The organism is Nocardioides sp. NPDC127514 (assembly GCF_040302125.1).
GTDB lineage: Bacteria > Actinomycetota > Actinomycetes > Propionibacteriales > Nocardioidaceae > Nocardioides.
Window position 1 is genome coordinate 1 of record NZ_JBEORF010000039.1, and the last position, 57671, is coordinate 57671.

Here is a 57671-nt window from a genome sequence, read left to right on the forward strand (position 1 = left end):
GGGTCTCCAGGTCGTCGGCGGCCCGGAGGGTGGCGTTGTATTCACCGTCGGTGACGTAGGGACCGAAGCGCCGGGTCGGGCACCCGGACCCACGACGCGTTTGGTGACCGGGCGTCAGTTCGGGCGGAAGCCGAGGTCCACACCGGCGACTGCCTCGTCCCAGCGACTGGTGACGTACTTCGGTTGGGTGTAGAACCGCCATGCGCCGTTGTTCAGACCGGTGTCACCGAAGATCGAGTTCTTCCAGCCCGCCACGCTGTAGGGGGCGACCGGCACGGGGATCGGGACGTTGACCCCGACCATGCCGGCCTGGGCGTCGCGCTGAAAGCGCCGGGCGGCGGCGCCGCTGCGCGTGAAGATCGCAGCACCGTTGCCGTACTCGTTGGTGCGGATGAGCTCGAGAGCCTCGTCCAGGGTGTCGACCCGCAGCACGATCAGGACTGGCCCGAAGACCTCGTTGAGGTAGATCTCCGAGGTGGGCTCGACGCCGTCGAGGAGCGTGGGCCCGACGAAGAAGCCTCCCTCGTTGCCAGGGACGGTCTCCGTGCTCCGGTCGACGACGGGGCGGGCGCCGGCCTCGATGGCCCGGGACACCATTCCTCTGACGCGCTCCTGCGCCGCACCGCTGACCAGCGGGCCCATCTCGGCGCCCTCGGCTGCACCGGACCCCATCACGACGGCCTCGGCTCGGTCCTTCAGAGCTTTCAGCAGTGGCTCGGCGGCCTCTCCGACGACCACCGCTGTCGTGATGGCCATGCAGCGCTGGCCGGCCGATCCGAACGCCGCGGAGGTGAGTGCGTCCGCGGCTGCCTCGATCTTCGCATCAGGCATCACCACGAGATGGTTCTTCGCGCCGCCCAGGGCTTGGACACGTTTGCCGGCTTGCGCGGCGCGCTGGTAGATGCTGTGCGCCACCGGCGTGGACCCGACGAAGGAGACCGCCGCGGTGTCCGGGTGGTCGATGAGGGCCTCGACGGTCTCCTGGCGACCGTGCACGACTGACAGAACGCCGTCAGGAAGCCCCGCTTCCTTGGCGAGCTCGGCGATCCGGATGGAAGCACCAGGGTCCTGCTCGCTCGGCTTAAGGATGAACGAGTTGCCGGCCGCGATCGCCACCGCGATCTTCATCAGCGGGATCATGACCGGGAAGTTGAAGGGGGTCACCCCGACGCAGACGCCGAGTGGCTGGAGGATGGAGTAGGTGTCGATCCCCGGCCCGGTCTGCTCAGAGAACTCCCCCTTGAGCAGGCCTGGCACACCGCAGGCGAGCTCGACGGCCTCGATGCCGCGCCCGACCTCGCCCTTTGCGTCATCGAGGGTCTTGCCGTGCTCGGAAGTGACCAGGGCAGCGAGCTCGTCGGTGTGCTCTCGCAACAGGTTGCGGAACTCGTAGAGAACCTGGGCACGTCGTGTCAGAGACGTATCGCGCCACTTCGGAAAGGCGGCCATAGCCGAGCTGACGGCCTTCTTGACCACCTCGGCGTCTGCGAGCGTCACCTCGCTGAGCACCTCGCCCGTTGCAGGGTCGTGCACGGGTAGGCGCTCGCCGACGGCCTCGTGCCGTCGGCCATCGATCCAATGGGTCGTCGTCATGGTTGGGACTCTCCTCATGTCGTGGTGGTGGATGGCGGGCCGACCGCGGCGGATCGCTCCACCGCGGCCGGCACGTTTCATTGCTGAGGCCGCAGGACGACCCGGCCAGCGGCGGTGCCGTTCTGGACGGTGCTGTAGGCGGTCGACGCCTCCTCGAGCGGATGGCTCTGCGCGACGTGCGGTGGGCGGAGATCTCCATGCTCGAAGGCCGGAACGAGCGGACGGAGGACCGAGGCGGCTTCACTCACGGTCATCCTGGTGGTGTTAAGCCCGACGAGCCGAAGATCTCGGCGGTAGAAGGCTTGCGGGTCGAACTCGACTCGGGTCTCGGGCCGGGCAGCGAGAAAGCAGATGCCGCCGCCGAATCCCATGGCCGCGATGACAGAGTTCAGTAGCGGCGCGCCGACGGTGTCGACGGCAAGGTCCGCGCCGAGGCCACCGGTCGCGTCGGCGACGGCGTCGGCGAGGTCGTGGTCGCGGGTGTCGATGGCGGTGTCGACGCCGGCCTTCTCAACCCGGCGGCACTCGTCGGCGCCGAGAACAGCGCCGATCACTCGAGCACCACGGGCTTTTGCCATGCTGACCACCGCACTGCCCACGCCCCCGGCCGCACCTGTGACCAGCACTGTGGCCCCTTCGCTGACTGTGCCCGCCCTGTCGAGCGCCATCGAGGCTGCGACGTACGCGAGCCCCGCGCTTCCGGCCTCGTCGAACGACATCGCCGCCGGCTTCGGGACGACTCCGTCACACGGGAGCACGAGATGCTTGGCGTGGCTGCCGTCACGAACGAAACCCAGGTCACCTCCGCCGGTTCCCCACACCTCGCTCCCGATCAGCTCGGAGGGCCCGTCGACGACCACGCCCGCGAAGTCACGGCCGGGAACCCGGGGAAAAACGGTCAGTGGAATCAGCCCACGGACATTGACGACGTCGACCGGGTTCACGGCCGCCGCGTGAACAGCGACCAGGAGCTCATCGGGGCCAAGCGTCGGCCGCTTGACCTCGGTGGTTCTGAGGTCGTTCGGATCCGTGCCCTCAAACAGACGAACCGCTCTGCTGGATGACTCGCTCATCGTCGTGTTCACGTCCTCGCGTTCAGGCGAGAGCCGAGAAGTCTTCGACTACGGCAGTCGGGATGAGGTCATCGAGGTCGTACTTGCCGCCGCGCTCGCGCCACAGCTCGAACGCGATCTCGCGCGAAATGCGGCCGTCCCGCATCTCGAACAGGTGCACTAGACGACAGCTCAGCTTGGTCCCGACCGGGAAGTCGTGGTTGGGCATGAAGTCGCCGACCTTCTCGACGTAGGCGACCTGGTCGTCGATGACGTACGACTCGGTGGCGAAGCGGCGCAGGTTGTAGACCTTGTCGTACTTCACGGACTTGAAGATGTTGCGGTAGGCCTCGACGACGTCCTCACGGTTCGTGAGCAGGAGTCCTCGGGCTGGGATCTCCCACTTGATGTCGTCGGTGTAGAGAGCGACGGCCTTCTCGACCGACTCGGGGTTCTCGTTGTGGAAGTGTGCCTCGACGGCCGCGATGTTGCGGGCGATGACCTCCTCCGAGCTCAGCTCGGAGTCGGGACGGGTGTCGTTCCAGTCGAACTCGTAGTCCATGAGGGTTTCCTTTCGGGAGATGTTCAGGAGGGCGGCCGAGGCCGGTCGCCGGAGTATTGGGTGCCGTACGCCACCGGGTACGGCGAGGCGCCTCAGTGGGTGACCCGCTGGTCAGACGAGGTTCGTCACGCCTTCTTCGATGCCGAAGAGCGCGCGGCCGTAGACGTAGTCGCTGATTTGCGGGTCGGTCACTGCGTGGAGGCTGGCGGCCTCGAGGTCGCGCAGGTAGCGCTGCATGGGGTTGACCTCGGCGAAGGTCGATGCGCCGTGTGCGCTCACGGCGGTACGAAGCGCGTCACGAGCCGCGACGATGGCTGCGCCGGCATTCATGCGAAGCCGGGCGCGAGTCTTGTAGTCGAGAACCGCGCCGTGATGGGAAGCCTCGTCGATGGTCGCCGCGACGTGATAGGCGAGGTTGTGGGCCAAGTCGAGCTGGGAAACGGCGCGGGCAAGCTGCAACTGGACCGTCGGGGCCTCGGCCTGGCTCCCGTACGACGTGTACGCCATCCGCCGGTTCGGCGCCTTCTCGATGGCCAGGTCGACCGCTGCCTGAGCCATCCCAAGCTCGGCACCTACGAGGATGACGTTGGCGACCGGAACGAACGCGGACCGGTAGAGAGCCTCGTCCTTGAACGGCGTCGCGAAGACTCCCTGCAGCCCCTGGGAGAGCGAGAGCACACGGTGGTCTGGGACGAAGATCTCGGTGCCGACGAGCGTGTTGCTCCCCGTCCCGCGCATGCCGGCCACGAACCAGGTCTCCTTGTAGGAGAGGTCCGCCATGGGCACCAGTGCGAGACCGACGTCGACCATCTGACCCGACTCGTCGACCAGCGGGAGGCCCACCTCCGCCCACTGGCTGTGATACGAGCCGCTGGCGTAGCCCCATTCGCCGGATACGACGTAGCCGCCGTCGACGCGCTTGGACTGGGCCGACGGCGCGAAGACCGCGCAGATCCGGTTGCCCGGGTCGGTCCCCCACACGTCCTGCTGGGCCTGCTCGCTGAACGCGCCGGCCAGCCAGGAGCCTCCGTTCAGGATCATGGTGACCCATGCGGTGGAGGCGTCGGCGAGAGCGATCTCGCGTGACACCTCCAGCTTCGTGCGGATATCGACCTGAAGCCCGCCGAAGCGCTTTGGACGTGTGATGGAGAAGAGACCAGCCTCCGAGATCGCGTCGATCGACTCCTGGGCGATCCGACGATTCTTCTCGTTCTCGTCCGCGTTCGCGGCGAGGACAGGGCGGAGCTTCGCGGCTCGTGCGACGAGATCCTCGCGGAGTTCGCGATCCGCCGCCGTGGCGCTGGGTCGGTCGAGAAGGTATGTCATGGGTCGGGCTCCTCTGCTTCGACTGTGGTGGTGACGTCCGCTGTCTGCGTCGTTGGTCGACGCTCTTGCGGCTTCTGTCGCCTCATCGTGAGTGGCGTACGTCACGATCTGCTCGCCCCTAGCAGCCAAATTCAGCTCCGGTGCATGTGCCCTGGGTCCAAGGCGCGATAACCGTCCGAGGCGTCCGCGCTGCCAGGTCAACCGGCACGGAAAATGTGGACCGGCGGCCCAGCACCACGAATATGAATGTGCCGTTAACTGGCGTCCTGAGATTGGCGGCGGCGACTCCTGTCGCCACCGCGTACCAACCCCGATCGAAAGGTTGCGCCATGCTCTGGGTCACCCGATCCCGTATCCACCTCGACCGAGTCGCGTCCCCGTGGCTCGTTGACCGGTTCGTCGATGCGGAGGCGGAGTTCGGCTTCGTCGACGAGGGTCAGGAGGTGCCGGAGGATGCCATTCCGATGACGCTTCCGGGCGCCGAGCTGAGCATTCGGGACGAGAACGGTTCGACGTTCCGAAAGATCCTCCGCAAGTACGAGATCACAGACCAGGTCCTGTGGAAGATGGCTGAATGCGTCGAGGCGGGCATGGCGTTCTCGCTCCACGAGGAGCTGCCCGACTTCTCCGAGGACCTGATCCGACACGCGAAGGCAATGGCGGACTTCTCCGAGGGGATGGCTGTGCTCTACGCCGACGACCACGTGAACATTCGCCACAGCTTCCCGTTCTACGACGCGCTCTACATCAACATCTGGGCCGACCACGGTGACAGCGGCCACACGTTCGCCGAGCATCCGCGCAAGCGGATCGACGAGCTCCAGGAGGCGCGTGACTGGCCCGCTTTCTTCGCCAACGCGACCAAGCGCTCGGCCGGCAGCTCGCCGGCCTGACAACACGCCCACCATTGACTGATACGAAGGAACGGATTCGGCATGCGTTTGATCGGCTATCTCGACAACGGAACTCGGCAGATCGGTGTCGTGCAGGACGGCAAGGTCACGCCGCTGGGGCCGACCTCTGAGTTCTACCGTGACCCGGCCGCCGGGCTGCGTCGTGACCCTGCCGGCCCTCCCCTGGAGCTGGCCGACCTGGAGCAGGCTCCTGCTGTCCCGGAAACGGCACGAGTGTTCATCCTGGGCATCAACTACGACTCCCACGCCGAGGAGTCGAAGCGACTCGCAGACCTCGACAAGCCCAAGCTTCCCTTCGTGATCGGACGATGGGGTTCAACGCTCGTCGCCGACGGTACCCCGATCCCGGTGCCGCCGACGGAGGATGGCCTCGACTGGGAGTGTGAGCTCGCCGTGGTGATCGGCGACGAAGTCTGGGGCGCTCAGGAGGACACCGCGTTGGAGCACGTGTTCGCCTACACGGGATTCAACGACGTCACTGCTCGTCGCAAGCAGCTGGAGACCCCTTCCTTCACCTTGGGCAAGAACGCGGACCGGTCGGCTCCCATCGGGCCTGTGCTGGTCACGACGGACGAGCTGCCGGATGCCACCAACCTCCGGGTGCAGACCAGGGTCAATGGCGTGACCAAGCAGGACGGGAACACCAAGGACCTGATCTTCTCGGTGGGCCGGATCATCGAGTACATCACCGAGACGATGACCTTGCTGCCCGGTGACGTCATCGCGACGGGAACGCCTACCGGAGTCGGCGCCGGGCGGGTACCGCAGGAGTGGATGCACCCCGGCGACATCGTCGAGGTCGAGGTCGAGAACATCGGCGTGCTGACGAACCCGATCATCGGGCGAGACGAGCTGTGACTGCCACCCCGGACGCCGCGCAGCCGAAGCTTCCGGTGCTCGCGTCGGTGCGTGTGGCTGGCCAGTCGGCCACCGCCGCGGTCGTCCACGACTCATGCGTGAGTTCGTTGCGCAGCCTGCTTCCCGGGGCGCCGGCGACGCTCACCGAAGTGGTTCGGGCATGGGACGTTCTCGGCGACCGAGTCGAAGCCCTGCTCGCCGAGCCCGAAACAGCGACGCAGCTCGCGCGAAGCGGGATGCCGCTGAGCGAGGTCGAGATCCTCGCCCCGGTGACGGACACGCAGACATTCTGCGCAATCGGCAATTATCGCGGGCAGCTCGCTCAGGTCGCTCTGGACGTAGCGAACGACGCGGACGATCCGCGACAGATCCTGAGCGACCTGGAGCGCGGCTGGCGCGAGCGCCGCTCGACGGGGGCACCGTACGTTGCTCTCACCGGTTCGGCGCGCATCGCCGGGGCGTTCGACAACCTCGAGCTGGACGATGACGTGACCACCCTCGACTGGGAGGTCGAGCTCGCCGCCGTCATCGGCCGTCGGGCCATGCACCTTCGCCCAGAGTCCGCGCTCGAAGTGGTGGCCGGCTACTGCGTCGCCAACGACCTGACGATGCGTGGGTCGGTGCTCAGGTCAGACGTACCCGGCCTGGGCGGTGACTGGCTCGCCTGCAAAGGGCGACCGGGTTGGCTTCCGCTAGGACCCTGGCTCGTTCCGGCCGGTCACGTCCCGGATCCCGACTCCCTCGGACTCGAGCTGCGCCTCAACGGCGTCACTATGCAGGCGGAGCGTACGAGCGACATGCTCTTCAGCATCGCGGAAGTGATCGCTCATGTCTCCCAGCACACCGAGCTCCGACCCGGTGATGTCGTGTGCACCGGCTCGCCCGCCGGCTTCGGTGCCCACTACGGACGCTTCCTACGCGCCGGCGACGTGCTGGACGCGAGCGTGGCCGGTCTCGGGACCCAACGCACCACGGTCGTCAGATCGAGTGCGCCCGTACGCGCTGGCGTCCGCCAATCCGAGACCACCTGACCATCTACAGCACCGCGGGAGGACCCTGCCATGAACAGCCACCGCCCCGTCGTCATCCTGACCGACCGAGCATGGCCGGACGACTCGATCGAACGAGGCCTTCTCGACGAGGCAGGCTTCGACCTGGTCGCCGGACCTGCCGATCCGGCACCTGCCGAGGAGATCGAGAAGCTCGTGATCGAGCACGATCCCGTCGCGATCATGACGTGTTGGGCCGAGGTCTCGACGGCAGCCGTCGCCGCCTCCCCCGGTCTCCGCATGGTGGCCCGCATGGGGGTCGGTCTGGACAACATCGCCGTCGACGAGGCCACGAGCCGTGGTGTCCGCGTCACCAACGTCCCCGACTACTGTGTCGAGGAGGTCTCCGACCACGCTGTCGCGTTGGTGCTCAACTGGACCCGCGGCATCACGACGTTCAACGCTGACGTGCGCGCCGGCTCCTGGGCCCCGGCAGCTGCTCGGCTCGGGCGTACCGCATCGAAGACCATCGGTTTGGTCGGCTTCGGGCGGATCGGACGCCTGACCGCGCGCAAGCTGGCGGGTTTCGGCACCCGGATCCTGGTTGCGGATCCAGGCCTCGACGCGGCAAAGGCATCCGAGCACGGGGTCGAGGCGGCCACGCTGGATCAGCTGCTGCGCGCTTCTGACGTCGTCATCCTGCACGTGCCGCTGCTGCCCTCGACGCGTCACCTGATCGGTGCGGCCCAGCTGGCCGCCATGCGACCTGGATCCCTCCTGGTGAACGTCAGCCGCGGCGGCTTGGTGGACACCCACGCCCTGGTGGACTCGCTGGACGCGGGACATCTGGGGGGCGCGGCTCTGGACGTCCTCGAGGAGGAACCCGTCGTCGATCCGCGGCTCCTGGCTCACAGCACGGTCACGGTGACCCCTCACGTCGCGTTCTCCTCCGACCAGTCGGTCATCGAGCTGCGCACCAAGGCCACCGAGGAAGTCATCAGCGTCCTGACGGGACGTACGCCTCGATACCCCTGCAACGACCTGCCTGACGCCGCGCCCGCAACGGGCGCCGCCCCGACCCCCGACGCGAAGGGACCACTCTCATGACATCGCCGAAGAACACCCTCGGTGCTGCGATCGCCGCCGTACACGCCCGTCAGGTGTTCGACTCCCGGGGACGCCCGACGGTCGAGGTGGACGTCCTCACAGAGGCAGGAACGACCGGGCGGGCGGCAGTGCCGTCCGGAGCGTCTACCGGCACCCACGAGGCCTGGGAGCTACGCGACGGCGACGCACCGTATGCAGGGCTTGGTGTGACAACTGCCGTCGCACACGTCAACGACGAGATCGCGGCGGCCCTGAAAGGCAGCGACGTCACCGATCAGCGTGGTATCGACGCCCTCCTGACCGAGCTCGACGGCACGGACAACCTGCAGCGACTCGGCGCGAACGCGATCCTCGGCACCTCGCTCGCCGTCAGTCGTGCAGCGGCTCAAGTCCAGGGGCTGCCGCTCCACCGCTGGCTCATGTCGCTGGCCGGTACGACGGAGGCGACGATGCCCATGCCGATGGTCAACATCCTCTCCGGTGGCCTGCACGCCGGCCGTGGGATGGACGTCCAGGACTTCCTGGCCGTCCCGGCCTCCGCTACGTCGATCGACGAGGCGCTGGCCCTTGTCGGACAGATCCGCTCCGCAGCCGCCGAGGTCATGCGGGAGCGGGGGCTCACCACGCTGCTCGCCGACGAGGGTGGCCTGAGCCCCGGCCTGGAGACAGGACGCGACGCTCTCCAGCTGATGGTGGATGCCACCGAACGCGCCGGCCTGGTGCCGGGCAGGGACATCGTCATCGCGATCGATGTCGCTGCCCACTCCCTGTGGGACCCCAAACGGGGCGCCTACCACCTGGCGCGGGAAGGCCGATACCTGAGCACGGACGAGATGATCGACATGATCTGTGACTGGGTGAACGACTTCCCCGTGGTCTCCGTCGAAGACGCCCTCGACGAAGAGGACTGGGCGGGATGGACGGTGTTGACCGGCCGTCTCGGAGAACGTATCAATCTCATCGGTGATGACCTGTTCACCACGAACCGCCAGCGTCTCGGCCGCGGCATCGAGACCGGTGCGGCGAACGGCGTGCTGGTCAAGGTCAACCAGAACGGAACGCTGTCGGGAACCCTCGACGTCGTGGCCGCCGCTCGGGAAGCTGGCTACGTCCCCGTCGTCTCGGCCCGTTCGGGCGAGACCGAGGATCCGTACATCAGCGACCTGGCCGTGGCGACCGCTGCGGGACAGATCAAGGTCGGCTCCGTACGCTGTTCCGACCGTCTCTCCAAGTACAACCAGCTCGTCCGGATCGCGGAGGACACGACACTGCCGTTCGCCGGAATGGCTGGCTATCCCTACTTCCGGGCTGATGCCCACCTCGTCCCATGAGCGAGGTCGGGGTGGCCGCTGAGGCGATCCCGCGGGCCGCGCAGGACTTCCTGGTGGACGCGGGCCTGGCGACAGGTGACGACGTGCCAGTCTGGACCCCGTTGACCGGGGGCGTCTCCAGCGAGCTCTGGCATGTCCGGATCGACGACAAGGAGCTCGTCGTCAAGGGCGCCCTCGCCAAGCTGAAGGTGGCCGGCGACTGGCGCGCCCCCACCAGCCGCAACGCTGTCGAGTGGGACTGGTTGGTCTACGCGCACGATGTGGCGCCGGGCGGCGTGCCGGTGCCGTTAGCCCATGACGTCGGGCGAGGTCTCTTCGCCATGTCGTTCCTGGCGCCCGAGGAGCACCCGGTCTGGAAGGCACAGCTGATGGCTGGGACGGTGCGCCCCCGGGACGCAGCCGCGGTCGGAGACCTCGTGGGCCGTCTCCACGCCCGGAGCTCGAACGACGATGCCGCGGAATCGCACTTTCGCACCGACGACAACTTTCATGTCCTGAGGATCGAGCCCTATCTCCTCGCTACGGCCCGACGGCACCCGGATCTCACCGGGCACCTAGAGGACATCGTCGCCGTCACCACTTCGACGCACCACGCTCTCGTGCACGGCGACGTCAGCCCGAAGAACATCCTTATCGGGCCGTCCGGTCCGGTGCTGCTGGATGCCGAGTGCGCCTGGTATGGCGACCCTGCCTTCGACCTCGCCTTCGTCCTGACCCACCTCGTTCTCAAGGCGGTAATCCGGCCGAAGCACCAGGCGCAGCTGCGTGCGGCGGGACATGCCCTGCTCGAGGCGTACGGACCGCATGTCTCCTGGGAGCCGCTCGACGATGTGCTGGCTCGTGGTGGCCGACTGCTGCCCGCACTGCTGCTTGCCCGGATCGACGGCACCTCGCCGGTGGAGTATCTCGACTCTGCTCAACAAGCACGGGTGCGCAACGTCGCTCGGGCTCTGCTCGGTGCATCTATGAGGATCGACGACGTGCTCGACGAAGCGTTCACACGGCTCAGGAACGACTGACCCCCTAACCCAACAACGATCGGAAGAGACAACGATGCATGAGGTGAAGGGCGTGGTCGCCCTCGGCAAGGGTCAGCCAGTCGAACTGACCACGATCCGGGTCCCTGACCCCGGACCGGGCGAGGCACTGGTGAAGGTTCAAGCCTGCGGGGTCTGCCACACCGATCTGCACTATCGAGAGGGCGGGATCAACGACGAGTTCCCGTTCCTGCTGGGGCACGAGGCTGCCGGAGTGGTGGAGTCGGTCGGCGAGAGTGTCACGAGCGTCTCCCCTGGCGACTTCGTGATCCTCAACTGGCGCGCCGTGTGCGGCCAGTGCCGGGCGTGCAAGCGCGGTGAACTGCAGTACTGCTTCAACACCCACAACGCCACCCAGAAGATGACCCTGGAAGACGGCACGGAGCTGTCCCCCGCGCTCGGTATCGGCGCGTTCGCGGAGAAGACTCTGGTCGCGGCAGGCCAGTGCACCAAGGTCGATCCGTCCGCTCGGCCCGCTGCGGTCGGACTGCTCGGGTGCGGCGTGATGGCCGGCCTCGGCGCGGCCATCAACACCGGCGGAGCGACCCGCGGCAGGAGCGTCGCGGTGATCGGCTGCGGGGGTGTCGGCGTGGCCGCGATCGCGGGCGCCGCGCTGGCGGGTGCCAGTCCTGTCATCGCGGTCGACATCGACCCCAAGAAGCTCGAGACCGCCCGCACGATGGGCGCCACGCACACAGTCGACTCCTCACAGCAGGATCCGGTGCAGGCGATCAAGGAGATCTGCGCCAAGACGTACGCCGATGCTGAAGGAGCCGACATCGTGGTCGAGGCTGTTGGCCGACCCGAGACCTGGAAGCAAGCGTTCTACGCCCGCGACCTCGCCGGCACAATCGTGCTGGTCGGAGTGCCTACGCCGGAGATGATGGTGCCCGAACTGCCGCTCATCGATGTCTTCGGTCGCGGTGGTGCTCTGAAGTCCAGCTGGTACGGCGACTGCTTGCCCGACCGGGACTTCCCGATGCTGGTGGACCTCTATCAGCAGGGACGGCTCGATCTCGACGCCTTCGTCACCGAGGAGATCGGGATCGGAGACATCGAGGCCGCCTTCAAACGGATGCACGACGGTGACGTGCTCCGCTCGGTGGTCGTCTTCTGATGACCGTGCGCGTGGACCATGGCATCTCGTCGGGGACCTTCAGTCTCGATGGTGAAACGTTCGAGGTCGACAACAACATCTGGGTGGTGGGCGACGACACCGAGTGCGTCGTGATCGATGCACCACACAGCGTCGACGACATCTTGGCCGTGGTGGGAGACCGCACAGTCACCGCGATCGTGTGCACGCATGCGCACGACGATCACGTGCGCGTCGCCCCGGAGCTGAGTGCGAGAACCGGAGCTCCGATCCTGCTTCACCCTGCGGACCGGCCTCTGTGGGAGTTAACGCACGGCACCCCGGCCGACGCGGGCGCGGCGCGGTGGGACCGCGACCTCGCCGACGGTCAAAAGATCCCGGTCGGTGACACGTTCATCCACGTGCTGCACACCCCCGGCCACGCGCCGGGCGCTATCTGCCTGTACGCCCCGGACCTCGGCTGCGTCTTCACCGGCGACACCCTCTTCAACGGAGGTCCCGGTGCGACCGGTCGGTCCCACTCCGACGGGGAACTGATCAAAGCGTCGATCCGGTGCAAGCTCTTCACCCTGCCCAACGACACGGTCGTCCACACCGGCCACGGCGACGACACAACAGTCGGGGCCGAACGAGCACGAGCGGCCGCGGTCGAGAACCGCGAGCGCTTCCTGTCGCGGCTGCCGGGAGAGGAAGCCGTGCCGTGATCGCTCCTTAGTCACGAGAACCAACACGAGCAGTGCGGCGAACCTGGGTGCGCCCTCAGCCTTACCCCTGGCGCGCCGCAGGAGCTTATACCCAGGTTCTCCTGTCCGGTTACTGTCCGGTCGAGACTCACTACGGACAGTCGACAGCCCCCATGGCCAATCACGTTTCCCCAGGTCAACTATCAGTTTCCATAGACCGTCATCACCAACCCTTCCCGCGGGACCGCTCCCCCACTTACCGTCCTCGGGTGTCGATTCCGAAGTCGGCCAGTTGGAGTGCGAACACTCCAAGCGGCACGCGCCACGCAGATCGAGCTAGGTTCGGCAGCCGAGGGGCGGATCCTGCGGGGTTTGGGCAGATGCGGCCCTACTCCCGGCCATTCTTGGGTCCCCTGCCCGAAGCTCTCCCTCCGCCGGCATCGCCTGTGCTGCCCACGCCTGGCAGGGCCGAGACCGTGCCCTCGGCGTAGCGGAGATCGACCAGAGCAGCGGCGAGCCGCGATCTTGTCGGCATACTCGATGAGCGCGCTCGGTGCGAGTTCGGTGAACGACAGCCGGCCTGCGGATGAAAGACGTGACCAGGCTCAACTCCCCCAACTCCAGCAGTCTGGCCCGTCTGAGTTCGCGTCTCGGGCGACATTGGCACCTGATTGGCGTAGCGGTGAGCTGCTCGCGCCGTAATTGAAGTGGCGGTCCGCGGTGCACTCGTCGCCAGTCCGGTTGCGACGTTAACGGCCGATCAGCCGATTCCCCTCGGGTTATCGGGGAGCATCAAGCTGACCTGGGAAAACGAGAATTGCACCCCACGCTCGATAGTTAGTGAGAACTGGCTAGGCAGCAAACTAGGCAACCTCAAACGACCACGGTTGGAGCATGGACAACTCGAACCAGCGCCCTTCTCCCCGTGTAACTACCGCGTACCGAGACGCCGCGCGTAAAAGCGATACCCGGAGTGCGGCCCTGACGCTCGCGCTAGCCGGCGTGCCCGTCTTCCCGTGCGTCCGCGGCGGCAAGCAGCCGCTGACAGCTCACGGGTTCCACTCCGCAACGAATGATCCAAGCCGGGTGGAACATTGGTGGGCGCGGATGCCGGAGGCAAACATCGGCATCCCCACTGGGTCAGCCTCGGGGTTGGTCGTGGTCGATGTCGACGTACATCGCGGCGGCAATGGCTTCCGCAGCTTCTCTGAGGTCACTGAGAACGGCATCACCGAGCGGTGGGCCTGGATGGTACGAACGCCTTCGGGCGGCATGCACGCCTACTTCGCCGCTACCCCCGGCAAGGACCAGCCGTGTTGGTCGATCCCATCCAGGCACATCGACTTCCGTGGCGACGGTGGTTATATCGTCGCGCCACCTTCAGCAGTGACGAACCCAGACGGAAGCACCCGGCCGTACTCACTCGTGAGCTTCGGGCGCGACGCCGGGACCGTCGACTCTGTCGAGCTCAACCGTGTCCTCGCCCCACCCAAACCGCCACCACGAAGCGGACCACCGTCGAGCATGCCCCGCGCAGAGTCTTCTCCCGATCGCCTCGCGGCATGGGTCGCGAGCCGCCCCGAGGGCGCTCGTAACGGCGGTCTCTTCTGGGCTGCGTGCAGGATGGCCGAGGCCGGGCACGACTTCTCCCGGACCTCCCTATTCCTCGGCGACGCAGCACAGTCTGCCGGTCTCTCCGACACCGAAGCGTTCCGGACGATCAAGTCGGCCTACAGAATCGCCAGCCGCCTCGGACCGAGCAACACCCTCGGGAGCCGCCCGGTCCCTACGAGACCCTGAGGGAGTGTCGATGTGAGCACCGAACCCGTTCACGACACCAAGGACAGCGGCGCTGAGCCGACACCACTGGCGGTGCACCGAGACCCGTCCCAAGGCCAAACCGAGTCGGGCCCAGTACAGATCTCGAAGAGCGGCATCGCCTGGGTACGTCCCAGCGACCTTCCCACCATGATCGCCGGCCGTGTCATCGGACGGGGACTGGACCTCAAGGCCGAACTCGTACGCCGTGCCAAGCACCCAATCCGACCGCACGCACCTCGGGTACGGACCACCAGGACCGCGATCGCAGCCCCAGAGCCACCGTCAATCACGCACCGCCCAGGAGGGATCTCGCTATGAGCCTGGACTTCACCACCGCTAGCGGTCTTCGGATGCTCCTCACCGAGCTGCACTACGCCGGCCCCGACGCCTGGCGTCACGACCCTGACGCGGCTGCTCTGATGCGGTACGCCACCGACAAGTACGCCAGCCTGGCGACCAAGCACGGCCTCGAGCCCGACGATGCGGCGTACGCGGCCTTCAACGTGCTCCGCACCGACGCGGTCCGCAAAGCACACGACCCATGGGCCGTCACCACCCGCGCCGTACAGATCGCCCTCATCTACGACGAGCGCGCCAACGGACTCCTGTGCTCCACCCACCAGGCCCGCCGCGCCGAGATCTCCGCCCACCACGACGCCGACCGGTTCGGCGACCACGAAACCTCCCTACTCGACTACCACCCGGCCTTCCACGTCCAGCCCGAGGTCGACAACCTCGATCCGGAGGATCCAGAAGCGTCACAAGTGACTGTGCACGACGCATTCGAGATGACCGTGAGGCTCTTCACCGCACTGGGTTGGCCCGAGCACGCCATCCGGCACGCGATCACGTACGTCGCCTCTCGGCTCATGGACTCCGGCAACCGCGCCACCACACATGAAGCCCTGCGCAAGGATCAGCTCGCCTTACGTGTCCTCGACCTCACCCAGTCCAGCTGGACGACCCTGCTCACCACAGTGCTCGGCAAACCCCGTCCCGAGCACGAGCACACCAGGCGCGGTCACGGAATCTGGTACCGCTTCCTGCTCGGCGAGACGCCGGCCGACCTGCTCCAGGAGGACGACCTGGTCCACGCCATCTCCGCATCGGCTCCCACCGTCGACCCGCACTCGCGCTTGGAGAGGTTGCTCGCTGATGTCTGCTGAGACCCACACCGAACGCATCCTCGACGCGATCACCGTCGGCGTACGCCACCGCAAGGACCTGGGCGACATCGACGAGCTTGCCCACTCCATCAACGAGATAGGCATGCTCCAGCCGATCACGATCACACCGGACGGAGTCCTCGTCTGCGGGCACCGCCGCCTCGAGGCCGTACGCCGCCTCGGCTGGCGCACGATCAAGGTCTGGATCCGCTCTGGCATCTCCAACCGCCTCACCGAGCTCCTTGCTCAGCAAGACGAGAACAGCCTCCACAAGCCTCTCTCCCCCACCGAACAAGCCGACCTCTACACCGAGCTCAAGGCCCTCTACGCCGAGGAAGCACACCGCCGCCAAGAGGCCAGCCGATTCGGCGGCGACGTGGACAGCGCCGCGTCTTCGGCCGGAGTCAACGGTTCCGGTGACTCACCGGAACCGTCGCCCAGCTCCCGCGAGTCCCGCTACCAGGCCGCCAAGTTGGTAACCGGATCCGGCTCATACCAACGGCTCGACCGCATCAAGTTCCTCCAAGCCGTCGCCGCCGACTCGTTCCAACCACCCACCGTCCGCGAGCTGGCCACCGCCGAGCTCGCTGCCGTTGAATCAGGCAGCCCCGTCGAGCCCGCCTATCGAAAGGTCCAAGCGGCCATTGAGCTAGCTGCCCATCCATCCCCCGACGACGACAACCTCGACCGCCTCGCCACCGAAGCGTTGGCTCGGGTCAAGCAGACCAAGGCTCGCCGTGGCACCACGGCACCACCCAAGCCGTCGTCACGCATGGCTCCCCACGAGACGACGCCGCGGTACCGCACCCTCCGGTCCTTCCTCCTTACCTGGTTCGAGCTCGAGGGTTGGACCGCTCACTACGACTTGGACGAACTCGCTCGCCAGCTTTCTGACGATGAGTACGCCCGATTCGACCAAGTGATCTCCGAATCCGTCACCTTCCGCGACCGTCTGGGCGCCACGCGCCGAGCAATCCACGAATCCGCGTGACGATCGCTCCACCGAGTTGCAGCCGCCGACCCACCCCACCGCTTGCGAATGGGCCGGCGACCGGTTCGTGGGATCAGCGTCTACTCGAAGGCCCCGATCAGATAGGCCGCTCGCGCGGCGGCCTCGTCGATACATTCCTGGTCAGCCAGACAGACACGCAGGCACGACGCGGCGACCACGCCCTCGATGATCTGGCTGATCCGGTGCCCATCTGAGCGCATGCCGATGACGACCTCGACTAGCTGCAGCAGCAACGTGCCCAGCAGGTGGCCCTCCGGCGTCAAAGCTGAGTCCGGTCGAGAGGCCGCGACCTGTCCACCCCAGCGGGCGTAGGCGGCCCGGAGCTCTTCACGCGCTGAGCCGAACGGTTCGAAGACCTCCTTGCGTTGCACTTCCGGCAGCCTGCTCAGCACCCCGGCGTTGCGCGGCGCGGCGGCGAGCGTACGCACGTCGAGCACCACCAGCAGATACAGCAGCACCTCAGGCCCATTGTCGGTTTCCGCGCCGAGGATCTCGATTTTCTCGATCCTGTCTAGCGTGGGACGGATCGAACGCTGGAGCAGCTCACCGAGGACCTCCTCCTTCCCGGATGGGAAGTGGTAGTAGATCGAGGCCTGCCGGATCCCGACCGCCTCCGCGATGTCCCGGGTCGAGGTCGCCGCGAAACCCCGGTCCACGAACAGGCCTGCGGCGATGTCGAGGATCTCCTCCCGCGGCTCTAGCCACGACCGCCGATCACCGACCATCTGGGGCAGTACGCGTGGACGACCTGCGCGGCGGGCGACCATCTCACCGCGCCGCATGGTCGGATTCTCGGCGCCCCGCATCGTGTTCGTCATGTCCGATGACGCTAAATCCGGGCGGACGTACACCGGAAGAATGTTGCGAAATGTTGTGAGTCGAGATGTATTGACGCACCCTGAGCGCGCCCCGAAGATGGAAGAGATCGAGCAACAGATCGCAACCATTAAGGCAGGTGGGAAGACTATGCAGCTAACCTTCATCGGCAAGGATCCGGAGTCGAACCCGACCGGATCACCGACGATCTACCGCACGGAGACGGGATCATGGGTGGTCCAGGGCTGGGTCGTCGACGACGCCGACGCACTGGCCCAGATGAACATCCCCGAGGGCGAGACTTGTGTCGAGATCCCCGACCGGATGCTTCACTTCTTTGGGCAGGGAGACAGTGGCTTCGATAACCGATGACGAGTTCGACGACCTGCTTCGCAACTTCACCGACAGCTCCATCCACCTAGAGACCCGCGACGCATACGGCACCGCCGTCGAGCTCCCTTACATGGCCAAGTGGGCCGCCGGCGAGCACGACGACCTGACCTGGCTCGACGACTGGTGCACCACGCTCAAGGAACACACTGGCGCCGGTAAGACCGTGCGTCGTGCCCGGATCGTCTCGGAGCCGTTGAGCGACTACCAGCGCTGGTCCTACAGCATCGCCCAGCCGATGGTCGATGCCGGCGAGGACATCCGCTGGGTGCCGCGCCGCACGGTGTCGTCGGTCGCAATCCCGGGCAACGACTTCTACCTGTTCGACGACGAGCTGGTGGTCTTCCTCATCTATGCCGGCAACGGGCTCGGCGTGGACAAGGTCACCTCCATCGACCAGTACGACATCGAGCTGTGCCGAACGGCGTTCGAGAACGTCTGGAAGTACGCCATCCCTCACCGTGACTACCAACCTGTCTAGCTCAGCAGCTAAACAAGCTCGGCAAGCACTCGGCCAACGGCTACGCGACATCCGCAAGGACGCCGGCCTCACCGCCCGGGCGCTTGCCGAGCTGACCACCCAGCACTACACACGCATCAGCAAGATCGAGAACGGCGTCCAATCCCCCACCGATCAAGACATCCACGACTGGTGCACCGCCTGTCAGGCCGAGGACCAGACCGCCGATCTGATCGCAACCCTACGAGCCGTCGAGTCCGCCTACCTCGAGTACCGACGCCAAAGCCGCGCAGGCATGAAACGAGTCCTGGGAGCACACACGCTCAGCCGCTACGACCAGACCACGGTCTTCCGCATCTACGAGCACAACGTCATCCCCGGACTCTTCCAGACCCCCGAGTACGCGGCCGCGATGCTGGAGTTCTGGATCGACTTCCTCAACACCCCCAACGACGTGGATGATGCCGTCGCCATCCGCATCCAACGGCAGAAGGTCCTCAACCAGCCGCGCAAACGCTTCTCCGTGCTCATCGAGGAACAAGCACTACGCACCTGGTTCGGCACCGCCGACACCCAAGCCGGCCAACTCGAGCACCTCATCGAGGTCAGCACCCGGCCCAACATCTCTCTCGGCGTCATCCCGCTGATGACCGAACGCCAGGCCGTCGCCTCAGCCGGCTTCTGGATCTTCGACGACGCCCTCGTCGCCCTCGAAACCCCCACGGCCAGCATCGAGGTCACCCAACCCCAAGAGATCCACCTCTACACACGCATGTTCGACGTACTCAAGAACAGCGCTGTGTACGGCCACGATGCACGCAAACTCATCCGCGCGGCGACCCCATCGCGACCGTAACCACCTAGCAGTCAAAGAGCCACCGCCTCGCCTGCGGGACACCGGGCACACCTCTTCGCAGACCACTCGGACTGCCAGGAGGCCGCAATGCTCGCTCCTCATCTCGCCAACCTCACCCGCAACAAGACCGCGCTCGCTGCCTTGGCCGCCACCATCACGTTGGGTTGCGCAGGAACGGCGCTCGCCTTCACTGGCGATGGGATCGACTCAGCACCGCAGCCGCGTCCCTCAGCGGTCTCGGGGGATACCTCAACCGAAGCCATAACGGACTCGGCGCCGGCGGACCAGGTCGTAGAGACCAGCGACCCAGCAGCCTTCGCGGTCTCGGTGGCGCAGGTCCTCTTCGCCTGGGACACGACCGAGTCGACGCCGCTCAACGAGTACACCGGGCGTCTGCTCGCCGTTGCCGACCCCAGCGGCGAGGAATCGGCCGGCCTGGCCACGGACCTGACCACATACCTGCCCTCACCCGAATCCTGGGAGGACCTGAAAACGTACGAGACCCGGCAATGGATCGACATCAACTCCTACGAGGTCCCCGACGACTGGCACAGCGCACAGGACGAGGCGAAGGGCCCCGACGTCGCCGCCGGCACTACTGCGTACACCATCAGCGGCCTCCGCCGCCGCTCCGGCATCTGGCAAGGCGAGACCGCGAAGACGGTCGATGAGGTCTCTTTCACCATCTTCATGACCTGCAGACCGACGTACGACACCTGTCGGCTGCTCCGCATCTCCCAGCTCAACAATCCGTTGCGATGAGCGGCCTCCGCGATGCGCCTCGTAATCGTCGCCGCCCTGTTCGTGGCCTTACTCCTGTCCCCCGTCGCCTGCCTGTCGAGCGTCGCGATCGTCGTGCGGGCGGCAGCTCTGCCGCGCGGCAGCTGTGGCGGTTCGATCGAGGTCGGCGACGTACCCGATCACCTCACTACGCGCACGGCCAACGGCATCTCGGTCACTCTCGACCGCAGCCAGCTCACCCATGCCGCAACGATCACCACCATCGGCAGCCGCACACCCGGCGTTGGGCGTGAAGGCGTACGCATCGCGGTCATGGCAGCCCTGACCGAGTCGAGCCTGCGGATGCTGGCCAACACCAGCGCCTGGCCCGATTCCACCCGCTTCCCCAACGACGGCAACGGCGGCGACCACGACTCCCTCGGCCTGTTCCAGATGCGCCCACTCGCCGGCTGGGGCACAGTCGCCCAACTCATGAGCTCGACGTACCAGGCCCGCGCGTTCTTCGGTGGGGACAACGGACCCAACCGCGGCTCACCGCGCGGGCTGCTCGACATCCCCGGCTGGCGGCAGCTCCCGCCGGGTGCGGCCGCCCAGGCGGTTGAGGTCTCCGCGTTCCCTGATCGGTACGCCCAGTTCGAACCCGTCGCCGATGCGATCATCACCGCCCTCGCCAGCCGCACGGAGGACCAGCCGGCGAAGGCCACCGAGACCAGCAGGATCGTGTTCCCGCTCCCCAAAGGCACCTGGAGCGCGACCAGTCCGTATGGATGGCGCACCGATCCCGTCACCGGCGCCAGTTCACTCCACACCGGCAATGACTACGCCGCTCCGCTCGGCACCCCGATCCTCACCATCGGCGACGGCACCGTGACCTACGCCGGCGCCCACCCCTCCGGCTACGGCCACCTCATCCTCATCGACCACACCATCCGCGGCCGCAACGTCACCTCCGGATACGCCCACATGTACCGCAACGGCATCCACGTACGCGTCGGCCACCGCGTCACCGCTGGCCAACACATCGCCGACGTCGGCTCCGACGGCAAGTCCACCGGCCCCCACCTCCACTTCGAGATGCGACTCAATGGCCGCTCGACAGACCCGTCCGGCTGGCTAAACGGCGCCCGGGACCTACCAAACACCGCCACGCCCGCGAGAGGATGCGCGACAGCCGATCCAGGCCAAGCCAGCACACCTGACTCCCATGTCCTCCCATGAGAACCCCCTAGCGGCCGTCACGGTCGGATCACTCCGCATCGACGTCTGGTTCTGCGAAGACCGCCGCGACGATAATGGCGGAACAAGGCGTGCGTACGGATACCGCATCGCCGACAACGACCCCACCCACACCGCGTGCGAACGCACCGACCTCGAGTCTGGAGTCGGATCCGAGATCGATGTCCACGCGGCACTGTCGACGCTGATCAGTTTCATGACCGCCGCGGGCGAGGGATACCAGTACGCCATGATGAACCCGAGCGCCGACCCCGAGAGCATGCGCATGTTCCCGATCTGGGTGAGCGAAGCGGCGTACATGAATGCCGACGAGCTCGCGATCCTGACTCTCGACTCGAGTGATGTGCTGCCCCGCACGAGCTCGACCGCCTCACCGTTGACCAACGACAGTTCCCCACGCTCCGAGTACAGCAGACCCAGCACGAACGGACTGACCCGTTGATCGGTCGTTAAGCCGCAAGCGGTGTCTCGCCGAAGTCGACGTGCTAGCAAGGACAATCAATCCGCATCCCAGGGTCGAGGACCTGGTGCCTGGACCTTCTCGACTCGAGGTGTCGGCGGACGCAGGTCTCCGTTGTTGACGGTTTGAATGCGCGGGTGTGGTGAACGCGGAGCCCGTCGCGGGCTAGCTGTTCCGGTAGAGCATCTCGGCCACGTCGCGCCAAGGCTGGTTACGTTGGCCCCATCGAAAGTGCAGTTGGTACCGCTTGCCGTCGTCGGTGGTGAGGTCGAGTCTGCCGTTGATCACGCGGGAGGCCTCGGCGAACTTCACCAACCGGATCCGGGTCCGCTGGATCGTCACTTCCCTCTGCTTCGAGGTCCCGAAGAGCGCGATTGCACCTGCCCTGCCTTTGGCCCGGATGGTCAGGTTCTGACCGTCGAACTCGGCCTCGCTGCCGTAACCGTCCAGGCGCAGGAGTGGGCTTGGAGGTCGCGGGGTCACGTTGCTCTGCCTGGACGCCAGTGGTGCTGCCTCAGCTTGTGGTGGCGGCACTGTCACGGTGGGCGGCGGTGGCGGCGGTGGCGGCGACGACGACGCAGGTACCTGCCCTGCCGGGGGTGGCGGGGGTACCTCGGTTGGGGCAGGCGGGCGTGGCAGCTCCGCCTCGACGCGGCGCCCCACGGGCGCCGAGCTCGGTGGCGGCTCGACGGTGGAGGCAGTCGCGCCCAGGGAGTTGGCCCCGTCGAGCTCGTCGAGCAGTTCGCGTACGCCGGGGAAGGATGCGTCCTCGGCGAGCACTCGCTCTAAGTCCTTTCGAGCCATCGCCTTCTTGCCGTCGAGTGCTTGGGTCTTGGCGCGCTCGACCAGGGCGAAGTGTCTGATCGCGGCGTCGCGGCTCTTAGACTTGAGTGCCTCTTTGAACGTTTCGCGTGCGGCTGTCAGGTTTCCCTGGTCTCGCAGCGCCACACCTCGGTAGGCGGTCAGGAGACAGGTGGGGTCATCGTCGTTGGTGAGCCGGTTCGTCGTTTCGATGACCTCGTCGTTCTTCCCGGCCGCGAGGTAGAGCTCGCACAGGGAGACGGCGGCGAAGACCGAAGGGTCGAGCTGCTCGGCCATGGCTATGGCAGCGTCCAGGTCTCCTGCTTCCTGCTCGAGTTCGACCAGCGCCATGCCCACGGCGTCTCTGCTGATCGGGAACGTCCCGGAGACCCCGTTAGCGATGTTGATGGTGACGTTGCTGGTGTGGAGGTAGGTGCGGACGAAGGCCTCGTCCTCGGGTCTGATCCGCGTCGACCAGACCCAGCGCAGGATCTCGCGCGCCCGAGCGTTGTCGTCGGTGCTCATCGCGTTGAGGCCGTCCAGGGCGCCGATGAGGGGCGCTGCGACCGGGTAAGTCTGGGCAATGCTGGCGAGGTCCTGCATCCGATGTGCCTGGATCGCCTTGTACAGGTCCTTCTCCCACTTGGACGCCCCCAGGCCAGGCTTCGCCGGCGGCCGCGGCGCCGGAGTTGCTGCAGCCGGCGGTCGCGAGGTCGTGGTGCGTCGAGATCCTGAGTCGAGCCGCTGTGTGTAGTAAACACCGGTCCCTGGGACGCCGGCAGTGCCTCTGACGTGGCCTTTGCTGTTGACCAAGACGCGTGCGCCCCGTACGCCGGCCGAGGCGCTCAGCCCGGACTTGCTGACGGTCATCCGGACCCCCGGCATCACCTTGAAACTCTTCCGCGCAACGAAGCCCACGATCGTTGTCCTCCCCACGAACACTCACTTGGATCAGACGCTAGTCGCGATGTGGCGGATTTTCAGGCGGAAGCGTGCATCGAGGCGAAGTCGACCACCCGGCAGAGGTAGTCAGGGATAACGACCTCCCGGCGGAGGCCGCGGGTCCGGTTCACGGGCTCCGCCGTGAGGACTCGTCACAGTGTCTACAACGAACGGTCGCCATGCCAATAACTCCGAAGAGCCTTGGCGCGCTCCGCCTACCTAATGGAGGTCAACTACACCTACTCGAAGGACGTGTGATGAGCCACCCGCCTCACGCACCTATGACCCTCGCCGCTGGCGTCAACGTCACGCCCAACACCAATGGCCTTCCCGGCATCGCTCAGCTCCGCGAGATCGTCGGAGCGATGATGACGGTTGCCCTGATCCTCTCGGTCCTGGCGCTGCTCGTCGCCGCGATCGTCTGGGCGCTGGGCGCGAACTCAAGCAACCCTCACCTCGCTGGCCGAGGCAAGGTCGGCGTCCTGGTCGCGCTGGGGGCTGCGATCGTCACTGGCGCCAGCGTGACGCTGATCAACTTCTTCTGGAACGTCGGACAGTCGGTGTGAGCGATGAGCGTGTGCGACGTACCTGGCATCAGCGAGGTCTGCAACGCCGCCGGCGAGCAGGCCGTGAACGTGGCAACGGTGCCATTCCAATGGCTCGCCGACGCCCTGGCCGCCACTGCGAAGGCACTGATCGAGACAACCTGGACCGTCATCGACGACACCACCATGGTCGACCTGACCACCGGCCACTTCACCCGGATCTACAACATCGTCTTCGGCATTGCGATCGTGGTCATGCTCGGCTTCTTCCTGCTCCAGGTCATGACCGGTCTGATCCGCCGCGAACCCGCGGCCCTGGCCCGCGCAATCCTTGGGCTGGCCAAGTCGGTCATCGGCTCCTTTCTCGCCGTCGGCCTCCTCGCCGCCGCTCTCGAGATCACCGATCAGCTCGCCCGCGGCATCGTCCACGCAGCAGGCACCAACATGGATCAGATGGGCGAGGAGATGGCCGTCCTCGCCGCCTCGGTCGGCGCGATCAGCACGAAGAACCCCAGCGTCGGGATCATCCTCACCATCATCATGGCCGGCCTCTTCATCGGCGCCACGTTCCTGGTCTGGCTCAGCCTGCTGGCCCGCAAAGCCCTGCTCCTGGTCGCAGTCGTCCTAGCCCCATTTGCCCTTGCCGGAGCCTCCTGGGACCACACCCGCACCTGGGTCTCCCGCTGGGCATCGTTCGTGATCGCCCTGATCCTGTCCAAGCTCGTCGTCGTGGTGATCTTCCTGCTCGCCACCAGCCAGGTCTCCGCACCCATCGACGCCGACCTGACCAGCCTCTCGGAGCCACTCTCGGGCGTCGTACTCCTCCTCATCGCGGGCTTCGCGCCCTACCTGACCTACAAGGCCATCAACTTCATGGGCTTCGACATGTACCACGCCATGTCCGCCGAGCAAGAGACCAAACACGCCCTCAACCGTCCACTCCCCCTCCCCGTTCGGCAACCCATCCTGCAACCGCAGAAGGTCCTCGGCGGCGGAGACGAACAAGGAAATACGCCGCCTCCCAGCCCCTCGCCATCCGTGCCGACCAGCGGCGCAGCCACCACAGCCGGTACGCAGGGAGGAACCGTCGCGGCGAGCTCCGCGATGCCTGTGGCAGCCGGCGCGGCGGCGGGCATCCACGTCGCAAAGGAAGGCGCCTCCGCTGGCCCGGAGGCAGGTATGCACGTCGGCGCTGCCGCCCAGAGCGAGAGCGATGCAGCCGAGGGCCTAGCACCCCAGAGCCGCGCCTTGCCGCCGGCGTCCGACGTACCGCCCCCGCAGGCGCCGCTGCTCCGCGTCATTGATCCGACGCCAACCACGAAGCCCGGAACCAAACCATGAGCGCCGACCCGACGCCGTACGAGCTCGCCCCAGTCAAGTTCTCCCGACTCTCCAAGCGCGGCATCATCCTTGGCCTCACCCTGAGCCAGCTCGTAGTACTCGGCATCGGCGCCTTTACCCTCATCGTGGCGCTCTACACCGCCGGCGGCACCGGACTCGTGATCGCGACGCCAGTCCTGATGACGTGCACGGCCCTGGCCTGGGGCAGCGTCGGCGGACGCCGGATCGTGACCTGGCTCCCGATCACCACCATCTGGGCCTGGCGAACCACCACCGGCCAACGCGAGTTCAGACGTCGCATCACGCGCCCACGCCCAGCCGGCACCCTCGCACTCCCCGGCGACGCAGCGTCGCTACGCCAGTGGCACGACGAAGAGACCGGCGCGGTCATGATCCACGACCCCCACGCAGCGACACTGACCGCGATCATCGGCGTCACCCACGCGGCGTTCACCCTCCTCGACCCCGCCGAGCAACAACGCCGCGTCACCGGCTGGGGCCGCGTACTCGCCACCACCTGCCGCTCCGGCCGCATCGCCTCCCTCCAAGTCCTAGAACGCACGCTCCCCGACTCAGGCCGAGGCCTCGCCGAATGGTGGAAAAACCACGGCACCCACGACGACACCTGGGCGTCCAAGACCTACTCCGAACTCATCGACCAAGCAGGGCCTGCCGGCGAACGCCACGCCACCACGATCTCCATCGCTCTCGATATGAAGGCCGCTGGCCGAGCCATCAGAGCCGCGGGCAAGGGCGTCCGAGGCGCCGCAGCCGTTCTCCGCCAGGAGATGACCACACTCACCGCGGCCCTGCGCGCCGCGGACCTCAGCCCGGGCGACTGGCTCACCCCAGGCGACCTCGCCCTGATCCTCCGTACCGCCTACGACCCCGGCGTAGCCACAGCACTCGAACGCCATGGCACCCTCGGCTGCGACCTCGCCGCCGCTGGCCCCATCGCCATCAACGAATCCTGGGGTTCGCTGCGCTCCGACTCCGCGCACCACGCCGTCCTGTGGATCAGCGAGTGGCCCAGATCTCAGGTCTACCCCGGCTTCCTCGCTCCGCTCGTGCACACCACCGACGTACGCCGCGCGATCTCGCTCCACTACAAGCCGATTCGTACCGATCTCGCCACCCGCGACCTACGCCGCAAGAAGACCGAGTACATCTCCGACGCCGCCCAACGCCAACGCATCGGCCAGATCGAAGACGCCCAACAAGCCGCCGAGTATGCCGACGTTCTCCAACAAGAAGCCGATCTCACCGCCGGCCACGGCCTCCTCCGCCTGACCGGCCTCCTCACACTCTCGGCCGGCGACGCCGACGAACTCGAGCGCGTTGTCGCCGCCGTCGAGCAGGCAGCCGTGCAGGCATCGTGTGAGACACGACGGCTCTGGGGACAGCAGGCCCAAGCTCTCGCTGCTGCGGCTCTTCCGCTGTGCAGACGGCTCTGACCGAACCCGGACAAAAGCGGCCCGAGCGAGCGATGCGACCGGCGGGGGTTCCGTCGCAGCACTCACCCGAGCCACGACCTTGTTACCACGCTGGAACGACTTTGGGCGACTGCATGGCGAGTCAACTACGTCACACCGACTCGCCTCTTGATCGTGAGCGACGCGAAACCCAACACCCGGGCCTGTGGACGGCGACGAGCACCTTCGTGGTGACCAACCAACGTCTACGGAGAAGCACGATGCCGATCAGCGACTCAAGCACCCACGCAGCCCAAGCACGCGAAAGTCTGCGCCACCTCGCCCACAGCAGCCGGCGGATCGAGGACCCCGGCGAGCTCTACGACCTGCTCGGCGACATCTCGCTCGCACTCAACTCGATGGCACAGTCCCTTCACCAGATCGCACGAGTCCACGACACCCTTGAGCCCGGCAGCGCGCGGGTCGCCGAGAGCACTCGCAGCGGAAGGGCAACCTCATACGCGGTCTCATGGGAAGTCCATCGCTCCGCCGAGATCCTGACCCAAGCGGCTGCCGGGGTCGATCGGGCATGTCAGAACGAGGCACGCATCACCTACGCACCGCCGGATCCGACCCTCAACCAACCGATCAGCGGCGGGCGCGCCATCGCGGGCACCGGTATCCAGCAATGACCGACCGCCTCCAATCAGCCACTCTCGTCTCCCCAGGACGGGAATCGCGCCGCGACCGCAAGCGGCGCCGCGCGCTAGCCAAGCGCCTCGTTTCTGAAGACCGGACCCACCTACGCGCGCAGAGGCGGGCTGAATCCGAAGCCCTCGCAGCAGAGCGCCGGGCGACACGACCGCTACCTTGGGCTGGTGAGCCGGGCCCCGCGGCTCTCCGGACTCCTGGCAACCTCCGACTACCCCGCCACCAGGACACCTCTGCGACGCTCGCAGGGGCGTACCCCTTCCTCGCCGAAGGCGGACTCGGCGCCGACGGCGTCTTCGTCGGCACCGACCTCTACTCCGGCTCCTCATTCGTCTACGACCCCTGGGTCCTCTATGCACGCGGCTTGATCACCGCCCCCAACGTCGTGCTGGCCGGGATCGTCGGCGCCGGCAAGTCCGCCCTTGCCAAGAGCCTGTACACCCGATCGATCCCCTTCGGACGACGCGTGTATGTCCCCGGCGATCCCAAGGGCGAACACACACCGGTCGCGAAAGCCATCGGTGGCCAGGCCATTGCCCTCGGCCATGGCTTGTCGAACCGACTCAATCCACTCGATGAGGGGCATCGGCCACGCGGCGTCGATGACGTCCAATGGGCCAGTCAGGTCACCGCCCGCCGCCGCGACCTGGTCGGTGCGCTGACTGAGACAATGCTAGGTCGGCCCCTCACCCCACTCGAGCACACTGCCATCGACATCGCGCTGACCGCCGTCTCACGCGCGACTGACGTTCCGGTCCTGCCGCTTGTCGTCGACCGACTCCTCTCCCCCGACCCAAGCGACGATCCCGACGGACGTCTAACCGAAGACGGTCGTCTCGCAGGTCACGGTCTTCGGCGCCTGGTCGCCGGCGATCTCGCCGGCCTTTTCGACGGTCCGTCGACCGTACGCTTCGACCCATCTCTACCGATGGTCTCCCTCGACCTTTCCCGGGTCACAGAGAATTCCACCCTGATCTCCGTCCTGATGACCTGCGCCTCTGCCTGGATGGAGTCCACCCTCCTCGATCCTGACGGCGGCCAACGCTGGGTGATCTACGACGAAGCCTGGCGCCTGATGCAACACCCAGCACTCCTCCGTCGGATGGACGCCCACTGGCGCCTCGCCCGGCACTACGGGATCGCCAACATGCTGATCTTTCACAAGCTCACCGACCTCGACAACGTCGGCGACCACGGCTCAGCCGCCCGCGCGCTCGCATCCTCGCTCCTCGCGAATGCCGAAACGCGCGTTGTCTACAGACAAAAGACGGATCAACTCGGTCCCACGGCGTCGGCCCTCGGTCTCACGGGCACCGAGCAGTCCCTGCTCCCGACGCTCGGAACCGGTCAAGGTCTCTGGCAGATCAAAGACCGATCCTTTCTCGTTCAGGCGCAACTACATCCAGCCGAACTTTCGCTCTACGACACCTCCCGCAGAGCATCCGGAACGACCGGCTCCTAGCCGAGATTCTCGGAACTGTCGCTGCGACTACGCGCGCGGGCGAGTCCGCTCAGGGATGAGCACGCTGAGGCACCGGGCGGCGCACCCTCGTCGCCATCCATCAGTCGGGCTCCCTGCCGGTTGACGAACCGACATTGTCAGGTCGGCGGGGCCCGTACGGCCATCGATTCAGATCCCGCTTCTCCCGAAAGCAGCGGGCGAACTTTCATCAATCGGAGAGGCACAGCGGGCCGCAGCCGAGGCTGACGGGGGCTGATAGGTGTCTCACATTACGCGGACCCGGTTTCGGTCTGGTCAGGAAACGCCGGTTCAGCGTCCGCGTCGTCCGGGTCATACCCTCCGGAGAGGCCGGAACGCGCCTTATTGATGTCGCCGGATGCATCAGCCCACTGAAGCTGGTAATCGTCGGTGTTCACCGTGCAGTACCAATCGGTGATGCAGTCGTTCCACTCCTGCGCCGTGGAGGCGTACACGGCCAGTGCGCCGGAGGCCAAGTTGTAGATGTTCTGGCAGCCGTCGGCCAGGTCGTACGACTGGACAGTTCCGCGCGCGACGGCCGCATCGCCTGCCGCCTCTCGCAGTTCAGCGTTCGTCACGCCGACGTCGAGCTGGCTGTCTATCGCATAGACAGCGTCTACGAAGTCGCCGATCTCCTTCTGGCACGTCCTCCAGGCTTCCTGATTGGCCTTGACCTGGGCGGCCGCTGCAGCTTCTTGCCTGTAGTCGATGATCGCCTCGACACCGCGCCAGATCCCGACACCTGCGGCGCCGATGACGAGCACGGAGACCGCTACGACGATGACGACCAACCTGCGTCGCCGCTTCCCGGGCACGGGAGGTGGCCCAGAGGGCGGTGGCATCGAAGGGCCCGGAGGATAGGCGGTCATAGCGGCGATGCTCGCGACCGTGGAATCGTCTCGCTGGCGATCCGAACACTGGATACCCGGGATCGGGGACACACAACCGCGCGGTCGATCCGCTCCAGGCCTACGCCGCACACCCGAAAGCAAGTCACGGCACTCGCTTGCATGTGCGTCGTGACCGCACTCGTGACCGGCGTCTCGACTCGGCAGTGGCACAGGCTTCGCTGAACCCCGGGACGTGATTCATCCGCGCGATGAACCCTCATCACTTGCGCGGTCGGGCTGCCTCACCCACATAGGCGCACCCATCTACGTGCTGACACCGACCTTGTGATGGCCGTAACATTCCGCCGGAGCGCTCGTTGACCCGACGTCAACTAGCACCGATCGCACTCAGGAGGCACCTGTGAGCCTGCCATCTACGGCAGCCACCACGCGGGCTCTGCGCCCCGTCGGCGCCTATTTCGCCTTCACCTGGGATGTGGCGGTCGAGCTGTTCCGGCACGGCGTGCGCGGGCGGGAGTTCTTCGACCAGGCCTGGTCCGTCGTACGCGTCTCCCTGCTCCCCACCGCGGTCATCACCGTGCCGTTCGGCGCCGTGCTCTCGCTGCACATCGGCTCCCTGTTCGCCCAAATCGGCGCCCAGTCGATGACCGGATCGGTAGCCGTGCTCGGGATCGTGCAGCAAGCGGCCCCGATCGTCACGGTGATGGTGGTCGCCGGCGCGGCCGGCACTGCGGTGGCCGCCGACCTGGGCTCCCGCAAGATCCGCGAGGAGCTGGATGCACTCGAAGTACTCGGGGTCAGCACCATCCACCGCCTCGTGGTGCCGCGGGTGGCAGCAATGGCCGTGGTCGCGACCTTGCTCAACGCGGTCGCCACCAGCGTCGGCGTCGGCGGCGGTTATGCCTTTAACGTGCTCGTCCAGGACGGGTCGCCTGGGGCGTACATCCACTCCTTCACCACCCTCTCTCAGCTTGCTGACCTGTGGGTAGGCGAGATCAAGGCGTTCCTGTTCGGACTGATCGCCGGCACCGTCGCCTGCTACCAGGGCATCAACGCCAGGGGCGGGCCGCAAGGTGTCGGCGACGGTGTCAACCAATCAGTGGTCGTCTCGTTCGTGCTCCTCTTCATCGTCAACACGGTGCTGACGTTGGTCTACTACCAGCTCGTGCCGCCGAAGGGGATGTGAGATGGCTGATCTCAGGCAGCTCCCCGCACGCACCTGGCGAGCCGGGGTTGACACCCTGGCGGGCCTCGGCGACCAGGTGGTCTTCTTCGGGCGCTCACTGGCCGGCGTACCCCCGACCGTGGTCCGCTACCGGCAGGAGGTGCTGCGCCAGCTCGCCGAGGTGAGCTTCGGCCGCGGTGCGCTGGTGCTGGTCGCTGGGACGGTCGGCATCATCGTCTTCGAGGTGCTCGCGGTCGGCTCGGTGGTCGGCCTGGTCGGCTACGAGGGCCTCAAGCAGGTCGGCATCCAGCCGTACGTCGGCTTTCTATCGGCCTACTTCAATACCCGCGAGGTCGCACCCCTGGTCGCGGCCAACGCGCTGATCGCTACCGTCGGCGCAGGATTCACCGCGCGGATCGGGGCAATGCGGATCAGCGAGGAGATCGACGCCATCGAGGTGATGGCGATCCCCTCGATCCGTTACCTGGTCAGCACCCGGATCATAGCGGCGCTGCTCGCGGTGGTGCCGCTCTACCTGATCGGCCTGATCGGTACGTACGCCGCCACCCAGGCCGTCTCGGTGCACTACAACGGGCTCACCGGCGGCACCTACGAGCACTACTTCAACCTGTTTCTACCGCCGGTCGACATCGCCTACTCGTTCGGGAAGGTCATCGTCTTCACGGTGATTCTGACCCTGATCTGCTGCTACTACGGCTACACCGCAAGCGGCGGGCCGGCAGGTGTCGGGGTCGCCGTGGGCCGGGCGGTGCGCCTGTCGCTGGTGATGGTCGTGCTCGCTGACTTCTTCCTCAGCCTCGCACTGTGGGGCTCGACCACCACCGTCAGGATCGCGGGGTGAGGTATGTCTGAGACGAACCGGAAGGCGGCCTTCGGCCTCGTATATGTCTTGGTGCTCGCGCTGCTGGTGGCGCTGAGCCTCGGCACCTATCTCAAGGCGATGCCGTGGCATCGTACGGCGGAGGTCACGCTGCTGGCTGCTCGCGCGGGGCTGGCGCTCAACCTGCAGGCGGACGTGAAGTTCCAGGGCGTGCTGGTGGGCACGGTACGGCAAGTGCAAACCGACACCGATGGCGTACGCATCAAGCTGGCTCTCCAGCCCGGCAAGCTCGATCTGATCCCGGCCGATGTGGACCCGCACGTTGTTCCCAAGACGCTGTTCGGGGAGAAGTTCGTGGACCTGGTCGGCTCCGCCCACCCCGCGCCGGAGCGGTTGCACGAGGGTCAGGTGCTGCGGGTCTCGGCGACATCGGTCGAGGTCAGCGACCTGTTCACACAGCTCGAGCCGGTCCTGCGGGCGGTCGAGCCCGCCAAGCTGTCGATCGTCTTGTCGGTGATCTCCGAGGTGCTCGACGGACGCGGTGAGCAGATCGCGGCAACCCTGAACCGGACCCGGGCCTTCCTCGAGCAGGTCAACCCACAGCTGCCGGTCCTGGTCGAGGACCTGCAGGACCTGGGCCGCACAGCAGAGCTGTACGCCGACGGGGCTGGCCGTCTCGGCACCATCCTCGACTCCGCAGCCGAGCTCAGCACCGGCCTGATCGTGCCCCGGCGCCAGCAGTTCGACCAACTGCTGGATGAGGTGACCGGTGTCGCCGAGCAAAGCTCGGCGCTTCTGGACCGCAGTGGCGGCCGGTATGTGCGGCTGACCGGTCGGTTGCTGCCGCTCACCAAGCTGCTCAACGAGTACTCCTCGAGCATCGGCTGCACCATCTCCGGGATGAAGACGGTTGACACCCTGGTCAACGAGGCGATCGGCTCACGCGGACCGTTCGTGTCGCTGACCGTCGACCTGCTCGCCAGCCAGGAGCCATACCGCTATCCCGAGGACCTGCCAACCAACCCAGGCAGCACCGCCAATGACAAGAACCTGCCGAAGATCTTCCCGAGATGGGATCCGCACTGCCCGACCTTCGCCCCGGAGGTGAAGGCGCTGACCAACCATGGGCCGTACTCCCAACTGCTGCCCGGGGTGACCTTGCAGCCGGAGTATCAGCCCGACGACACCCCCCAAGCTGGGACCCAGGCGAGCGAGGGCAGAACGGCGGCCCCGACCGATGCCGACGTCGCCAAGGCCCGCGAGGCACTGGCACGCGCGACCGCCGCGTCGCTGACCGGCCGCGACTATGACGAGGTGCCCGGCTACACCGGCCTGCTGCTCGCCCCCTTGCTCTCCGACGGAAAGGTGGATCTGCGATGAGTCGTCCTCTGCCGGCTACCGCGGTCAAGCTGGTGGTCTTCGCCGCCACCTGTGCCCTGTTCTTTGGCGTGCTCGCAGTCGCGATCGGCAACCTCAGCTTCCGCAGTACCCGCACCTATTCGGCCATGTTCACCGACGCCACCGGGGTCGCGACAGGCGACCGCGTGCGGTTCTCCGGTGTCGAGGTCGGCTCCGTGCGCGGCGTACGGCTCAACGCTGCGGCGGGAAAAGATCTGGCCAAGGTCACCTTCGAGGTCGACCAGGAGGTGCCGATGTACGCAACCGCCCAGCTGCAACTGCGCTATGAGAACCTGCTCGGCCAACGCTATCTCGCGATCAGCGCCAAGCCCGGCTCCGCGAGGAAGATGCCGGAGGAGAGTACCTACCCCGTCGCGCAGACCACGCCGGCGCTCAATCTGACCGATCTCTTCGACGGCTTTCAGCCATTGTTCCGTGCCATCGAGCCCGAGCGGGTCAATACGCTCAGCCTGGAGCTGGTGCGTGCCTTCCAGGGTGAGGCCACTTCGGTCAGCTCGCTGATGCGGCATCTCACCTCGCTGACCAGCACGGTCGCTAACCGGCAGGCGGTCATCGACCAGGTGATCGACAACCTCAACCAGGTGCTGGTCACCGTGGCCAGCCGCGATGCCAACCTGACCGCTCTGATCGTGGAGTTCAAGAACCTGATGACCGGCCTGGCGAAGGACAAGGACTCGATCGGCGCCTCACTGACTGACACCGCCGAGCTGCTCACCACAGGCGGAGCGCTGCTGGAGGACGTACGCGGACCGCTGCACGACAACGTGGTCCCGCTGGCCGAGCTCTCCTCGAAGCTGTATGCGACCCGGGAGGAGATGGATGCCTCGCTGACCCGGCTGCCGACGCGGCTGCGGGCGGTCAACCGGGCGGGGTCGTACGGCTCCTTCTTCAACTTCTACCTCTGTCAGGTCGGCATCCAGATAACGCTGCTGCAGGGTAAGGCGCTCAGCATGACCAGCCCGTCGGTAGCCGCCAACGAGCGCGACACTGTCTGTGGCGGAGGTGAGGGCCCGTGACGCGCGCCCGCACCGACCGAGATCTGACACGCATTGCCCTGATCGGCATCGCATCGATCGCCGTCGTGCTGGCTGGTGTCCTCAACTGGCAGCGACTGCCGCTGCTGGGCGCGGACGGACACACCTTCACCGCGGAGTTCGCCGACGCCTCCGGGCTGGTGGCCGGCGAGGACGTACGAGTCGCCGGGGTCAAGGTCGGCGAGGTGACCGGTGTCGAGCTCGGACGCGGCAAGGTCCTGGCCGCGATCGAGGTCGAAGGAGTCGAGGTCGGCGACCGGAGCACCGCGCGGATCGAGATCCGCACCCTGCTGGGCCAGCACTACGTGAGCCTGGCCCCCAAGGGGCAGGCACTGGCCGACGGCGGCGTGATCCCGCTGTCCCGAACCACGACCCCGGTCGACATCGTGCCCACGCTGAACCAGCTTGGCGAGACCAGTGCCGAGCTCGACGCGGAGAAGGTCGCTGAGGCGTTCGACGCGATGTCGGCGGTACTCGAGGAGACCGCGCCCGAACTGCGCCCGACGTTGAATGCGCTGACCGACATCTCCGAGGCGGTCAACGACCGTGACGCACAGATCCGTCAGCTGTTCGCCAACACACGGAAGGTCTCCGGAATGATCGCTGCCCGTGACCAGGACCTGCAGGCCCTGGTGCGCAGCTCCGCGCAAGTGTTGACCATGCTCGACGAGCACCGGGCGGTCCTGGATGAGCTCATCACCGGCACCGAGCTGCTGGCCACCCAGGTCCGGGCGATCGTGGCCGAGAACCAAGAGCTGCTCGAGCCCACTTTGCGGAAGCTCGGCGCCGTGCTGAAGGTCCTACGGGAAAACCGGGAGCAGGTCGACCAGATCTTCGACTACGGCGCGCAGTATGCCGTCTCGTTCACCTCCGTCGGTGGCTCCGGCCGGTACCTCGATGCCTCGGTCGGTGTGCCGCAGGGCTTCGCCGTGTGTGCCGCGATCGCGGAGGGTGACCTCGGCGCACTGTTGTCCGGAGTGATGACCGAGATCAACAAGGCGGTCAACAACGCCAACCGGCCGTGTCTGCCGCTCGGGCCGGCGACGTCCGGCACTGATGGAGGTGAGGGCTGATGCGGTTTGGCACCTGGGCCGCGGTGGTGTTGGCAACCCTGCTCGCCGGAGTGGGGATCACGGTGGTGAGCCTGCAGCCGCGCGAGCGCAACCTGACGGTCATGTTCGCCCGCACCACCAGTCTCTATGAGGGCGCGGCGGTGAAGGTGCTCGGCGTCAAGGTCGGCACGGTCACCGACATCAAGGTCAAGGGCACGCAGGTGGCGGTCACCATGGCCTACGACCCCGAGGTGGAGCTGCCCCAAGACGTGCACGCGATGATCGTGCCGCCGTCTCTGGTCGGCGACCGCTTCGTACAACTGGCCCCGGCGTACACCTCGGGGCCGGTGCTGGCCGACGACGCCCGTCTGGGGGTGGAGCGCTCAGGGGTTCCGCTCGAGCTCGACGACAGCTACGCCGGGCTGGACAAGCTCGCCAAGGGTCTGGGCCCAGAGGGCGCCAACCGGGATGGGGCTCTCTCCCGCGTGATCGACTCCTCGGCGCAGGCGCTGGACGGCAACGGCAAGGCGTTCAACCAGACCGTCACCGAGCTCTCCGCAGCACTCGACACCCTGGCAACCAGCAGCGAGGACGTCTCTGGGACGGTCACCAACCTGGACACCACGACCCGAACCCTGGCCGGCAACGACGAGCAGGTACGCACCCTGGTGACCGCCTTGGCCGCCGTCGGCGTGCAGCTCAACGGCCGGCGTGCAGACATCCGCCGCGCGGTGCAGCAGCTGCGGGAGGCGCTGAAACTGCTGGCCACTTTTGTGCACGACAACCGCAGCGAGCTCGATCGCACCATCACCGACCTCACCGCGGTCACCGACCAGATCGACGACAACAGCGACCAGCTCGGTCAGCTGGTCAGCCTCTCCCCCGTCGGCCTGTCCAATCTGGTCGACGCCATCGTGCCGACCAACGGCGACGTCGAATCCTTCGCCGAGATGGGCCCCTCAGCGCGCACCGGATCCCTGATCCTGCGTCCTGGTCTGCTCGAGAACCTCGACGTCACTCTCGGGTCGGTACTCGACTCGCTGTGCGCCCAACTGCCGGCTCAGGCCCGGACCAAGATCTCTGGGGTCTGCTCTGCACTGCGTGGCGCCGGTGGCGACCTCGGCACGGTGCTATCCGACCTGGTCCACTCCTCCCCGACCGACATCGTCCAGCTCAACCAGGCGCCCGAGTCGATGCCGGGACTGCTGACCGGAGGGGTGCAATGAGGCTGTTAGCGGTCCCAGTGGCCGGCGCCGTGTGTGTAGCGCTCAGCGCGTGCTCCTTCGATGGCGTACAGAGTCTCCCGCTGCCCGGCGCCGAGCATGGCTCGGACACATACCCGGTCACCGCCGTCTTCGACGACGCCACCAACCTGGTGCCCAACGAGACCTGCCGGATGCACGACACGGTCGTCGGTTCGGTCTCGTCGGTCACTTTGGGCGAGGACCTCAAGGCGCATGTGGTGTGTCGGATCAAGGACTCGGTCAAGCTGCCCGCCAACGCCCGGGCCCGCCTCGCCGAGACCAGCCTCCTCGGGGAGAGGTACGTCGCCCTCGACCCACCTACCGGCACGGCTGCGAAGGGAGTGCTCGAGCCCGGTTCGACGCTCGCCGAGGCAACCAACAGCGTGGCACCCAATGTCGAGGTCGTCCTCGGGGCGCTCTCCCACGTGCTCAACGGTGGCAGCCTCGGCAAGGCTGCCTCGATCTCCGACGAGCTGACCACGATCCTGCAGAGCACCGACGTACCAGCCACACTCGAGCAGCTCAACACCTTCGTTGCCACGATGGACCAGGACAAGGCCACGATCGTCGCGACGCTCGAGTCGCTGGCCCGATTCGCTGTTGCGATCGCAGCGCAGCGCGCCGCGATCGCGGACGCGATCGACTCGGTGCCCGAGGGGCTGGCCGTGCTGGAGCACGAACGTCCCAAGATCGTCCGCACTCTGGAGTCGGTCCAGCAGCTCTCCGACCGGGCAGTGCGGGTCATCGACGCCAGCCGCGCCGCGACCGTCAAAGATCTGGAGCAGGTTGCGCCCGTCGTGGAGCAGCTTGCCGCCAGCGGTGAGGACCTGGCCCTGCTGGTCGAGCGGTTGGGCTCCTTCCCATTCCCCACCAACACGATGGCGATCCTGCGCGGCGACTACGGCGGCGCGATGGTCAACCTCGTCGTCGACGTCGACACCATCGATGGGCTGCTGCGGCCGCAGGAAGGCTCGGCACTGAAACGGGAGACCAGCTCGGAAGCACCGCCGGCGGATCCGCTGTCAGCCCTCCCGCTCGAGGACCTGCTCGGACAGCCCTCCGGCGAGCCGGTGACGAGTGCGCTCAACGACCTGCTGGGTGGAGGTACGCCGTGAGCAGGCTCACCCGCGTACAACTCGTCGCGTTCGCGGTCGTTTCGGCGGTGGCGATCGTCTACGGCGCGATCGCGTTCTTCGACGCCGGTCGCCTGGTCGCCCGGCCCTACCAGGTCTCGGCCCAGTTCACCGGCTCTGGGGGCATCTACCCGCGCGCCAATGTCGAGCTCCTCGGCACGCGGATCGGCCAGGTCAAAGAGCTCCGCCCTGGACCTGGCACCGGGACCACCGTGGTGCTGGAGCTCGACCGCGAGGTGCGGGTACCCCGCAGCGTACGGGCTCGAATCGGGGTGAAGTCGGCCATCGGCGAGCAGTACGTCGAACTGACCCCCACCCGGTCCGGCGGTCCTTACCTCCTGTCGGGCAGCGTCATCCCGACGAGTGCCACTCAGACGCCGGTGGAGACCGCGGCGCTGCTCAAGCACGTCTCGGACCTGGCCGGGTCCATCGACGCCAAGAACTTGGGCGTCGTGCTCGAGGAACTCGCCGTCGGACTGGAAGGAACCGCTCCCGCGCTGGAGAGCGCGGTCGATGACAGTGCGAAGATCTCAGAAGTCGCCCTCGACGACGTCGAGGAGATCAACTCACTCATCGACAACGCCCACACCGTGCTCGGCACCCAAGCCGAGCTTGCGCCGTACACCTCCACCGTGCTGGAGCATGTCGCCAGTCTGCTGGCCCAACTGGCCGAGCTCAACCCCGAGCTGGGCGACGTACTCACCCAGGGGGTGCGCGCCGGCACCGAGATGAACGGCCTGCTCGGGGCCAACTCCTCGGCCATCTCGCTGTTGCTCGACGACGCGCTGCACCTGACCCAGACGGTCGACGACCGCCGCCCGGCACTGCGCAAGTCCCTGGTGATGCTGCCCTGGATCGAAGAGTTGGTCCCTGCAGTGTTCCGCTACTGCGACGAGATCGACCCGGAGACCGGCGAGAAGATCCCCGAGTCGTGCCACTACGACTCCCAGGGCCGGCCGCTGTGGTCGACCTACATCGGGATGCAGGTGCCGCCGGAGATACCGCTGGCGCAGTCCTACTTCCCGTGCACCCAGGGCTATGAGAAGACCAAGCGCTACCGCGCCGACGGCAAGCCGATCGACGGCGATGGCCCTGACCAGCCCAAGGGCGCCGAGCCGAACATGGACGCGCACTGCACCTCCGCACCCGCCGACAAGGTGCAGCCGAACGTACGCGGCAGCCAGAACGTCGACATCCCCCAGACACCGCGCCTGGCACCCAGCATCGGGTCCGGCACAGGGTCCGGCTCGGGCTCTGCGGTCTCTCTCTACGACCCGAACACCCACACCGTCGCCACCCCCGACGGCAACCTACGCCTGAACAAGTCCGCGCCCCCTGCGGACGGCACCGACGCAGACCGGCTCAGTTGGCTGCTGACCGGCGCCCTGAGAGGAGAACGATGAAACTTCCGACCGTCACGACCACCGTGACCGGGGTGCTGGCCCTCACGCTAGTGCTCCTGGTCGCCGCCAACGTCTTGGTGAGGCTCCGCAACGACCAGCACGAGGAGGGCCAGGCCGCCCGGGTGGTCGCCCAACATGCCGCCACCGGCTTCTTCAGCCTCAGCCATGAAGACCCCGGCGGCGACGTCGACGCCGTCCTTGCCATGTCGACAGGCTCATTCAAGAAGGAGTACGCCGCCAAGCGCTCCCAGATCGTCGACAGCGTGACGAAGAACAAGCTCACGGTGAAGGCACAGGTTCCTGCCGACGGCGCGGCGCTGGAGTATCTCTCCGAGACCGCAGCCCAGGTGCTGGTCGCGGTCGACGTCTCCTCGAAATCGGCGAAGGAGTCCAGCGACGCCCAGTACCGCACCCGGGTGAAGCTGAAGAAGCGCGATGACACCTGGCTGGTCTCGGGTCTGGAGCAAGTCGGATGACGGACATCACCGCGAAAGAAGACCTCGACGAGACCGCCGAGGCCGCCGGGACCGACGAAGGCGCAGACCGCACCGACGGCTCGGCCGACAAGGGCAAACCGTCCCTCGACCTCGCACCCATGCTTGCCCGCCTGCACCTCGACCGGCTTCAGGTAGCGCTCGCGGTGCTGGTGGTGGTTGCCGGCGGCGTACTCGCCTGGCCGCTTCTCCAGGCGCCCGAGGACAAGCCGTCGCGTCCGGTCGCGAAGGCCTCCGGCGCCTACCATCCGGGTAGCGTTCCGGCAGGCCAGGAGGCACTCGAGGTCGCCACGAAGACACTTCCCGCCGCACTGACCTACGACTACCGCGAGCTAGACGAGTCCCTCGAGGCAGCGACTCGGTCGATGACGCCTGCGTTCGCGAAGGAGTTCTCCGGGACCTACCACGACACCGTCGGTAAGCTCGCCGCCCAGAAGCAGGCAGTCACCAAGGCCATCGTGCGCGGAGGCGGGGTGCTGAGTACGGACGATGAAAAGGCCACCACACTGCTCTTCGTGGACCAGGTGCTGGTGACCAGCAACTCCTCGAAGAACTCTGCCCCCGTTGTGGTCGCCCAGAGCCGGGTCGTGGTCGAGTTGCGCAAGAACGGCAGTACCTGGCAGGTCTCGGATCTGAAGCCGTTCTAGATCAACCGATCAACCGAGCACCCGTACGCAGCCGCCGGCGCATTTCCCGGAGGACTTGGTCCGACGCTGAACACCGCGACCGCGACCCAAACCTCAGGTTTCCACGGAGACGTCGTCCGCCATCTCGAGGACGGCCACGATCTCGGCGAGCGAGCGAGACAGAAACTGACGCGCTCTGGAGCTCGAGATCGTCTCACGGTCGATCACCTCGCGCGCCATCGCCCTGACTAGCCCGCCGAAGGCCCGGATCGCGGCACGGGCGCTCTCCCGCTCGCGACCCTCGCCGTTGAACCCGACGATCCCGAGAACGAAGTCGGCAGCCACGTCGTCGGCCTCGTCGAGCAGAGCCTGCACCTCCGGATCCGAGCCGAAGCCACCGGCCGTGGCAACCCGGAGCCAGGCCTGCCCCTTCTCCTCGACCACGGTCATCAGCCAGTCGACCGCAGCGGCGATCCGCTCACCGACATCGCCCTCGATCGGAGGCTGAGAGTCGACCGACGGCATGAACATCATCGAGCGAACGACAGCCAGGTACAGGTCGCGCTTGTTGCCAAAGTAGTGGTTCACCAGGCTTCGAACGACCCCCGCGTCGGCGGCGATCTCCGCGATCGACACCGCCGAGTAGGGCTTCTCCCCGAAGTGTCGCGCAGCACTGGCGAGGATCTGGCTCTCCCGGCGGTCGGGGGCAAGGCGGCGGAAGCGCGGCGCGGTAGAACTGCTCACGACGCGATCGTGCCACAGTGACCCAGGGACATTGTTGATGTGACGCCAACAATGTCCCGCTGGTCTCGCGTTCACGGAAGAGATGTTCCAGAAGGCTTGAGCAGCCGCGCTTCCAACAGCCGATCCCGAAGCTGCTACACACCGGGGTACGCAAGAGCGCTACTACGATGGGCGGTTTGCGGAATGGACCTACGGGTCAAAGGAAGCGGGCTATGAGGTCCTTCATCACCTCGTTGGCACCCGCGTAGATGCGGCTGATCCGTCCGTCGACGAACATGCGAGCAATGGGGTACTCCTCCATGTAGCCGTAGCCGCCGTGCAACTGCAGGCAACGGTCCAGAACGACGGTGAGTTGCTCGGAGCACCAGAGCTTCACCATCGCGGCATGTTTTACGTCGAGGTCACCGCGGACGTGGCGGTCGATCGCGTCCTCGACAAAGGAGCGCAGCACCTCGAGTGTCGTCGCGATCTCGGCCAGCTCAAAGCGGGTGTTCTGGAGTGCGAAGAGCGGTTTGCCGAACACGTGGCGCTCCCGGACGTAGGCCAGCGTCTGCTCGTAGGCACCCTCGACGGCGCCGAGTGCGGCGGCGCCGACGATGAGGCGCTCTTGCGGAAGCTGCTCCATCAGCTGAGCGAAGCCTCCGCCCTCCGCGGCACCGAGCAGGTTCGCGGTAGGCACCCGCAAGCCGTCGAAGAACAGTTCGGTGGTGTCCTGTCCCTTCTGACCGATCTTCTTGAGCTTGCGGCCACGCTCGAATCCCGGGGCGTCGTCGCTGACTTCGGCGACCAACAGGGACAGGCCGGCGGCCTTCTGCGACGGGTCTGTCTTGGCCGCGATGATCAGCAGATCACAGGTGGCGCCATTGGAGATGAACGTCTTGGAGCCCGAGATGACGTACTCATCACCCTCCCGAATCGCCTTGGTGCTAATGGCCTGCAGGTCCGATCCGGTACCGGGCTCGGTCATCGCAATGGCGCCGACCCACTCCCCCGTCGCGAGCTTCGGCAGCCAGCGATGCTTCTGCTCCTCGCTCGCATACGACAGCAGATAATGCGGAACGATGCCGGAGTGCACGCCCAACTGCATGGACAGCTCGCCCGCGCAGGCTTGCTCGACGAAGAGCACGGACTCGTGGGCAAAGGTCGCTCCACCACCGCCGTACTCCTCCGGAACAGACATGCACAGCAGGCCGAGCTCACCGGCACGGCGATACAGGGCCCGATCGGGTTCGCCGGCCGCAGCGAACTCCTCATAGCGTGGCGCGACTTCCTTCGTGAAGAAGTCGCGAGCGAGCGTCCGTACGGCGTCCAGCTCCGCGCGGGTCTCCTCTGTCGTGATTGTCATGAGCTTCTCACTTGTTGTAGGAGTGCTTTCGCCGCCGCGGCGTACGACAGGCCGCGATCTGGCGCGGAGACAAATCCGCCACCACTGTTGGCATCACGTCAACAAGGCGATAGCCTCGTCTGGTGAGCCGGGGAGATCGCACATGTACGGCAATCGTGCCGACCGGCCGACCCCGGCATTGATGCAGTCGAGCGTTGACCCTGGGCCAACGCTCGACTGCATCAACGAAAGGACAATCATGACGCCAGAAGAACTGAGCCACGCAGGTCTCGACTTCGCCGTCGACGGGCCGGTCGCGTCGATCACCCTGAGCAGGCCTGAGGTTCGCAACGCCCAAGTGCCGCGCATGTGGGCGGGCATGACCCGCATCCTGCGTGAGCTAGCCGACGACGTGCGCGTGGTCGTGGTGCGCGGAGCGGGCGGCACGTTCTCCGCAGGCCTCGACTTGTCGCTGCTCGACCCCACGAAGGTGGAAGAAGAGGGCAATCTCATCGCGACCCTCAGCCTCGAAGATCACGAGATCGTCGAGCGGATCGGCGGCTACCAGGAACCGTTTGCACTGCTGACCTCCTCCCGATTCATCTCCGTCGCCGTCGTCGAGGGACATGCGATCGGCGCGGGATTGCAACTGGCGCTATGTTGCGACCTGCGGATCGTGACCGCCGGAGCCCAGCTGTGCATGAAGGAGCCCGCACTCGGCCTGGTGCCAGACCTAGCTGGAACCAAACCTTTGGTCGAGGCAGTGGGGTACGCCCGAGCACTGGAGATCTGCGCGACTGCCCGAGAGGTCTCTGGAGCCGAGGCTGGCGACATCGGCTTGGCTCAGGTCGTCGTGCCGGCTGCGGAAATCGATGATGCCCTTTCCGAGATGGTCGCAGGTCTGATTGCCCATACACACGGCGCAATCTCGGAGACCAAGGAGCTACTCCGCGCAGCACCGCTGCGTACTCTTGACGAGCAGCGCCTGGCCGAGCGCCAGGCTCAGGTGCGGCGGTTTCGGGCGCTGGACCAAATTGGCCGCAGCGCCTAATCCCGGCTAGCCCGCGCCACGGATCCCGACACCGATCTTCGCTCACCATGAAGGAGATTGCGCTCTGCGCGGTGGCGTCGGTGCGCAGCCAGGACTCCACCGCCTGCTCAGCCCCTCGCCTCAGTACCGAGAATTCTGATTCGTGCGTTCGAACGGCCGCCTGCATGGCCGGCATCGCCTCGTGCTAGCCGGTCAGGTTGGGCTCGACTTAAAAACCCCTCGGTGATCGCGATCATTGGGACGCCCCAGTCGATCGCGTCAAGGGAATATATTGCCAGATGTCAATCGTTAGGTTGATACTTGACAAATATTCAGTCCATGAGGAGTGATTCGAATGTCCGTTCTGACGATCGTCGTTGGCGCGTTGGCCGCCTTACTGTTCTTCGCCGCTGCGGCGAGCAAGCTTCGAGCTGGCGAGGATTCGGAGGGCATGCGCGCCCACCTTGGCGTGCCCGACAAGGTTTGGAAGGTCATCGCGCCGTTAGAGATCGCTGGCGGGATCGGGCTCCTGATCGGCCTCGCCGTGCAGCCGCTCGGCCTGGCAGCCGCTGGTGGCCTCACCTTGCTATCCGTCGGCGCCGCAGCAAGCCACCTACGCGTGGGCGACGGCGTCAAGGGCGCTGCACCGGCACTCGCTGGCCTAGTTCTCGCGGTCGGTGCCGGCGCTCTGCTCCTCACCTGATCCACAGATCCTTCGAGCCTGACTCGAAACCAATCACTTCAAGATTCGAGGTCCGACATGGAAGTCCCGAGTTCTTACAGAAGTACGACCCTGTGGGCGCTGACCATCGCCCTTGTCGCCGGGTGGGCAATCACGGCAGTCGCGCCCGAGGCACGCATGCTGGTCATCGTCGTCGAGGTCGGGTTCGCCCTCCTGCACGGTGCATGGCGCTACGGCTGGCCCGGCATCTGGGCATTCCTGATCCCAGGCTTCGTGATCAGCAACATCATGGAGAACCTCTCCATCACGACCGGCTTCCCATTCGGCGACTATCACTACACGGGCGACGGCAAGCTTTTCCTGGTGCCATGGTTCATCGGACCTGCGTATCTAGCCACCGGCTACCTCGCCTGGGTCGTGGCGACGGTGCTCATCGGTGACGTGCGCCGCAACTCCAAGTGGCTGACGACAGTCAGCACTCCCCTTGTCGCCGCCTTCGTGATGACTGCATGGGACCTGGCCATCGATCCCAACGCCGCAACGATCAACGAGGCGTGGATCTGGGAGGACGGCGGCGGGTTCTTCGGTGTACCGCTGGGCAATTTCTTCGGATGGACATTGACCGTCTATCTGTTCATGCAGGTCTTTGCGCTGTACCTGCGCCGCTGGGGCCCGGTCTCAGCTGAGGTCTCCTCGGCCAGTGACGTACAAGCGATCCTGCCGTACGCCGCCACTGCGTTGGCCCTTGTGGGCAACTACTTCTCAGGCGACCACAAGACCGTCGCTGACCGATCCGGAACACTATGGGCGACCGCCGACATCTACGAGACGCAGGTGTTGCTCGTGACCTATGGGATGGGCTTCATCGCATTGCTGGCTCTGCTGATCGTCGCCCAGCGCCCCCGACACCCAACTCGGTCCGGCGAGGCGACTTCGAGTTCCGAGGTCGATGGCGCCCTGGCGCTCGACAATGGATCGACCACCGCTACGTGACGCCGCGTGACGAAGACCTCCGGGAGAGTAGTCGGACGCCGACCGCTCTCCCGGAGGTCTTGCAGGTTCAGGAAACGCCGAACGCCTGCAGTGCGGCGACCGACATGAGCATGATGACGAAGAGCAGGTGGAATCGTCCCAGTCGTCGACTCACCGTGCGGTACTGAGCTGCCGGATACTGACCGCCTCCGAGGCGGGCCGCAGCGGGCCAGGTTACCGTGCTGGCGAGGGTCAGAAAGACGGCGAACAGAACAACCGACAGCAAGAGCGTGTAGCCGGGGATGCCCTCGGCGGCCTGCGCGGCGAACATGCTCGTTGTCGTGGCGATCGCAAGGAAGACAGCAGCGAGGTTCGGTCGAGCGGCAACGGCGGTCATCGCGGCGTAGTAGCCCAGAAGCGTAGAGCGGTCCGCGGCGCTCATGGCGTCGGCTTCAACCGCGAACGGACCGTCGATCAACACTTCGTTCCAGAGGGTTGCCGCCAGGAAGGCTGCACCGGCCCCAGCGATGACCTCAAGGGCGTCGTCCCTTCCGGCAGTGATCGCCAGAAGGGCGACAACGGCGAGCATAAAAGACGTGCCCACCGACTGGTAGACCGTCAGTTCGCGGACCGCTCTGCTCTCAGCTCCTGAAGCGATCTCGCCTGTGCTGAGTCGCTTCGCGTTAGGCCAGGTGCGAGCGGTAGTACCCAACACCACGAGGGCCAGGCACCCTACGCAGGTCAGCCTGATCGCAGCGTCATGGTCGTTCGCAGGTGCTATAGCGGCGATGAGTACCGTAAGGCTGGCCGCCGCCAGTGTCACTCGTGCCGCCGGCGTGCTGGTCACTGAGGTGCAGTAGCCCGTCAGCAGCGCACGACGGGATACCGGCCTCTCATTGGCCCAGCGGAGCGCGGCCATTCCGATGACGACGTCCCTCCAAAAGAACCCGGCGATGAAGGCGGCGCCGGCCGCACCGATCACGGTGATCGCCAGCGCCATGGGTAGGCCTCCTTCTCCGGGAGCATCACCGTATCAACCCATATTGATGACTGACAAGTTAAAGATAGTCATGCATCAATTAGGGGTCGATCAGCTGCTACGCGGGCGCCTGCGCGCCGGAGCCGGCTTGGTCGCAGGGACCCTCAGCCCATCGGTGAGGATGTCTGCCGCTAGGGCGGCATGCCGCTCGACTTCCTCGGGCTCGAGTGGGTGGGGCCCGCCGAAGCGCTGTGCCAAGGGCACCAAGGTGAAGGGTGCGGCTGCACCGTGAGCAACAAGGAAGTTCAGCGTGCGGACCGAGATTGGCCTGATGCGGCCTTCGTCGGCCAGGTGATCAAGGAGACGCTCCAGCTGCGCGAATGCAGGAGCGACGTAGTTCTTGTAGATGTAGTCGAGCCGCTCAGTATCCAGGCCCGCTTCGATGTTCATCAGGGCGAGCAGCTCGGGGTGTTTGGCGGAGAACTCGAGGAAGCGCCGGATGGCGTGGTTGAGCTGATCGAGTGGATCGCTCAGCGTCGGATCGAATGCGGTCGTCAAGGTGAGCAGGAGCCGACTCATGGAGTGATCGACCGCCGCGCGCCAGAGGTTCTCCTTGGATCCGAACCGCTGATAGATCAGGTTGTGACTGACCCCGAGCTCGCGGTTCAACGTACGGACCGACATACCGTCGTACCCGTAGCGAGCGAAGGCCTTGAACGCTGCGTCGAGCATGTCTTCGAGCGCTACGGGCGAGTCCTCGGCGCGCGGCCGGCCGGCGCGACGAGGGGTCTGGTTTTCTGACATGGAAGAGACTTTAGCAGGCCGACAACAAATATATTGTCACGGCGTTGAAATGGCCCGTCATACCAACCGCGCGCACATGAATTCGTACTCCGCCGTCAGCCTGTCCCGTGCTTGATCGATCACGAGCTTCTCGATCTTGGGTCCGAGGGCGGGGATCTTGACGCTGGACGTGCCATCGAGGGTGAGGCGGGACCCCTGCACCTCGCTGACCAGCTCGGCCACTACTCGCACGGTCGCGGGAGTACCGGGTACGGCGATTTTGAACTCACCACGGTAGCCCCCATCGGCGCACGTCCAGCGCTCCGTCTTGGTGCCGACGGCGCCGTTGGCCAGGAGGGGCCGAAGACCGGCGGGGATGCTCGCGGCCGGGATGGGGCTCTCGGTTACGATCCGCAGCTCATCCCCATCCTCCTCATGGAGACGCACCAGCGCATCCGGTCCGTTGGTGGCCTGGGCGCTTTCGGCGACCCAGTTCGGGTCTCGGAGCAGAGCGTAGACCTGGTCCGGCGGGACCGGGAACGGCTGGACGATGGAAAGGGAGGTTGGCATTTCTGTTCCTTGCTTCTGTTCTTGTTGCCGGCAGGTACGGGTCAGCGTGTCGTTCTGGCTACTGCTCGGGAACGTCGGCGTAGAGGGCGTCGATGTCTGAGGCGTACTTCTCCGCGATGGGGCGTCGCTTGAGCTTCATGGTCGGCGTCAGCTCGTCGGTGCCGGGCTGCCAGTCGACTTCGAGGATCGTGAAACGCTTGATCTGCTCAACCCGGGCGAGCATGGCGTTCGCGCGGTCAACTCCTTCGCCGACCGCTGCTTGGATCTCGGGATGTCTGGCCAGGTCCGCCACGGTGGCGGCCGCGATGCCGTTGCGGCCAGCGAAGGCGACGGCCGCCTCGGGATCGAGCACGAGGAGGGCGACGTTGTACGGGCGTGCGTCGCCGACGCAGATGGCTTGACCGATGAGGGGGCTGGCTTCCTTCAGCTTCGCCTCGATGTTCGCCGGCGACATGTTCTTGCCCGCCGAGTTGATGATCAGTTCCTTCTTGCGATCGACGATCCGCAAGGAACCATCATCGTCCAGGATGCCGATGTCCCCGGTGTGCAACCATCCGTCGGCGTCGATGGCCTCGGCCGTCGAGTCGGGACGGTTGCGGTAGCCAGCCATGATCAGCGGGCCTCTAGCGAGGACCTCTCCGTCGTCAGCGAGGCGAAGCTCCATACCGGGCAGTACCTTGCCGACGGTTCCGAGGCGAGGCTTGTCGGGCCGTGTCATCGTGATCAGCCCGGTGGACTCGGACAGGCCGTAGATCTCCTGGAGGGAGATGCCGAGGGCATGGAAGAACTCGATGACCGGTGGGGGGCACGGGGCCGCGCCGGTGATGCCGACCACGACCTGGTCCAGGCCGACACGGGCCCTGATCGCAGCGCGGATCGGTTCCGTGGCGGCGTGCTCCGCAACCGCGGCATCGGACGCTTCCCTGCCAGCCTGGCGGTCCCTTACCGCTCGCAGGCCTACATCCAGAGCGAGGGTGGCCGCGGCACGGAGTTCATCGGGACTGGCCTCGATATTGCTGAGGATGGCTGACCGCAGCTTCTCCCACAGGCGCGGTGGCGAGAAGAACACGTTGGGCCGGACCTTCGGCAACAGTGTCGCGATGTCCGCGGGAACCGCGCAGCAGGCGATCGAGAAGCCCACGATCATCGGCATGTAGTGGCTGCAGACGCGTTCTGCGACATGGGCCATCGGAAGGTACGAGATGTTGTTGTTGTCGGGGCTGACCGGCATGACCTGCAGCACGGACCCAGCCATGGCTAGCAGGTTGCGGTGGGTCAGCTGCACACCCTTGGGTGGGCCGGTCGTCCCGGAGGTGTAGATGATCGTCGCGATGTCATCAGGCGCGGCAACCGACTGGTGCGCGAGCGGCGGGTGGTCAAGGAGATCCTCCCACAGGATGCCATCATCACCGGTCCCTCCGACCACGATGACCTGCTCGATCGGGGCACCCAGTTCACGAGCAGCCAGGATGCCCTGGAGCAGCACGGGTTCGGTCACGACGGTCGTGCAGGCTGTGTCGGTGAGCAGATGGGCTAGTTGCTCGGGTGGGTAGGTGTTGTACATCGAGAAGGGAGTAGCGCCGAGCATGAGTGCTGCGGCATCAGTGACATGAAACTCGGGCCGGTTTGTCAGCAGGATGGCGAGGGTGTCTCCATGGCCGACGCCAAGAGTGGAGAGCCCAGTCGCGACCCTCTTCGCTTGGTCGGCGTACTCCCCCCAGGACAGGGCCGTGTCGCCGTCAGCGGTGGCGAGAGCCGGCTGGTCACCGCGAGCTTCGGCGGTCTGGAGCAGCGCCTCGGTCAAGGTGTTCGCAACCAGCCCAGGAAACTCGGTGCTGGCGGTGGGTGTGCTCGTCGTGCTCATCGCAGTGCCTCCTCGGCGTGGGCGGTTACGGCGGCGCGGCCCACGGCGTGCGCCAGAATCTTCTCGGGATCCAGTCCCACTCGGTCACCCCTCCAGGCGACATGCCCGTCTGGTCTGACGAGGACAAGGCTGCGCTCGTAGACGCTGGCGCTGTGGGCGCCGGGTTCAAGTCGGAGGTGCTGGAGCGGGATGCCGACGCGAGCCGCGGCCTCGATCAGCTCGTGCGCTCCCTCGCCGCCGTGGTCGACAAGGGTGAAGCTGCGAGAGTACGCGGTGAGGATGGACGTCCCGTCGGGCAGCAGCACGTGAGGTGCACGAGCGCCCGGGAGGGTCGTAGGCGTGTAGGTGGTCGGATCGAACTCGCCCAGATCGGCTTGCTCCTGGGCCAGCACGGGCGAGTCGGTGTAGCGGTAGCCGTACTCGATCCCCGGACTGGATGCTTCGCCGCGGCGCACCGCGATGAAGTCTGCGAGATGCGCGCGATGGACGTCGGCGGCCTCTGAAGTCTCGTCGACCAGGTCGGGGTCGACCTCGCCGAGGATCTCCAGCTGGGCACCGACGTGGCGGGACGACCACTCCAATGCTCGAGCTGCCTGTGGCCGGCGTTCGGCTTCGTAGCTGTCCAGCAGCGCTTCGCCGCCCCAGCCGGAGAGAACCGCGCTGAGCTTCCACCCCAGGTCGACCGCGTCGCCGATGCCGGTGTTCATTCCGTAGCCGCCGTTGGGGATGACCTGGTGGCACGAGTCGCCGGCCAGGAAGACGCGGCCACTGCGATAGCTGTCGGCCAGGACGATGTTCGGACGCCACACCGATCGCGCGAGGATCTCGTCGACCTCGACAGGTGCACCGGTGACCTGCTGGATGAGTTCAACGGCATTGACGTCTTCGTCCGTCGTCCCGGCTGGGACGAGTGCGTGCAGCGTCCAGACCTCGTCCTCATCCTGGGCGATGAGGATCCCGCCGGAGGAGAAGTACAAATGCCAGTACTGGCCGTGGGCTTGCAGATGCGTTCGGTCGCGGGACCGAAAGTGCACCAGCGCCAGGTCCAGCAAGTCCTCGGTGCCCTCCAGCCCGATTCCTGCCGAGGAACGAACAAGGGAGCGAGCACCGTCGCATCCGACGAGGTACTCGCAGCTGATCGTCTCCTCCTCGCGGGTCTCGACGTGCTTGACCGAGACAGAAACGCGGTCGCCGTGGTCAGAGACTGCGGTGGCACGCCACGGCCGGCGGACCTGGATTCGAGACTCGGCCAAGCATCGACGCATCAGAACGTCCTCGGCCAACTCCTGAGAGACGCGCTGCCAGGGCTCGGCCGGCGTCGACCCGTCGACCGCCGCTGCGATCTGCTCCCGCACCTGGGTGACGGAGGGTTCCGGCCAACGGGCGAGCTCGCGGCCGACCAGAGAGGTGCAGAAGACCGTATCGAAGCTGTGCTCAGGCGGTACGCCGACCTCGCGCAGTTCCTCGGAAACGCCGAGCCGAGCCAGAAGCTCCATGCTGCGGGCGTTCGTCTCGTCCATCTTCGGAAAGTTCGTCGTTGTCGAGCGAGCCTCGATCACCTGCGAGGCGATCCCGTGATGCGCAAGTTCCAGTGCCAGCACCATGCCGACGGGACCAGCGCCCACGATCACGACGGGTACGGATGTTTCAGTCATGCCTTCGACAGTAGGCTGGTTAATGACATCCGTCAATATTTATGGTGATGACTGATATCTAAAAAGTTGGCACTTGACAATAAGTCCTGCCAGGTTCCACGATGGTTCACATGTCCCATAACGATGTCGGCGCGGTGGGGTCCACGACGGCCCACGAGAACCTTCACTCCGAACAAGGAGCGGTTCGCGGGGAGCTGTCGGGGCGACACGCCCAGCCGATCGCCAAGGTCGCCGATCTGGGGTGGCTGGAGTTCGAGAAGCCTGACCTCGACGCGGCGGAGCAGTTCGCCCACGACTTCGGGCTCGCCACCGTCGAACGGACCGCGGACGCCTTGTATCTGCGCGGCAGCAGGCCCGGCACGTTCGCGGCAGTGATCAGAAAAGGACCGCGGTCCCGGTTCGTCGGTCCGGTGTTCAAGTCCGCTGACGCCGGCGATCTCAACCGCCTCGCGCGGGCGACCGGTCAACAGCCGACTTCACTCAACCAGCCCGGCGGCGGAGTCGCAGTTCAGCTACGCGATCCCAATGGCATGCCGGTGCGTGTCGCCCACGGCGTCGAAGAGCTGCCAGCACTGCCTGAGCAGACACCGCTCTCGATGAACGTTGGGCTGAGCCCGACTAGGATCAACGACACTCAGCGGCCGCCCAGGGAGCCGGCTCAGGTCCAGCGGCTCGGGCACGTGGTGTTGGAGAGCCGGGTGTTCAACCGGGCTCTGGACTGGTACCTGGAAACCCTCGGCCTGATCGTGAGCGACTTCCTGTTCCTCGACGGCCATCGAGACCGCGGGCCTGCGATGGCGTTTATGCGATGCGACCGCGGGAGCGAGCCCGCTGACCACCACACCCTGGCGATGTTCCTGGGCCCGGGGAATGGGTACGTCCACTCCGCCTACCAGGTCAGCGACCTCGATGCCATGGCCGCCGGAGGTGAGTACCTCCGCGAACGAGGGCACCACCGGGCGTGGGGAATCGGTCGCCACATCCAGGGAAGCCAGCTCTTCGACTACTGGCACGATCCCGACCAGCTGATGGTCGAGCACTTCTCTGACGGCGACCTGTTCGACTCATCGGTCGAGACCGGATGGGCTCCGCTGTCACGCGCCGGGCTGGCCCAGTGGGGCCCGCCGGTGACCCGGGAGTTCCTGGGCGCCAACCCCTCACCCGCCAAGCTTCGCGAGCTCGTTGAGGCCTTGCGCGAGGACAACGAGATCAGCGTCGCCCACCTGCTCACCATGGCGAAGGCCATGCTGCGCGGCTGACCGGTCCGGTTCCGGCCGCCGACTTGCGAGACGCAGTCAAGGCCGCGCTCGAGGCCCCTCAGGGCTCTGCTCGCGCGCGTGAGCAGTCCCAATCACAATGACCAGTTGCCAAGGAGTCCAACCATGAGCATCAATCTCGTCCGATACCAGGCACCTTCGAGGGAGTTCTGGGCCGTCCTGCATGAGGGCCAGGCGCTCCCACTACCGGGTGACTACGCCACGACTGCGGACGTGCTGACCGACGGGGTCAAGGTCGCTCGCGACATCCTTATCAACGGGCAGGATGTCGAGCCGATCCGCCCCGATGCCCACCCCGTGCTGAGTCCGGTCACGCGTCCGTGCCGGGTCCTCGCGCAAGGCGCCAACTTCAAGACACACCTGCGCGAGAACGGTATGGACACCGACCGCGCATTCAACGTGCTCTTCACCAAGTCCAGTGCCTCGGTGTGCGGTCCCAATGACGACATCATCCGCCCTCCCCACGTGCGGCTGCTCGACTACGAGGTCGAGCTCGGCATCGTGCTGGGGAAGCCCATCACCGGCCCCGCCGTCATCACCGACAAGGAGCTCGGCCAGTACATCGGCGCGTTCGTGGTAGCCAACGACATCAGCGCGCGTGACGTCCAGCTCCCTGAGAACCAGTGGTACAAGGGCAAGAGCTACCGGACCTTTCTGCCGGTGGGGCCTTACCTGGCCGTACCGGACGCCGATGAGATCGCTCGATGGCCCGACCTGCGCCTGAAGCTGGAGGTCAACGGCGAAGTCCGGCAGAACGAACTGGCATCCGACATGCTGTTCGGTCCAGCCGAGACCCTCACCGAGGTCTCCCAGGTCGAGGACCTCGATGTCGGCGACCTGCTGATCACCGGAACGCCGGGCGGCGTCGCCCTCGAGCTGCCCGGTGCCCGGACACAGAGGATCGCCGGACTGCTGCCTGAGGACTTCCGTTGGCGGCTCTTCATCAAGAGCCAGCTCAACACCGGCGGATACCTCAAACCCGGCGACACCGTCACCACGTCGATCAGGACCGACGACGGCGCCATCGATCTTGGAACGCAGCACAGCCTCGTCATTGCAGGCTGACCAAAACAAGGAAGTGAAACCCATGTCCCAAGCACCAACCGGCCGTGGTCGCCCCGTACGACCGCCGACCAAGAGCGCGCTCTTGGCTCTCACTGTCGCGGTGGCGACCGTCACGCTCCCGGTCGCAGCCCAGTCCGCACAAGCTGCGGCGTGTGCACCAGAGGTGAACGTGACGACCAGCCAAGCTCTCGTGGATGCGACCCAGAGCGGCTGCGAGCAGACCATTGTCGTGGACGGTGATCTGACGAACGTGCCGTCGTTCGCTCTCGCCCCCGGCCAGAATCTGACCGCCTCGAGTAGCGGCGGGTCGATCGCCTTCGCTCCGGGCTCCGACGGCGTCCAGATCACCCAGGACAACCGCGTGTCGAACCTGAGGCTCGCGACCGACACCACCCAGCGCGCCGTCTACAACGACACGACCGTCGAGAACCTCGGCGAGGTCGCGTTGCACGACCTCCAGGCCGTCGGCCAAGTTCAGCTGCTCATCAAGGATGACGTGAGCGGCGGTGACGTCAAGGTCGACGGCCTCGACGTAGTCGCTGCCGACACGAGCGCCCAGACCGGTTTGGTCGGGACGTTCTTCGCAGCTCCGCTCGAGGCGATGCAGGGCGCGTTCACCCTCTGGAACAGCCAATCAGACCCGAGCGTCGTCGTGACTGCCGACCTTCAGGACATCTCGATCGGCCGGCCCGATTCCCCTGTGCGTGGCTCCGGAGTCTTCGTCACCGGCGCCTTCCCCCTGTTTGTGGACGCAGACAACGTGGAGACCTTCGGTGACACGTTGCACCAGCAGAGCGTGAACCCGTCCCACGGCAGCATCGAGGTCAACCGCCTCACGACCGGAGACGTGCACACTCAGGGCTCGACAACCTTCTACCGCGGCAACGCAGTCGGTGGCAGCGTCGCCGTCTTCGACGGACCCAGCGCTCCCGTCGCCCAGGGCATCAAGGTCAAGGGATCGGTCACCACGGCGGGACTGACCAACGGAGGCATCAACATCTACTCCGACCTGGACAAGCTCAAGGTGGCCGACGATATCACCTCCACCGGTCCCAACGGCTTCGGAGTGGTCACCTGGCCTCACATCGGCAGCATCGACGTCGACGGTCGTTTGGAAACCTTCGGCACCGGCAGCCGTGCCTTCAACGCCTACGCCGGGGAGGTGGCCGAGGCCGAGTTCGGGCAGATCGTCACCCACGGCGACGGCGGCGTCGGGGTCGACGTCTTCCGGCCGATCGGCAAACTCGTCGTTCACCGCGGGATCCAGACCTCCGGCGGGACCGGAACGAGCCTGGTTCTCGGCGTGCTCAAGCCCCTCCAGGCCTCGGCCATCGGCGCGGCCGAGCTCAACGGCGCCATCGACAAGGTCTACTCCGGCGGTCCGATCAGCACCAGCCATGCGGACGTCTCCACCGTCCACGTCGGTGCCGAGAACAGCATCGGGTCGCTGTGCGCGACGCGTGGCGTCCAGTCAGATCCAGCAGGGCTCCCGTTCGACGCAGAGGGCAAGCTTCGACTTTCCTGTGACTCCGCCGATTCGACCCCGTACGCCGGGTTCGCAGCGAACATGTGCGTCGCAACCGACAGGTTCGCGTACGGTGTCGCCGGTCTCTCTACGGAGCGGATCGTTCGAGTCGACGTCCACGTCGACGGAACCAAAGTCAAGACGGTGAGTGAACCGTCCATCGATCAGGTCGTCGTGACGAACCTGCCGCAGGGGCCGTTCGACTTCAACGTGACGGCAACAACCGACTCCGGTGCAGAGGTCCGGGTCGAGCGGACCTACTACGGCTGCTCGGCCTAGTCACCCATCGGCCGTTGCCACTCGTCTTCGCCTTCCCCGGGGCCCAGCCCCGGGGAAGGCGAAGACTGAGCGAAGGTTCCCGCGGGCCCGAAAGCCCTAGTCAGCGGCTCGCCCTCGTGTACAACGGCACGACTCGGCCCGCTCGCTCCGGACGTTGAACGCGGACGTCGGCGCCGACGAGTCTCCGGAGACCACCTCCCCAGTTCCTCTCATCTCCTTTCGAAAGGACCCTCCATGACCGACGCCTACATCTACGAGGCGATCCGCACCCCGCGCGGGCGGGGCAAGCAGAACGGCTCGCTGTACAGCGTCAAGCCGGTCGACCTGGTGGTCGGCCTCATCGACGAGCTGCGGGCGCGGCACCCCGGGCTGGATCCTGCCGCGATCGATGACATCGTGCTCGGTGTCGTCACACCGGTGGGCGACCAGGGCTGCGATATCGCGAAGACGGCTGCGCTCAAGGCCGGCCTGCCGCCGACGGTGGCTGGCGTGCAGCTCAACCGGTTCTGCGGATCGGGGTTGGAGGCAGTGAACACCGCGGCGCAGAAGGTCGCGTCCGGCTGGGACCAGTTGGTGATTGCGGGCGGAGTGGAGTCGATGAGCCGAGTGCCGCTTGGCGCCGACGGCGGTGCGTGGCCGCTGGACCCGCAGACCAACTACGAGACCTACTTCATCCCGCAAGGTGTCTCGGCCGACCTTATCGCCACGATCGAGGGCTTCTCCCGCGAGGACGTCGACGCGTACGCCGTCCGCTCCCAGCAGCGGGCAGCGGCAGCGATCTCGGGCGGCTACTTCGCCAAGTCGATCGTGCCGGTCCGCGACCTCAACGGCACGGTCCTGCTCGACCAGGACGAGTTCGTCCGCCCGGGCACTACCCTCGAGAGTCTGGCCAGCCTCAAACCGTCGTTTGAGCTGATCGGGGAGCTGGGTGGCTTCGACGCCGTGGCGCTGCAGAAGTACCACTGGGTCGAGCGAATCAGCCATGTCCACCACGCCGGCAACTCCTCCGGCATCGTCGACGGTGCCGGCCTGGTCATCATCGGAAGTGAGGCTGCCGGGGCAGCCGCCGGCATGATCCCGAGGGCCCGCGTCGTCGCATCCGCGGTGTCCGGCTCGGACTCCACGATCATGCTCACTGGTCCGGTGCCCGCCACCGAGAAGGTGCTCGCCACTGCAGGCATGACGGTCGACGACATCGACCTGTTCGAGCTCAACGAGGCGTTCGCCAGCGTGGTGCTCAACTACCAGAAGACGCTGCGCATCCCCGACGAGATGATCAACGTCAACGGCGGCGCGATCGCCCTGGGTCACCCGCTCGGCGCGACCGGCGCGATCATCACGGGGACCATGGTGGACGAGTTGGAACGCCGCGGCGCTCGCTACGCCCTCATCACGCTGTGCATCGGCGGCGGCATGGGTATCGCGACCATCATCGAGCGAGTCTGAGAGGCCTGCCATGACTGACAACATCAAGACCGGCAACATGTTCGGCTGGGAGATCGGTGCCGACCGCGTGCTCGTGCTCACCATGGACGACGACTCCCAGTCGACCAACACAATGACAGCCAGGTGCATCACCGACCTACAGGCGACGGTTGACCGGTTGATCGCCGAGAAGGCGTCGTACGACGGCGTCATCCTCACGTCTGGCAAGGACACCTTTTTCGCGGGCGGTGACCTCAACATGCTGATGGACGCCGGACCCGACGACGTCGAGGCGATCTGCGTCGGTTTGGACGCCTATAAAGCGTGCTTCCGAACCATCGAGACGCTTGGCAAACCCGTGGTAGCGGCGATCAATGGCACCGCGCTCGGCGGCGGCTTCGAGTTCGCGCTTGCAGCCCACCACCGGATCGCGCTGGACAAGAGGGGAAGCCTCATCGGGCTACCCGAGGTTACTTTCGGCGTGCTGCCGGGCGCGGGTGGAGTGACCCGCGTAGTCCGGATGCTCGGCATCGCCAACGCGGTGATGAACGTGGTCGGGCAAGGACAGCGGATGAAACCGGCCGAGGCGCTGGAGGTGGGCATTGTCGACGAGGTGGTCGCGACCGAGAAGGAGATGTTCGCCGCTGCCAGGCAGTGGCTCGCGGCCCACCCCGACGCCCAGCAGCCGTGGGACGCGAAGGGTTACAAGATCCCGGGCGGCACCCCGGCATCGCCAGCGTTCGCAGCCAACTTGCCGGCGTTCCCTGCCAATGTCCGCAAGGAGCTCAAAGGGGCGCCGATGCCCGCACCGATCGCGGTGCTGTCCGCCGCGGTCGAGGGCGCGCAAGTCGACATCGACACCGCGTTCGCGATCGAGTCCCGCTACTGCGCGCACCTGATCTGCGGCCAGGTTTCCACGAACATGATCAAGGCGTTGTACTTCGACCTCAACGCGATCAACAAGGGCGCGTCCCGTCCCGATGGCTTCCCGGTCCGTCGCGCGGAGCGGGTCGCGGTGCTCGGTGCTGGAATGATGGGCGCCGCGATCGCCTACGTCACTGCCCAGTCCGGCGCGACGGTCGTGCTGCGCGACGTCACGATCGAGGCCGCGGAGACGGGTAAGGGCTACTCCCGCGGCCTGCTCGACAAGGCCGTCGCCCGAGGCAAGATCACTGAGGCGAAGCGGGACGAGGTCCTCGAGCGGATCGTCGCCACCGACAACATCTCCGACGTCGCGGGTTGCGACTTCGTGGTCGAGGCGGTGTTCGAGGACCTCGCGGTCAAGCGGCAAGTGCTCGCCGAGGTCCAAAAGCTGGTGACCGCCGACGCCCTCATCGCCACCAACACCTCGGCGTTGCCACTCGCGGAGATGGCCAGCTCGGTCGACCATTCAGGCGACTTCATCGGCCTGCACTTCTTCTCCCCCGTCGACAAAATGCCGCTACTCGAGATCGTCGTCGGCGACACGACTTCCGACGAGGCCCTGGCCCGCGCGTT

The 57671-nt window shown here is 66.3% G+C and carries 55 protein-coding genes (1 of these 55 running past the window's edge); 40 read left to right on the top strand and 15 right to left on the bottom strand.

Going from position 1 to position 57671, the window contains the following annotated elements:
* From ABTX24_RS26040 to ABTX24_RS26060, 5 genes are all read right to left on the bottom strand, one after another.
* Positions 1-202, bottom strand: a 202-nt coding sequence (locus ABTX24_RS26040; protein WP_350843736.1) for a topoisomerase C-terminal repeat-containing protein, incomplete at its 3' end; no start/stop codon positions are given.
* Positions 115-1593: a CoA-acylating methylmalonate-semialdehyde dehydrogenase gene (locus tag ABTX24_RS26045; RefSeq protein WP_350843738.1), complete on the bottom strand. Its 1479-nt coding sequence runs from the start codon at positions 1591-1593 to the stop codon at positions 115-117. The genes ABTX24_RS26045 and ABTX24_RS26040, both read right to left, overlap by 88 nt.
* A 77-nt stretch (positions 1594-1670) precedes the next feature.
* The gene (locus tag ABTX24_RS26050) at positions 1671-2678 is read right to left on the bottom strand and encodes a quinone oxidoreductase family protein (protein ID WP_350843739.1); all 1008 of its coding nucleotides are present in this window, start codon (positions 2676-2678) and stop codon (positions 1671-1673) included.
* Positions 2679-2688: 10 nt separating this feature from the next.
* Positions 2689-3207, bottom strand: a complete 519-nt coding sequence (locus tag ABTX24_RS26055; protein WP_350843741.1) for a nuclear transport factor 2 family protein — start codon at positions 3205-3207, stop codon at positions 2689-2691.
* A gap of 111 nt (positions 3208-3318) precedes the next feature.
* Complete coding sequence (locus ABTX24_RS26060; protein ID WP_350843743.1) at positions 3319-4533, bottom strand: acyl-CoA dehydrogenase family protein; 1215 nt, start codon at positions 4531-4533, stop codon at positions 3319-3321.
* 329 nt (positions 4534-4862) lie between these two features.
* On the opposite strand from ABTX24_RS26060, the gene ABTX24_RS26065 reads away from it, so the two are divergent.
* From ABTX24_RS26065 to ABTX24_RS26115, 11 genes are all read left to right on the top strand, one after another.
* Complete coding sequence (locus ABTX24_RS26065) at positions 4863-5426, top strand: chromate resistance protein ChrB domain-containing protein (RefSeq protein WP_350843745.1); 564 nt, start codon at positions 4863-4865, stop codon at positions 5424-5426.
* Between the two features lie 42 nt (positions 5427-5468).
* Positions 5469-6305, top strand: coding sequence for a fumarylacetoacetate hydrolase family protein (locus ABTX24_RS26070; RefSeq protein WP_350843747.1), 837 nt, complete (start codon positions 5469-5471; stop codon positions 6303-6305).
* Positions 6302-7336 (top strand): fumarylacetoacetate hydrolase family protein, encoded by a 1035-nt coding sequence (locus ABTX24_RS26075; protein ID WP_350843749.1) that lies wholly within the window; start codon positions 6302-6304, stop codon positions 7334-7336. The genes ABTX24_RS26070 and ABTX24_RS26075 overlap by 4 nt, the downstream gene beginning before the upstream one ends.
* Positions 7337-7366: 30 nt before the next feature.
* Positions 7367-8401, top strand: a complete 1035-nt coding sequence (locus ABTX24_RS26080) for a C-terminal binding protein (RefSeq protein WP_350843751.1) — start codon at positions 7367-7369, stop codon at positions 8399-8401.
* Positions 8398-9732 (top strand): phosphopyruvate hydratase, encoded by a 1335-nt coding sequence (eno, locus tag ABTX24_RS26085; protein ID WP_350843753.1) that lies wholly within the window; start codon positions 8398-8400, stop codon positions 9730-9732. Before ABTX24_RS26080 ends, eno begins: the two co-directional genes overlap by 4 nt.
* Positions 9729-10751, top strand: coding sequence for a phosphotransferase family protein (locus tag ABTX24_RS26090; protein WP_350843755.1), 1023 nt, complete (start codon positions 9729-9731; stop codon positions 10749-10751). The genes eno and ABTX24_RS26090 overlap by 4 nt, the downstream gene beginning before the upstream one ends.
* Positions 10752-10785: 34 nt before the next feature.
* Positions 10786-11886 (top strand): S-(hydroxymethyl)mycothiol dehydrogenase, encoded by a 1101-nt coding sequence (locus ABTX24_RS26095; protein WP_350843757.1) that lies wholly within the window; start codon positions 10786-10788, stop codon positions 11884-11886.
* The gene (locus tag ABTX24_RS26100; RefSeq protein WP_350843759.1) at positions 11886-12569 is read left to right on the top strand and encodes an MBL fold metallo-hydrolase; all 684 of its coding nucleotides are present in this window, start codon (positions 11886-11888) and stop codon (positions 12567-12569) included. Before ABTX24_RS26095 ends, ABTX24_RS26100 begins: the two co-directional genes overlap by 1 nt.
* Before the next feature lie 873 nt (positions 12570-13442).
* Positions 13443-14348, top strand: a complete 906-nt coding sequence (locus tag ABTX24_RS26105) for a bifunctional DNA primase/polymerase (protein ID WP_350843761.1) — start codon at positions 13443-13445, stop codon at positions 14346-14348.
* A gap of 335 nt (positions 14349-14683) precedes the next feature.
* Positions 14684-15535: a hypothetical protein gene (locus ABTX24_RS26110; RefSeq protein WP_350843763.1), complete on the top strand. Its 852-nt coding sequence runs from the start codon at positions 14684-14686 to the stop codon at positions 15533-15535.
* Positions 15525-16526, top strand: a complete 1002-nt coding sequence (locus ABTX24_RS26115; protein WP_350843765.1) for a ParB N-terminal domain-containing protein — start codon at positions 15525-15527, stop codon at positions 16524-16526. Before ABTX24_RS26110 ends, ABTX24_RS26115 begins: the two co-directional genes overlap by 11 nt.
* Before the next feature lie 80 nt (positions 16527-16606).
* On the opposite strand, the gene ABTX24_RS26120 is transcribed toward ABTX24_RS26115, so the two are convergent.
* The gene (locus ABTX24_RS26120; protein ID WP_350843767.1) at positions 16607-17365 is read right to left on the bottom strand and encodes a TetR family transcriptional regulator; all 759 of its coding nucleotides are present in this window, start codon (positions 17363-17365) and stop codon (positions 16607-16609) included.
* Between ABTX24_RS26120 and ABTX24_RS26125 the strand changes: the two genes are divergently transcribed.
* The 6 genes from ABTX24_RS26125 to ABTX24_RS26150 all read left to right on the top strand — a co-directional run bounded on the left by ABTX24_RS26125 (position 17364) and on the right by ABTX24_RS26150 (position 21488).
* Complete coding sequence (locus ABTX24_RS26125) at positions 17364-17735, top strand: hypothetical protein (protein WP_350843769.1); 372 nt, start codon at positions 17364-17366, stop codon at positions 17733-17735. The genes ABTX24_RS26120 and ABTX24_RS26125 overlap by 2 nt on opposite strands.
* Positions 17716-18234 carry a DUF6879 family protein gene (locus ABTX24_RS26130; RefSeq protein WP_350843771.1) on the top strand — a complete coding sequence of 173 codons (519 nt, stop codon included), beginning with the start codon at positions 17716-17718 and terminating at the stop codon, positions 18232-18234. Before ABTX24_RS26125 ends, ABTX24_RS26130 begins: the two co-directional genes overlap by 20 nt.
* Positions 18215-19069, top strand: coding sequence for a helix-turn-helix domain-containing protein (locus ABTX24_RS26135; RefSeq protein ID WP_350843773.1), 855 nt, complete (start codon positions 18215-18217; stop codon positions 19067-19069). The genes ABTX24_RS26130 and ABTX24_RS26135 overlap by 20 nt, the downstream gene beginning before the upstream one ends.
* Before the next feature lie 87 nt (positions 19070-19156).
* Positions 19157-19831 carry a cell wall protein gene (locus tag ABTX24_RS26140; RefSeq protein WP_350843775.1) on the top strand — a complete coding sequence of 225 codons (675 nt, stop codon included), beginning with the start codon at positions 19157-19159 and terminating at the stop codon, positions 19829-19831.
* Positions 19832-19843: 12 nt separating this feature from the next.
* Positions 19844-21028: a M23 family metallopeptidase gene (locus ABTX24_RS26145; RefSeq protein ID WP_350843777.1), complete on the top strand. Its 1185-nt coding sequence runs from the start codon at positions 19844-19846 to the stop codon at positions 21026-21028.
* Entirely contained in the window at positions 21015-21488 is a 474-nt protein-coding gene (locus ABTX24_RS26150) for a hypothetical protein (protein ID WP_350843779.1), read from the top strand. The genes ABTX24_RS26145 and ABTX24_RS26150 overlap by 14 nt, the downstream gene beginning before the upstream one ends.
* A gap of 183 nt (positions 21489-21671) precedes the next feature.
* Here ABTX24_RS26150 and ABTX24_RS26155 read toward each other — a convergent pair whose 3' ends face one another.
* Positions 21672-23249, bottom strand: a complete 1578-nt coding sequence (locus ABTX24_RS26155; protein ID WP_350843781.1) for a DUF4236 domain-containing protein — start codon at positions 23247-23249, stop codon at positions 21672-21674.
* Between the two features lie 281 nt (positions 23250-23530).
* Between ABTX24_RS26155 and ABTX24_RS26160 the strand changes: the two genes are divergently transcribed.
* The 5 genes from ABTX24_RS26160 (at position 23531) to ABTX24_RS26180 (ending at position 28720) form a co-directional block, all read left to right on the top strand.
* Positions 23531-23815, top strand: coding sequence for a DUF6112 family protein (locus tag ABTX24_RS26160; RefSeq protein WP_350843783.1), 285 nt, complete (start codon positions 23531-23533; stop codon positions 23813-23815).
* 3 nt (positions 23816-23818) lie between these two features.
* Entirely contained in the window at positions 23819-25135 is a 1317-nt protein-coding gene (locus tag ABTX24_RS26165; RefSeq protein WP_350843785.1) for a type IV secretion system protein, read from the top strand.
* The gene (locus ABTX24_RS26170; protein ID WP_350843787.1) at positions 25132-26589 is read left to right on the top strand and encodes an SCO6880 family protein; all 1458 of its coding nucleotides are present in this window, start codon (positions 25132-25134) and stop codon (positions 26587-26589) included. The genes ABTX24_RS26165 and ABTX24_RS26170 overlap by 4 nt, the downstream gene beginning before the upstream one ends.
* Positions 26590-26828: 239 nt before the next feature.
* A complete protein-coding gene (locus ABTX24_RS26175; RefSeq protein ID WP_350843789.1) occupies positions 26829-27239 on the top strand; it encodes a hypothetical protein in 411 nt (136 codons plus the stop codon).
* A gap of 383 nt (positions 27240-27622) precedes the next feature.
* Positions 27623-28720 carry a putative type IV secretion/conjugal transfer ATPase gene (locus tag ABTX24_RS26180; RefSeq protein ID WP_350843791.1) on the top strand — a complete coding sequence of 366 codons (1098 nt, stop codon included), beginning with the start codon at positions 27623-27625 and terminating at the stop codon, positions 28718-28720.
* Positions 28721-28989: 269 nt separating this feature from the next.
* On the opposite strand, the gene ABTX24_RS26185 is transcribed toward ABTX24_RS26180, so the two are convergent.
* Positions 28990-29529, bottom strand: coding sequence for a hypothetical protein (locus ABTX24_RS26185; RefSeq protein WP_350843792.1), 540 nt, complete (start codon positions 29527-29529; stop codon positions 28990-28992).
* 460 nt (positions 29530-29989) lie between these two features.
* On the opposite strand from ABTX24_RS26185, the gene ABTX24_RS26190 reads away from it, so the two are divergent.
* Genes ABTX24_RS26190 through ABTX24_RS26235 form a run of 10 tightly spaced genes read left to right on the top strand, consistent with a single transcriptional unit; the run spans position 29990 to position 40021 of the window.
* The gene (locus ABTX24_RS26190) at positions 29990-30775 is read left to right on the top strand and encodes an MlaE family ABC transporter permease (RefSeq protein ID WP_350843794.1); all 786 of its coding nucleotides are present in this window, start codon (positions 29990-29992) and stop codon (positions 30773-30775) included.
* Between the two features lies 1 nt (position 30776).
* Positions 30777-31616: an MlaE family ABC transporter permease gene (locus ABTX24_RS26195; RefSeq protein ID WP_350843796.1), complete on the top strand. Its 840-nt coding sequence runs from the start codon at positions 30777-30779 to the stop codon at positions 31614-31616.
* 3 nt (positions 31617-31619) lie between these two features.
* Entirely contained in the window at positions 31620-32975 is a 1356-nt protein-coding gene (locus ABTX24_RS26200; protein ID WP_350843798.1) for an MCE family protein, read from the top strand.
* Positions 32972-34030, top strand: coding sequence for an MCE family protein (locus ABTX24_RS26205; protein ID WP_350843800.1), 1059 nt, complete (start codon positions 32972-32974; stop codon positions 34028-34030). The genes ABTX24_RS26200 and ABTX24_RS26205 overlap by 4 nt, the downstream gene beginning before the upstream one ends.
* Positions 34027-35121: an MCE family protein gene (locus tag ABTX24_RS26210; protein WP_350843802.1), complete on the top strand. Its 1095-nt coding sequence runs from the start codon at positions 34027-34029 to the stop codon at positions 35119-35121. The genes ABTX24_RS26205 and ABTX24_RS26210 overlap by 4 nt, the downstream gene beginning before the upstream one ends.
* A complete protein-coding gene (locus ABTX24_RS26215; RefSeq protein ID WP_350843804.1) occupies positions 35121-36326 on the top strand; it encodes an MCE family protein in 1206 nt (401 codons plus the stop codon). The genes ABTX24_RS26210 and ABTX24_RS26215 overlap by 1 nt, the downstream gene beginning before the upstream one ends.
* Positions 36323-37459: an MCE family protein gene (locus ABTX24_RS26220; RefSeq protein ID WP_350843806.1), complete on the top strand. Its 1137-nt coding sequence runs from the start codon at positions 36323-36325 to the stop codon at positions 37457-37459. Before ABTX24_RS26215 ends, ABTX24_RS26220 begins: the two co-directional genes overlap by 4 nt.
* Complete coding sequence (locus ABTX24_RS26225; protein ID WP_350843808.1) at positions 37456-38880, top strand: MCE family protein; 1425 nt, start codon at positions 37456-37458, stop codon at positions 38878-38880. The genes ABTX24_RS26220 and ABTX24_RS26225 overlap by 4 nt, the downstream gene beginning before the upstream one ends.
* Positions 38877-39356, top strand: a complete 480-nt coding sequence (locus ABTX24_RS26230; RefSeq protein WP_350843810.1) for an Rv1363c family protein — start codon at positions 38877-38879, stop codon at positions 39354-39356. Before ABTX24_RS26225 ends, ABTX24_RS26230 begins: the two co-directional genes overlap by 4 nt.
* The gene (locus ABTX24_RS26235) at positions 39353-40021 is read left to right on the top strand and encodes a hypothetical protein (protein ID WP_350843812.1); all 669 of its coding nucleotides are present in this window, start codon (positions 39353-39355) and stop codon (positions 40019-40021) included. Before ABTX24_RS26230 ends, ABTX24_RS26235 begins: the two co-directional genes overlap by 4 nt.
* Positions 40022-40114: 93 nt before the next feature.
* Here the strand turns inward: ABTX24_RS26235 and ABTX24_RS26240 are convergent, their stop codons facing one another.
* Together ABTX24_RS26240 and ABTX24_RS26245 are read right to left on the bottom strand one after the other, a co-directional pair.
* Positions 40115-40744, bottom strand: coding sequence for a TetR/AcrR family transcriptional regulator (locus ABTX24_RS26240; RefSeq protein ID WP_350843814.1), 630 nt, complete (start codon positions 40742-40744; stop codon positions 40115-40117).
* Between the two features lie 196 nt (positions 40745-40940).
* A complete protein-coding gene (locus ABTX24_RS26245; RefSeq protein ID WP_350843816.1) occupies positions 40941-42089 on the bottom strand; it encodes an acyl-CoA dehydrogenase family protein in 1149 nt (382 codons plus the stop codon).
* A gap of 142 nt (positions 42090-42231) precedes the next feature.
* Between ABTX24_RS26245 and ABTX24_RS26250 the strand changes: the two genes are divergently transcribed.
* From ABTX24_RS26250 to ABTX24_RS26260, 3 genes are all read left to right on the top strand, one after another.
* On the top strand, positions 42232-43119 hold the full coding sequence (locus tag ABTX24_RS26250; protein WP_350843818.1) for an enoyl-CoA hydratase/isomerase family protein: 888 nt from the start codon (positions 42232-42234) through the stop codon (positions 43117-43119).
* A gap of 334 nt (positions 43120-43453) precedes the next feature.
* Entirely contained in the window at positions 43454-43801 is a 348-nt protein-coding gene (locus ABTX24_RS26255) for a DoxX family protein (RefSeq protein ID WP_350843820.1), read from the top strand.
* Positions 43802-43957: 156 nt separating this feature from the next.
* Positions 43958-44773, top strand: coding sequence for a carotenoid biosynthesis protein (locus tag ABTX24_RS26260; RefSeq protein WP_350843822.1), 816 nt, complete (start codon positions 43958-43960; stop codon positions 44771-44773).
* A 67-nt stretch (positions 44774-44840) separates the two neighbouring features.
* Here the strand turns inward: ABTX24_RS26260 and ABTX24_RS26265 are convergent, their stop codons facing one another.
* From ABTX24_RS26265 to ABTX24_RS26285, 5 genes are all read right to left on the bottom strand, one after another.
* On the bottom strand, positions 44841-45752 hold the full coding sequence (locus ABTX24_RS26265) for a hypothetical protein (protein WP_350843824.1): 912 nt from the start codon (positions 45750-45752) through the stop codon (positions 44841-44843).
* 90 nt (positions 45753-45842) lie between these two features.
* On the bottom strand, positions 45843-46535 hold the full coding sequence (locus tag ABTX24_RS26270) for a TetR/AcrR family transcriptional regulator (protein ID WP_350843826.1): 693 nt from the start codon (positions 46533-46535) through the stop codon (positions 45843-45845).
* A 57-nt stretch (positions 46536-46592) separates the two neighbouring features.
* The gene (locus ABTX24_RS26275; RefSeq protein WP_350843828.1) at positions 46593-47084 is read right to left on the bottom strand and encodes a DUF2505 domain-containing protein; all 492 of its coding nucleotides are present in this window, start codon (positions 47082-47084) and stop codon (positions 46593-46595) included.
* A gap of 58 nt (positions 47085-47142) precedes the next feature.
* Positions 47143-48888, bottom strand: a complete 1746-nt coding sequence (locus tag ABTX24_RS26280; RefSeq protein ID WP_350843830.1) for an AMP-dependent synthetase/ligase — start codon at positions 48886-48888, stop codon at positions 47143-47145.
* Positions 48889-48944: 56 nt separating this feature from the next.
* On the bottom strand, positions 48945-50603 hold the full coding sequence (locus ABTX24_RS26285; protein WP_350843832.1) for an FAD-dependent monooxygenase: 1659 nt from the start codon (positions 50601-50603) through the stop codon (positions 48945-48947).
* Positions 50604-50713: 110 nt separating this feature from the next.
* Here ABTX24_RS26285 and ABTX24_RS26290 point away from each other — a divergent pair, with 110 nt between their 5' ends.
* The 5 genes from ABTX24_RS26290 to ABTX24_RS26310 all read left to right on the top strand — a co-directional run.
* The gene (locus ABTX24_RS26290; RefSeq protein WP_350843834.1) at positions 50714-51862 is read left to right on the top strand and encodes a VOC family protein; all 1149 of its coding nucleotides are present in this window, start codon (positions 50714-50716) and stop codon (positions 51860-51862) included.
* 231 nt (positions 51863-52093) lie between these two features.
* Entirely contained in the window at positions 52094-52945 is an 852-nt protein-coding gene (locus ABTX24_RS26295) for a fumarylacetoacetate hydrolase family protein (protein ID WP_350843836.1), read from the top strand.
* A 22-nt stretch (positions 52946-52967) separates the two neighbouring features.
* Entirely contained in the window at positions 52968-54749 is a 1782-nt protein-coding gene (locus ABTX24_RS26300; protein WP_350843838.1) for a hypothetical protein, read from the top strand.
* Positions 54750-54983: 234 nt separating this feature from the next.
* Positions 54984-56195 carry an acetyl-CoA C-acetyltransferase gene (locus tag ABTX24_RS26305; RefSeq protein WP_350843840.1) on the top strand — a complete coding sequence of 404 codons (1212 nt, stop codon included), beginning with the start codon at positions 54984-54986 and terminating at the stop codon, positions 56193-56195.
* A 10-nt stretch (positions 56196-56205) separates the two neighbouring features.
* On the top strand, positions 56206-57671 hold the 5' portion of the coding sequence (locus ABTX24_RS26310; RefSeq protein ID WP_350843842.1) for a 3-hydroxyacyl-CoA dehydrogenase NAD-binding domain-containing protein. Its footprint extends 715 nt past the window's final position; the window shows 1466 of its 2181 coding nt (coding positions 1-1466); its start codon is at positions 56206-56208; its stop codon lies off the right edge, out of view.

Coding starts and splice junctions, on each gene's coding strand:
- ABTX24_RS26045 (WP_350843738.1), bottom strand. CDS start 1,593: ATGACGACGACCCATTGGATCGATGGCCGACGGCACGAGGCCGTCGGC.
- ABTX24_RS26055 (WP_350843741.1), bottom strand. CDS start 3,207: ATGGACTACGAGTTCGACTGGAACGACACCCGTCCCGACTCCGAGCTG.
- ABTX24_RS26060 (WP_350843743.1), bottom strand. CDS start 4,533: ATGACATACCTTCTCGACCGACCCAGCGCCACGGCGGCGGATCGCGAA.
- ABTX24_RS26065 (WP_350843745.1), top strand. CDS start 4,863: ATGCTCTGGGTCACCCGATCCCGTATCCACCTCGACCGAGTCGCGTCC.
- ABTX24_RS26070 (WP_350843747.1), top strand. CDS start 5,469: ATGCGTTTGATCGGCTATCTCGACAACGGAACTCGGCAGATCGGTGTC.
- ABTX24_RS26080 (WP_350843751.1), top strand. CDS start 7,367: ATGAACAGCCACCGCCCCGTCGTCATCCTGACCGACCGAGCATGGCCG.
- eno (WP_350843753.1), top strand. CDS start 8,398: ATGACATCGCCGAAGAACACCCTCGGTGCTGCGATCGCCGCCGTACAC.
- ABTX24_RS26090 (WP_350843755.1), top strand. CDS start 9,729: ATGAGCGAGGTCGGGGTGGCCGCTGAGGCGATCCCGCGGGCCGCGCAG.
- ABTX24_RS26095 (WP_350843757.1), top strand. CDS start 10,786: ATGCATGAGGTGAAGGGCGTGGTCGCCCTCGGCAAGGGTCAGCCAGTC.
- ABTX24_RS26100 (WP_350843759.1), top strand. CDS start 11,886: ATGACCGTGCGCGTGGACCATGGCATCTCGTCGGGGACCTTCAGTCTC.
- ABTX24_RS26105 (WP_350843761.1), top strand. CDS start 13,443: ATGGACAACTCGAACCAGCGCCCTTCTCCCCGTGTAACTACCGCGTAC.
- ABTX24_RS26110 (WP_350843763.1), top strand. CDS start 14,684: ATGAGCCTGGACTTCACCACCGCTAGCGGTCTTCGGATGCTCCTCACC.
- ABTX24_RS26115 (WP_350843765.1), top strand. CDS start 15,525: ATGTCTGCTGAGACCCACACCGAACGCATCCTCGACGCGATCACCGTC.
- ABTX24_RS26125 (WP_350843769.1), top strand. CDS start 17,364: ATGTCCGATGACGCTAAATCCGGGCGGACGTACACCGGAAGAATGTTG.
- ABTX24_RS26120 (WP_350843767.1), bottom strand. CDS start 17,365: ATGACGAACACGATGCGGGGCGCCGAGAATCCGACCATGCGGCGCGGT.
- ABTX24_RS26140 (WP_350843775.1), top strand. CDS start 19,157: ATGCTCGCTCCTCATCTCGCCAACCTCACCCGCAACAAGACCGCGCTC.
- ABTX24_RS26145 (WP_350843777.1), top strand. CDS start 19,844: ATGCGCCTCGTAATCGTCGCCGCCCTGTTCGTGGCCTTACTCCTGTCC.
- ABTX24_RS26150 (WP_350843779.1), top strand. CDS start 21,015: ATGTCCTCCCATGAGAACCCCCTAGCGGCCGTCACGGTCGGATCACTC.
- ABTX24_RS26160 (WP_350843783.1), top strand. CDS start 23,531: ATGACCCTCGCCGCTGGCGTCAACGTCACGCCCAACACCAATGGCCTT.
- ABTX24_RS26165 (WP_350843785.1), top strand. CDS start 23,819: ATGAGCGTGTGCGACGTACCTGGCATCAGCGAGGTCTGCAACGCCGCC.
- ABTX24_RS26170 (WP_350843787.1), top strand. CDS start 25,132: ATGAGCGCCGACCCGACGCCGTACGAGCTCGCCCCAGTCAAGTTCTCC.
- ABTX24_RS26175 (WP_350843789.1), top strand. CDS start 26,829: ATGCCGATCAGCGACTCAAGCACCCACGCAGCCCAAGCACGCGAAAGT.
- ABTX24_RS26195 (WP_350843796.1), top strand. CDS start 30,777: ATGGCTGATCTCAGGCAGCTCCCCGCACGCACCTGGCGAGCCGGGGTT.
- ABTX24_RS26200 (WP_350843798.1), top strand. CDS start 31,620: ATGTCTGAGACGAACCGGAAGGCGGCCTTCGGCCTCGTATATGTCTTG.
- ABTX24_RS26205 (WP_350843800.1), top strand. CDS start 32,972: ATGAGTCGTCCTCTGCCGGCTACCGCGGTCAAGCTGGTGGTCTTCGCC.
- ABTX24_RS26215 (WP_350843804.1), top strand. CDS start 35,121: ATGCGGTTTGGCACCTGGGCCGCGGTGGTGTTGGCAACCCTGCTCGCC.
- ABTX24_RS26220 (WP_350843806.1), top strand. CDS start 36,323: ATGAGGCTGTTAGCGGTCCCAGTGGCCGGCGCCGTGTGTGTAGCGCTC.
- ABTX24_RS26230 (WP_350843810.1), top strand. CDS start 38,877: ATGAAACTTCCGACCGTCACGACCACCGTGACCGGGGTGCTGGCCCTC.
- ABTX24_RS26235 (WP_350843812.1), top strand. CDS start 39,353: ATGACGGACATCACCGCGAAAGAAGACCTCGACGAGACCGCCGAGGCC.
- ABTX24_RS26245 (WP_350843816.1), bottom strand. CDS start 42,089: ATGACAATCACGACAGAGGAGACCCGCGCGGAGCTGGACGCCGTACGG.
- ABTX24_RS26250 (WP_350843818.1), top strand. CDS start 42,232: ATGTACGGCAATCGTGCCGACCGGCCGACCCCGGCATTGATGCAGTCG.
- ABTX24_RS26255 (WP_350843820.1), top strand. CDS start 43,454: ATGTCCGTTCTGACGATCGTCGTTGGCGCGTTGGCCGCCTTACTGTTC.
- ABTX24_RS26260 (WP_350843822.1), top strand. CDS start 43,958: ATGCTGGTCATCGTCGTCGAGGTCGGGTTCGCCCTCCTGCACGGTGCA.
- ABTX24_RS26265 (WP_350843824.1), bottom strand. CDS start 45,752: ATGGCGCTGGCGATCACCGTGATCGGTGCGGCCGGCGCCGCCTTCATC.
- ABTX24_RS26270 (WP_350843826.1), bottom strand. CDS start 46,535: ATGTCAGAAAACCAGACCCCTCGTCGCGCCGGCCGGCCGCGCGCCGAG.
- ABTX24_RS26275 (WP_350843828.1), bottom strand. CDS start 47,084: ATGCCAACCTCCCTTTCCATCGTCCAGCCGTTCCCGGTCCCGCCGGAC.
- ABTX24_RS26285 (WP_350843832.1), bottom strand. CDS start 50,603: ATGACTGAAACATCCGTACCCGTCGTGATCGTGGGCGCTGGTCCCGTC.
- ABTX24_RS26290 (WP_350843834.1), top strand. CDS start 50,714: ATGTCCCATAACGATGTCGGCGCGGTGGGGTCCACGACGGCCCACGAG.
- ABTX24_RS26300 (WP_350843838.1), top strand. CDS start 52,968: ATGTCCCAAGCACCAACCGGCCGTGGTCGCCCCGTACGACCGCCGACC.
- ABTX24_RS26305 (WP_350843840.1), top strand. CDS start 54,984: ATGACCGACGCCTACATCTACGAGGCGATCCGCACCCCGCGCGGGCGG.